The organism is Tsukamurella sp. 8F, from assembly GCF_029167375.1.
Classification (GTDB): domain Bacteria; phylum Actinomycetota; class Actinomycetes; order Mycobacteriales; family Mycobacteriaceae; genus Tsukamurella.
This window is the reverse complement of sequence record NZ_JARFTP010000033.1, coordinates 1-48,169: the sequence shown is the minus strand read 5'-3', so window position 1 is coordinate 48,169 and position 48,169 is coordinate 1. Positions and strand designations below refer to the sequence as shown.

Here is a 48,169-nt window from a genome sequence, read left to right as displayed (position 1 = left end):
GCCCCCCCGGCAGGAGACCGAAGAGCGGCTCGCCGACGTGACGACCGAGGCGGGGACGGAGGTGGCCCTGCGGGACAAGGAGCTCGAGTTGACGTCCTTCTACGACCGGGTGTCCACGGCCCGCGGACGGTGGCGCGGCGCCGCGGCATCGGCGGGCTACTCCGACGGTGCCCGCCGTGCAGGTGACCGCGCCGGCCGCAACGCGCGTCTGGGCGGCCACCATCCCGAGGTCGGCGGCACTCGCGGCGTGATCGGACGGTCGTCGTGAGCGGCCCGCGCAGCCCTTGGGAACGCCCGTCCGGTGACGGCGCCTCCGGCGGCGACGGGGCCGACGGGAGCTCGGGCGGCGACTACGGTCAGCGCCAGCCGGATCAGTACCCGGCTCTGGGCTATCCGCAGCAGGACCCGTACCAGCAGGGGAGCGGAGGACAGTACGCCGCGGATCCCCGATACCCGGGCGGGCAGTACCCCGCCGGGGGGTACACGGGGCCCCAGTACCCGGGCGCTCCCCCCTACCCGGGCGGGCCGGCCGGGCCCGAGTATCCCGGTGGCCCCCAGTACCCGGCCGGGCCGGGCGGGGGAGGCCGCTCGCGCACCGGACTGTATATCGCCGCCGGCGTGGCGACGGTTCTCGTCGTCGTGATGATCGCGGGCGCCATCATCTGGTCGACCGCGGGGAGCGGCAAGAAGACCACGCCGATCGCAGGTGGCGGCTCGACGACGTCCGCGGCACCGTCGACGTCGGCCGGCGGGGGAGGCGGCGCATGTGGCTACCCCGGCTCCGGGATCAGCGCGGCGATCACGACGCGAGTCACGTCCGGCCCCCTCTCGTTCCCGATCAGCGCCGCTCCGGACTGGACACCGCAGACGTACACGACCTACGCACAGAGCCGGGCGGCCGCGGGGCTCGTGAAGGCGCTGCCGGGCCAGCCCTGGCAGGCCGGCGCAGAGATCGGTCAGACCACCTGGTCGCCCGCGATCAGCTCGGCCGACGCAGCGACGAGGATGGTCGACTGCATCGCCGCCGGCGCCGGCTACAACTCGGCGAACCCGAAGGTCACCGGCAAGACGCAGCCGGAGGCCGTCAAGGTCGACGGGGTCGATGCGCACAAGGTCACGGCGGACATCCACGTCCAGAAGGACTTGGTCACGGTCGAGGGCGACCATCTGACCGTGATCGTCATCGAGTCGGCACCGCAGACCTACGTGCTGACGGATACCCCGATCGGCGACGCCTCGCTGGCTGGGGAGGCGCAGAAGATCATCGACTCGCTCAAGGTCGCGAAGGACGTCTGACCAACCGCGCTGGGCCGTCGCGGGTCTCGCCTGGCGAAGCAACGTCAGTTGTTCATCGCAATGGAGCGGGTTAATCTTGCAGGACTTCTCAGGACTGTCCGCTTCGGGGTAACGCTGTGTCGGTCGACTTGTAGTCGAGATGAAATGAGTCTCCTGGGTGCCCGCACCGCCCCACCGAGCCGCAATTCGAAGGGGTGACGCGAAAATGCGACTGCACGCTGTGCGAGCTATGGTGGCTGGCCTGACGGTTCTTGTGGTGTTGGTGGGATGCGGTGCGGAGCGGGGCGCGTCGAGATATAAAAGGCTATTCGAAGCTGAAATCTTCCAGGGGAGTGGCAAACTCGCGGCGGAATCCGAACTCGCTCCCCTGGCCGGCAACCGGATCATTCTGGATTCGACCGGAGAGTATCAAGCCGCCGCAGCAGTGTTGGGGGAGCGGATTCCCAGACCGAGCGCGAGCGCCGTGGCCGCTCTCATCGAGTCGACACCCGGTTCGTCCGCCGCGACGGAATATTCGAGTGCATGTTCCGCGGTCGGCCCTTCCAGGCGCGCGGAGCTCGTCACCCTTCTCGAGAAACGTTCGACTTATGAGAGGGAGGCAAGTGAATTAGAGGCGGCCATCAGTTCCCCGGACGCCACGACCGGACATGCGGCTGAGGCGCTTCACTGTATCGATCCGGCGAGGCTGATGCGCCACCGCGCCGACCTCGCACAGTACGTGGGGCGTACGGATATCTCGGCTGTGGCCTTCGTCAGGGTGCGGAACATCGTCGACCTGGGCGTTCCGTTCAGGGGAACGTATATCGAACAAGGGCGACCGGCACCTACCGACTGCGACGGGATCGGAGTCCCCAACGCCGTGGCCGAGGCGCAGCTGACCGGAAAGAACGGCCGGGTCGCCGAGTATGCGAAGGTGTGCTCCGCCCTCCCCAGGAACAAGCCGATGGACGTCAACGTAGTACGGGCCCTGAGCGAAGCACTCGCCGAATCCCGCATCAGTGAAGGCTATCGAGAGTGGCTCACGACGGCGGTATCGCAGGCTCTGCCCGGCGACGATGGCCTTGCCAAGGTCTATTCGGATAACAAGGGCAGCTGGGTCGATCAGATGACGCTGGTCGAACTATTGAGCCTCATCGGCACTCCGTACTATCCGAGCTGGATTCGCGATTCGGTGTACGAATACGAGCGCAAGGATGACCCGAACGAGCCGAACGATCTGATAGACCGTCTCGTCTTCGCAATCTGCGTGAAGGTCGGCGCGCAATGCCCCGCGGTCACAGCGAAGGTAGCCGGGTCGCTCGCCGCCGACGATCTCCGGAAGTTCAGTGAGAACGAGATCGAGCCGTGGCTGGTCACGTCCCGGGTGAATCGAATGCTCGGCAAACCCGCGCCGATCTTGGCCGACGAGGTCGCCAACGGTCTTGTATCGGATCCCTACGCTCGTGTCGACGTCGTATACGAGCTGTCACGTGGCCCGCAGAAGGAGGTGCTGAAAGCGCCTAAGATGATCGATCGACTCGCGGCGGCGACGATAGCCGCGATCGACAGAGGGGATCTGCTCTCGACGGCCGAGTTCGTGGGCGTCCAGGAGAACCTGGGGGTCCGGATTCCGGCGAATGTGGCGAAGCGGGTGTCCGAGTTACTCGGCCGACTGCGGGACGAACAGAGCTCGCTTCCCCTGATGTTTTCGTCCCTCGCACCGGTCGGAGGGCGGAGTAAGCCGCGCGACTGGGCGCACTCACTCGACAACACGATGGCGGGACTCAGACTGAAGAACTACCGATACCTGTAAGAGCGCTGCGGGACGATCGCCCTCAACACCCGTGGCGCGCCGGTTGTACTGTTCTCGGGTGTGTAGGTATCTGGGCGTCGAGGCACGGTGAACCGGCTGTACGAGGCGGAGACCCTGGTCCACGGGCTGTTCGACCATGCGGCGCGGTCGTCTGCGCACACTGTCGACTGCCTGGGGATCACACTCACGCTGCCGCCCGAAGCGCGTTTCGCTTCCGTCGAGTCGGTGCAGCGCTACGTCGACGACGTCCTCGTGCGGGTCGGCGGCCCGGGCGCGGTCCGGGTCCGGGCGCGCGCCGGCGCGACGCAGGCGCATTACGAGCCGGACTCCGCGGTGATCGCGGTGCCCGCCGGCCGGGACGGGCGGTGGGCGCTGCGGGAGTTGGTGGTTCTGCACGAGCTGGCGCACCACTTGGCGCCGCGCGGCACGCAACCGCACGGGCCGGAGTTCGCGTCGACTCTGATCGAGCTGGCGCGCGCCGTGATGGGGCCCGAAGCGGGGCTGGCGCTCGAGGTGGTGCTGCGTGAGACGGGCGTCCCCGTGGGCTGACCGGTGCCGATTTGGATCCGGCGCCCGTCGCCGGTAACATTCTCCGCTGGAATCCGGCAACCCGGATCGTTCCACCAAAGACCGTCGGTCATCGTGGCCGCCCCTCGGGCAGTCACGATCGAAGGCCCGGCTCAGCCGGCGACCCACGCAGGAGGACGAGGACCACGAAAGCGTGCGCTTCTAGCGCGTGCACTTCGAGCCCCGTGCGCCCCTGCGCCGGGGCTCTCGTCGTATGTGTCTCCTTCGTGTGCCGGCGCGCAACACTAGAGAGAGGAGGCGAAGTATGGCAAACGCTGAGAAGGTCGCCGCAGTAGCGGAGATCGCCGAGCAGTTCGAGAAGGCTACGGCCACCGTCGTCACGGAATACCGTGGCCTGTCGGTGGGCGGCATCACCGAGCTGCGTCGCTCGCTCGGGGCCGGCGCGACGTACTCCGTCGCCAAGAACACCCTGGTCAAGCGCGCGGCAGCTGATGCCGGCGTGCAGGGCCTGGACGAGCTGTTCTCGGGTCCGACCGCGATCGCCTTCATCGAGGGTGAGCCGGTCGAGGCCGCCAAGGCGATCAAGAAGTTCGCCAAGGACAACAAGAACCTGGTCATCAAGGGCGGCTACATGGACGGCAAGCCGCTGTCCGTGTCCGAGGTCGAGCGCATCGCCGATCTCGAGTCGCGCGAGGTGCTCCTGGCGAAGCTCGCCGGTGCCATGAAGGGCAACTTGGCAAAGGCCGCAGGCCTGTTCAACGCTCCCGCGTCGCAGGTCGCCCGCCTGGCCGCCGCGCTGCAGGAGAAGAAGGCTGCCGAGGCTCCCGCCGCGGCCGCCGAGTAAGACCGCTGATCCAGCGACACATCACATTTCCCTGCCTCGCGGATCAGCGAGCAAGGACTTAACGGAAGGACTATCGCCATGGCGAAGCTCACCACCGACGAGCTGCTTGACGCTTTCAAGGAGCTGACCCTGCTCGAGCTCTCGGAGTTCGTGAAGGCTTTCGAGGAGACCTTCGAGGTCACCGCCGCTGCCCCGGTCGCCGTCGCGGCCGCGGGTGCCGCGCCCGCCGCCGGCGGCGCTGAGGCCGCTGCCGAGCAGGACGAGTTCGACGTCGTCCTCGAGGGCGCCGGCGACAAGAAGATCCAGGTCATCAAGGTTGTGCGCGAGCTCGTCTCGGGCCTGGGCCTGAAGGAGGCGAAGGACCTCGTCGAGGGCGCCCCGAAGCCGATCCTGGAGAAGGTCGACAAGGAGGCCGCCGAGGCCGCCAAGGAGAAGCTGGAGGCCGCCGGCGCCAGCGTCTCGGTCAAGTAGTCCTAACTACTTCGCCTCGAACGGCCCCCACCCGCACGCGCGGTTGGGGGCCGTTCTGCGTCGCGGGACCGCGCAGGTCGGGGGTCCGCAAACGCGCCTGATTCGCGTGCATACGACGTGTCTGGACGAGTGCGCGAGTTGCCTGTCACTATCCGTACGCGCTGCGGTATGGTGCTGAGAGAATCCGTTGGTGTGGCCGGTGCCACATTCCGGTTGTCCGTTAGAAAGGCCGAGGCGTGGGCGTCGAAGTAACCACCAAGCACCTGACCAAGTCGTTCGGGTCGAACAACATCTGGACCGACGTGTCCCTCACTCTGCCGAAGGGTGAGGTGTCCGTGCTCCTCGGCCCGTCCGGTACCGGCAAGTCGGTGTTCTTGAAGTCCCTCATCGGCCTCCTCCGGCCGGAGGAGGGGGAGATCATCATCGACGGCACGGACATCCTCAGGTGTTCGTCGTCGGAGCTGTACGAGATCCGCAAGATGTTCGGCGTCCTCTTCCAGGACGGTGCGCTGTTCGGCTCGATGAACCTGTACGACAACACCGCGTTCCCGCTTCGTGAGCACACGAAGAAGAAGGAGAGCGAGATCCGTCAGATCACCATGGAGAAGCTCGAGATGGTGGGTCTGATCGGCGCCGAGGACAAGCTGCCGGGCGAGATCTCGGGTGGTATGCGCAAGCGTGCCGGCCTCGCTCGCGCGCTGGTCATGGACCCGCAGATCATGCTCGTCGACGAGCCGGACTCCGGTCTCGACCCGGTGCGTACCACCTACACCAGCCAGCTGCTCATGGACATCAACGCGCAGATCGACTGCACCACGCTGATCGTCTCGCACAACATCAACATCGCCCGTACGGTCCCGGACAACATGGGCATGCTCTTCCTCAAGCACCTCGTGATGATGGGGCCGCGCGAGGTGCTGCTCACCTCCGACGAGCCGGTCGTCAAGCAGTTCCTGTCGGGCTCGATGATCGGCCCGATCGGTATGTCGGAGGAGAAGGACCAGGGGCAGTTGGAGGCGGAGGCAGCACGCTTCGCGGCCGGCCAGTCCGACGGTGGTGTCGCCGTACCCGACGAGATCGCCCCGCAGATGCAGCCCACGCCCGGTATGCCGCCGCGCAAGGGCGAGCAGCGTCGCAAGGCGCGCGTCCGCGAGATCCTGCCCTCGCTGCCGGAGAAGGCGCAGGAGGCCATCCGACGTGACCTGGGCGACGACCCGGAGCCCGCCACCGTCGGAGCCTCGGCCGGAGGCTCTGCCCTGGCAGGCGCGGCGACCGACCAGCACGCGCAGCGCCCCAACCGGCTGGCCGAGTCGGCGGAGCCCGCCACGTCGGAGGTGCCCGTTCAGCGGCCCACCGACTTCGGCGGCAACGACGAGCCGACCGGCACGTACGAGATCGGACAGGACGCGACCGACCAGCTGCCGCGCTACCGAGACTGAGCCACCGGGAGACGGTCACGACAGCACCGGCTCACCCCGCGCGTCGGGGGAGGGCCGGTGCTGCCGTTTCAGTCACGGCGTGACGCGGTGGCGAAGATCACCCACGGTCCGTCTGTCCTGCTCGCGGAACCGCCCGAGGCCGCAGACGTGCAGCGGAAATTTTCCACGGATGCGGCGGTTTCGCTTGACGATCGGCCGCTCGCGCGCCACTCTTAACCGGAGAACGCGGAACACCGGTGCTCCTCCGGTAGCCAGTCGGTTCGCCCGGGTCCGCACTCGACCCCCTTGACGGGGTCTAGCTCGTTGCGGCTATTGACCCGCTCTGCTAATGTTGGACGTTGCGCTGGCTGCCTCCTGTCCAATCTGAATATCTGCCTGCTGTCAAGCAGTGTTCCTGTCTCAGGAAAGCCGTCGGCGGTTTCGATAACCCACTAGGCAAAGCAGAGGACGCATCTTGGCAGTCTCCAGCCAGACCACGACCGACGCAGACGAGATGAAGAACGGCAGCGGTGTCCCCGGGGCCCCGAAGCGCGTCTCCTTCGCCAAGATCACCGAACCACTCCCGGTTCCGGGTCTGCTCGATCTGCAGATCGATTCCTTTGAGTGGCTGGTCGGGTCCGAGGAGTGGCGCGAGAAGGCGGCCGCCCGAGGCGAGATCAACCCCACCGGCGGCCTGGAGGACATCCTGGCCGAGCTGTCCCCGATCGAGGACTTCTCCGGTTCCATGTCCCTGTCCTTCTCCGACCCGCGCTTCGACGAGGTCAAGGCCTCGCTCGAGGAGTGCAAGGACAAGGACATGACCTACGCGGCGCCGCTGTTCGTCACCGCGGAGTTCATCAACAACAACACCGGCGAGATCAAGTCGCAGACCGTGTTCATGGGTGACTTCCCGATGATGACGGACAAGGGCACGTTCATCATCAACGGCACCGAGCGCGTCGTCGTGTCGCAGCTCGTGCGCTCGCCGGGCGTCTACTTCGACGAGACCATCGACAAGTCGACCGAGAAGCCGCTGCACAGCGTCAAGGTCATTCCGGGTCGCGGGGCGTGGCTCGAGTTCGACGTGGACAAGCGCGACACCGTCGGCGTCCGCATCGACCGCAAGCGCCGCCAGCCCGTCACCGTGCTGCTCAAGGCCCTCGGCTGGACCAACGAGCAGATCGAGGAGCGCTTCGGCTTCTCGGAGATCATGCGGTCTACCCTCGAGAAGGACAACACGGCCGGCACCGACGAGGCGCTGCTCGACATCTACCGCAAGCTGCGTCCGGGCGAGCCCCCGACGAAGGAGTCCGCGCAGGCCCTGCTGGAGAACCTCTTCTTCAAGGAGAAGCGCTACGACCTGGCCCGCGTCGGTCGCTACAAGCTGGACAAGAAGCTCGGTCTGCCGGCGGGCGCCGACGGCTCGCGCGCCCTGGTACTCACCGAGGACGACATCGTTGCGACGGTCGAGTACCTCGTGCGTCTGCACGAGGCGCCGACGGACCAGCTGACCTACATGACCGTCCCGGGCGGCACCGAGGTCCCCGTCGAGGTCGACGACATCGACCACTTCGGCAACCGCCGCCTGCGCACCGTCGGTGAGCTGATCCAGAACCAGCTGCGCGTCGGCCTGTCCCGCATGGAGCGTGTCGTCCGCGAGCGGATGACCACGCAGGACGTCGAGGCGATCACCCCGCAGACCTTGATCAACATCCGCCCCGTCTCGGCGGCGATCAAGGAGTTCTTCGGCACGTCGCAGCTGTCGCAGTTCATGGACCAGAACAACCCGCTGTCGGGCCTGACCCACAAGCGTCGCCTGTCGGCGCTGGGCCCGGGCGGCCTGTCGCGTGAGCGCGCGGGCCTCGAGGTCCGTGACGTCCACCCGTCGCACTACGGGCGCATGTGCCCGATCGAGACGCCTGAGGGCCCCAACATCGGCCTGATCGGCTCGCTTTCGGTGTATGCGCGGGTCAACCCGTTCGGCTTCATCGAGACGCCCTACCGCAAGGTGGTCGACGGCCGGGTGACGGACGAGATCCTGTACCTGACCGCCGACGAGGAGGATCGCCACGTCAAGGCGCAGGCCAACGCGAAGGTGGACGAGGCCGGTCGCTTCACAGAGGACCGCGTCCTGGTGCGCAAGAAGGGCGGCGACGTCGAGTTCGTCTCGCCCGCGCAGGTCGACTTCATGGACGTCTCGCCGCGACAGATGGTGTCGGTCGCGACCGCGATGATCCCGTTCCTCGAGCACGACGACGCCAACCGTGCCCTCATGGGCGCGAACATGCAGCGTCAGGCCGTGCCGCTGGTGCGCAGCGACTCGCCCCTGGTGGGTACCGGCATGGAGCTGCGTGCCGCTGTCGACGCGGGTGACGTGGTCATCTCCGACAAGCCGGGTCTGGTCGAGGAGGTGTCGGCCGACTTCATCACGGTGATGGCGGATGACGGCAGCCGCAAGACCTACCGGCTGCGGAAGTTCGCGCGGTCGAACCAGGGCACGTGTGCCAACCAGCGTCCCATCGTGGACGCCGGGCAGCACGTCGAGGCCGGTCAGGTGCTGGCCGACGGCCCGTGCACCGACAACGGTGAGATGGCGCTCGGCAAGAACCTGCTCGTGGCGATCATGCCGTGGGAGGGCCACAACTACGAGGACGCGATCATCCTCAGCCAGCGCCTCGTGGAGGAGGACGTCCTGACGTCCATCCACATCGAGGAGCACGAGATCGACGCGCGCGATACGAAGCTGGGCGCGGAGGAGATCACGCGGGACATCCCGAACGTCTCCGACGAGGTGCTGGCCGACCTGGACGAGCGCGGCATCATCCGCATCGGTGCAGAGGTCCGCGACGGCGACATCCTGGTCGGCAAGGTCACGCCCAAGGGCGAGACCGAGTTGACCCCGGAGGAGCGACTGCTTCGTGCGATCTTCGGTGAGAAGGCGCGCGAGGTCCGCGACACTTCGCTGAAGGTGCCCCACGGCGAGACCGGCAAGGTCATCGGCGTGCGCGTGTTCAGCCGCGACGACGACGACGAGCTCGCGCCCGGTGTCAACGAGTTGGTCCGCGTCTACGTGGCCCAGAAGCGCAAGGTTCAGGACGGCGACAAGCTGGCCGGCCGCCACGGCAACAAGGGCGTCATCGGCAAGATCCTGCCCGCCGAGGACATGCCCTTCCTGCCCGACGGCACGCCCGTCGACATCATCCTGAACACGCACGGCGTGCCTCGTCGTATGAACATCGGCCAGATCCTGGAGACGCACCTCGGGTGGGTCGCCAAGGCCGGCTGGGATGTGCGGCTGCCCGACGGCAGCATGCCGGACTGGGCGTCGCAGCTGCCCGAGCAGATGTACTCGCAGCCGTCCGATACCAAGACCGCAACGCCCGTGTTCGACGGTGCGCGGGACGAGGAGCTCGCGGGTCTGCTGGGCTCGACGCTCCCCAACCGCGACGGTGAGGTCATGGTCGGCGGCGACGGCAAGGCCACGCTGCTGGACGGCCGCTCCGGTGAGCCGTTCCCGTACCCGGTCGCCGTCGGCTACATGTACATCCTGAAGCTGCACCACCTGGTCGACGAGAAGATCCACGCCCGCTCGACCGGCCCGTACTCGATGATCACGCAGCAGCCGCTGGGTGGTAAGGCGCAGTTCGGTGGCCAGCGCTTCGGCGAGATGGAGTGCTGGGCCATGCAGGCCTACGGCGCGGCGTACACGCTGCAGGAGCTCCTGACCATCAAGTCGGACGACGTGGTCGGCCGCGTCAAGGTCTACGAGGCGATCGTCAAGGGCGAGAACATCCCCGAGCCGGGCATCCCGGAGTCGTTCAAGGTGCTCCTCAAGGAGCTCCAGTCGCTCTGCCTGAACGTGGAGGTCCTGTCGTCCGACGGCGCCGCCATCGAGATGGCCGACGGCGACGACGAGGACCTCGAGCGCGCGGCCGCCAACCTCGGCATCAACCTGTCGCGCAACGAGAACGCCTCGGCCGAAGACCTCGCCAACTAAGCCCGCCGACCGACCACTAAGAGGAGACAAGTGCTCGACGTCAACTTCTTCGACGAACTCAAGATCGGTCTGGCGACCGTCGACGACATTCACAACTGGTCGTACGGCGAGGTCAAGAAGCCGGAGACGATCAACTACCGCACGCTCAAGCCAGAGAAGGACGGCCTGTTCTGCGAGAAGATCTTCGGACCGACTCGCGACTGGGAGTGCTACTGCGGTAAGTACAAGCGCGTCCGCTTCAAGGGCATCATCTGCGAGCGCTGCGGCGTCGAGGTCACTCGCGCCAAGGTGCGACGTGAGCGGATGGGCCACATCGAGTTGGCCGCGCCCGTCACGCACATCTGGTACTTCAAGGGCGTCCCGTCGCGTCTCGGGTACCTGCTGGACCTGGCGCCCAAGGACCTAGAGAAGATCATCTACTTCGCGGCGTACGTCATCACGGCCGTCGACGAGGAGCAGCGGCACAACGAGCTCTCCACGCTCGAGGCCGAGATGACCTCCGAGAAGAAGGTCCTCGCCGACCAGCGCGACGTGGACCTCGAGAACCGTGCCAAGAAGCTCGAGGACGACCTGGCCGTGCTCGAGGCCGAAGGCGCCAAGGCCGATGCCCGGCGCAAGGTCAAGGACGGCGGCGAGCGCGAGATGCGGCAGATCCGCGATCGCGCCCAGCGTGCCCTCGACGAGCTCGACGAGATCTGGAACACCTTCGTCAAGCTCGCGCCGAAGGACATGATCGTCGACGAGAAGCTCTACCGTGAGCTGCAGGACCGTTACGGCGAGTACTTCACCGGCGCCATGGGTGCCGAGGCGATCAAGAAGCTCATCGAGAACTTCGACATCGACGCCGAGGCCGAGGAACTGCGGGAGACCATCCGCTCGGGCAAGGGGCAGAAGAAGCTCCGCGCGCTCAAGCGCCTCAAGGTCGTCGCCGCGTTCCAGCAGTCGGGCAACTCGCCGCTGGGCATGGTGCTCGACGCGGTGCCGGTCATCCCGCCGGAGCTGCGCCCCATGGTGCAACTCGACGGTGGCCGCTTCGCCACGTCGGACCTGAACGACCTGTACCGCCGCGTGATCAACCGCAACAACCGCCTCAAGCGACTGATCGACCTCGGTGCGCCCGAGATCATCGTCAACAACGAGAAGCGGATGTTGCAGGAGTCCGTGGACGCGCTGTTCGACAACGGACGGCGCGGCCGCCCGGTCACCGGGCCGGGTAACCGCCCGCTCAAGTCGCTGTCGGATCTGCTCAAGGGCAAGCAGGGCCGGTTCCGCCAGAACCTGCTCGGCAAGCGTGTCGACTACTCGGGCCGTTCCGTCATCGTCGTCGGTCCGCAGCTCAAGCTGCACCAGTGCGGCCTGCCCAAGCTGATGGCGCTCGAGCTGTTCAAGCCCTTCGTGATGAAGCGTCTGGTCGATCTGAACCACGCGCAGAACATCAAGTCCGCCAAGCGGATGGTCGAGCGGCAGCGGCCGCAGGTGTGGGACGTCCTCGAAGAGGTCATCGCCGAGCACCCCGTGCTGCTCAACCGCGCGCCCACCCTGCACCGTCTGGGCATCCAGGCTTTCGAGCCGCAGCTCGTCGAGGGCAAGGCGATCCAGCTGCACCCGCTGGTGTGTGAGGCCTTCAACGCCGACTTCGACGGTGACCAGATGGCCGTGCACCTCCCGCTGAGCGCCGAGGCGCAGGCGGAGGCGCGCATCCTGATGCTGTCGTCGAACAACATCCTGTCGCCTGCGTCGGGCCGCCCGCTCGCCATGCCGCGTCTGGACATGGTGACGGGTCTGTACCACCTGACCACGCTCAAGGAGGACGCGGCCGGCGCCTACCGCGCGGCTTCCACCGACGAGCCCGAGGTCGGCGTCTTCTCGTCGCCGGCCGAGGCCATCATGGCCACCGATCTGGGCGAGCTGTCGATCCAGGCCCCCATCCGGGTGCGCCTGACGACGCAGCGTCCGACGGCGGAGGTCGAGGCGGAGCAGTTCCCCGACGGCTGGAAGCAGGGCGACGCGTGGATCGCGGAGACCACGCTCGGCCGCGTGCTGTTCAACGACCTGCTCCCGGCGGACTACCAGTTCGTGGGCGAGCAGATGCCGAAGAAGCGCCAGGCGACGATCATCAACGATCTCGCCGAGCGGTACCCGATGATCGTCGTCGCGCAGACCGTCGACAAGCTGAAGGACGCCGGCTTCTACTGGGCGACCCGTTCGGGCGTGACCGTCGCGATGTCGGACGTGCTCGTGCCGCCGAGCAAGAAGGAGATCCTGGACCGTTACGAGGAGCGGGCCGACGGGCTGGAACGCAAGTACGCCCGCGGTGCGCTCACCTCTGAGGAGCGTCGCGACGCTCTGGTGGAGATCTGGAAGCAGGCCACCGAAGAGGTCGGTAAGGCCATGGAGGACTACTACCCGGACGACAACCCGATCACGATGATCCCGAAGTCGGGTGCCACCGGCAACATGACGCAGGTGCGCAACCTGGCCGGCATGAAGGGCCTCGTGACGAACCCGAAGGGTGAGTTCATCCCGCGCCCGATCAAGTCCTCGTTCCGTGAGGGCCTGACGGTTCTGGAGTACTTCATCAATACGCACGGCGCCCGCAAGGGTCTGGCCGACACCGCGCTGCGTACCGCCGACTCGGGCTACCTGACCCGCCGTCTGGTGGACGTCTCGCAGGACGTCATCGTGCGCGAGGTCGACTGCAACACCACGCGCGGCATCATGGTGCCCCTCGCGGAGAAGCAGTCCGACGGGGCGATCATCCGCGACGCCCACGTCGAGACGTCCGCCTACGCGCGGACACTCGCTGAAGATGCAGTGGACGCCGACGGCAACGTCGTCGTCGAGCGCGGCCACGACCTGGGCGATCCGGCCATCGAGGCCCTGCTCGCGGCGGGGATCACCGACGTCAAGGTCCGCTCGGTGCTGACCTGCGCCACCGGCACCGGTGTGTGTGCGACCTGCTACGGCCGGTCGATGGCCACCGGAAAGCTGGTCGACATCGGCGAGGCCGTGGGCATCGTCGCCGCCCAGTCGATCGGTGAGCCCGGTACCCAGCTGACGATGCGCACGTTCCACCAGGGTGGTGTCGGCGACGACATCACCGGTGGTCTGCCGCGTGTCCAGGAGCTGTTCGAGGCCCGCGTCCCCAAGGGCAAGGCCCCGATCGCCGAGGTCTCCGGCCGCGTGCGGCTGGAGGACGACGACCGGTTCTACACGATCACCCTGACGCCGGACGACGGCGGCGAGGATGTCGTGTACGACAAGATCAGCAAGCGTCAGCGGCTGCGTGTGTTCAAGCACGACGACGGCAGCGAGCGCCTGCTGACCGACGGCGACCATGTGAACGTGGGCCAGCAGCTGCTCGAGGGCGCTGCCGACCCCCACGAGGTGCTCCGCGTCATGGGCCCGCGCCAGGTGCAGGTGCACCTGGTCAACGAGGTCCAGGAGGTGTACCGCAGCCAGGGCGTGTCGATCCACGACAAGCACATCGAGGTCATCGTGCGACAGATGCTGCGCCGCGTGACGATCATCGACTCGGGCTCGACGGAGTTCCTGCCCGGTTCGCTGACCGAGCGTAGTGAGTTCGAGGCCGAGAACCGCCGCGTCGTGTCCGAGGGCGGCGAGCCTGCGGCCGGACGTCCGGTGCTCATGGGCATCACCAAGGCGTCGCTCGCGACGGATTCGTGGCTGTCGGCGGCCTCCTTCCAGGAGACCACCCGAGTGCTCACGGACGCCGCGATCAACACCCGCTCGGACAAGCTGGTGGGCCTCAAGGAGAACGTCATCATCGGTAAGCTCATCCCGGCCGGTACGGGCATCTCCAAGTACCGGAACATCCAGGTGCAGCCGACCGAGGAGGCCCGCGCGGCCGCGTACTCGGTGCCGAGCTTCGACGATCAGTACTACAGCCCGGAGGGCGCGTTCGGCGCGCCGACCGGTGCCGCGGTGCCGCTCGACGACTACGGCTTCTCGAACGACTACCGGTAGTCGCTAGCCGAGAGGGGCCCCGATCCGTCAAGGATCGGGGCCCCTCCCGTTTTCAGCGCATAGGACTTCTTCAGCGCATCGGGTACGGCGCGTCGGTGGGCACGATCTCCGCGCCCAGGGGGAGCAGGGACACGGGGATCAGCTTGAAGTTCGCGATGCCCAGCGGGATCCCGATGACGGTGAGGCACAGGGCGATTCCAGTCGTGATGTGGCCGATCGCGAGCCAGATCCCCGCCACGATCAGCCAGATGACGTTGCCGATCAGCGACGCGGTACCGGCCGTCGGCCGGCGGACGACGGTGCGGCCGAACGGCCACAACGCGAACGCCGCGATGCGGAACGACGCGATCCCGAACGGGATCGTGATGATGAGGATGCAACAGATCACCCCGGCCGCCACGTAGCCCAGCGCCATCCAGAATCCGCAGAGCACCAGCCAGATGATGTTGAGCAGTGTCTTCATGGGTCCAGTGTGCCTGCCGATGAGCGGTACTGTCGGTGGCATGAATCTGTTCCAGCGCACCGCCGCGGTCTTCAACGCAGCCATGGCGCCCCTGCTGAAGGCCCCCGTCATAGGTGGGGCACTGGGTAAGTCCATGGCCGAGGTCAGCTATACGGGACGCAAGTCGGGCAAGGAGTTCCACCTCCTCGTCGCGTACCAGCTCCGCGGCGACGAGGTCGTGATCGGCGTCGCGATGCCGGACAAGAAGGGTTGGTGGCGCAATTTCACCGGCGATGGTGCGCCGCTGACGATCCGGCTCGACGGTGTGCAGCGTTCCGGTCACGCCGTCGCGCGCCGCGCGGACGACGGTGCGGTCACCGTCAAGGTCGCGCTCGGGTAACTGCCCTGCTACGAGACGGTGCGCTGCAGGCGTTCGGCGAACAGCCGTGCCGCCGACGCGTCGCGATCGTCCGGGCGGTGCCGATTGATGCCGAGCGGACGGACCGGCGCCCAGCGGTCGAAGCCGCGGCATAGGAACGTGTCCACGACGCGGTAGCCTCGCGCATCCAGACGCCGGGAGAAGCTGCGCGTATAACGGCGCAGAGGTGTCTCGGGCACCCCGCTGGTCGCGAACACGAATGCGGTCGTGTCGGCTTGCGGGAGCTTTTCGACCAGTGCACGCAGCTCCTCGTGGAAGCTCATCCAGAAGATGCCGGAGCCGAACCCGACCAGGTCGTACGCGCCGAGCGTCTCGGGGTCGACATCGCGCGGTGCGACGATCTCGGCGCCCAGGGGCGACGCCATCGCGTCGGCGATCCGTCGGGTGTTGCCGCGCGGTTCCGCGCTGCACACGATGAGTGCGGTCATGTCGCTGTCCTTCCGTCGAGTCCACCCTCAGGACACCACGGAACGGCGTGCTGTGACAGCTCGTTCAGATCGCGTTCTGCGATGGGATAGAGATCGATGTGCGCGCCGCGCCGGTGTCCGCGCTCGATGACGACCGATGCCTCGTCACGGCGCATCCGGAGAGTGGCCACGAGGTTGCCGAAGAACGGCCCGTCGGTGAGCGTCCAGTCCGCGTCGTTGGACCCGACCCGAGGGCGCCCGTGCAGCGCGCGCGACCACAGCGCGCGGAAGACACCGCGCATGAACAGCGGTATGTAGTTGTGCATGGGCGAGCACGTCAGCTGGTGTACGGGTGCGACCGGGTCGCCGTCGGCCCAGTGCACCCGTGCGGCGTATCCGTGATGGACATCGCCGGACAGTACGGTCACCGACGCGGGCGCCGTCCCCGACGGTGCCAGCCGCCCGTCGGCGACGCGACGCACGAGAGACGAGAGTCGTTGGTAGCTCTCGGGAAACGCGGCCCAGTGCTCGAGGTCCGCAGCGCGCCGTGCCCATTCGCCGAAACGCTGCGCGCGCGGCCCGCGGTCGCCGGATGCCAGCCGCTCCGAGAGCGTTTCCAGACGGTCCAGGGGTGGCGCGAGCAGCCAGGGCACCGATGTCGCGAGCACCAGGTGCCGCTGGTCCGTGCGACAGCTGTCGGTTATCCAGTCGAACTCGTTGTCGGACACCATTTTGCGCGTGTCATCGAGAATCCGTCCGCAGCGCGAATCGATGACCACGACGCGGGTGTCGCCGAAGTCGCGCCTGTACGACCATCGAGTGGGACGGCCCCCGTCGACCTCTTCGTCAGCCGCAGCGGCGAACTCGCGGAGAGGCCGTTCACCGTCGCCGCCGGCCGTACGGATCTGTTGGTAGAGCTCGTCGTTCGCCAGTTCGCCGGGGGTGAGGTTTCCGATGTGCTGGTAGATCCAGTAGGTCATCAGCCCACTCGTGATGCGCTCGTGCCACCATGGCTTGGCGCGCATATCGACGCGCCACGCATCGGAGGTGTTCCAGTCGTCGTGCACATCGTGATCGTCGAAGATCATGAAGCAGGGCATGTTCGAGAGCAGCCAGCGGACCTCGGGATCGGTCCAGGACTCGTGGTAGAGCCAGGTGTACTCCTCGAAGTCGGCCACCTGATCGTGGGGCGCACCGCCCAGCGGACGACGTGGCTGGACTCGGCGCCGCATATGCTTGGACAGGTGATCGGCGTATACCTGGTCGCCCAGCATCAGCATCGCGGTCGGCCACTCGCGCGGCTGCTGTCTCATCATCCGTGTGGCCAGGCCGTCGAGCGCGTCCACGCCGTAGCGGGAGAGCTGGTCTGCGGCGAGTCGGGTGGCGAAGCGGCAGGAGCCGAAGGCCAGACGCACGGCACCGTCGTCGGCGAGCGTGCGGATGTACGACGGCGCCTGCCTCCCCTCATGCGGCCAGGTTCGCTCGCCGTCTAGGTGGACTTCGTATCTGGTGTCGGAACCCGGTGCCAGACCGGCGATCTCGACGAGCGCATAGTGATGGCCGGCCACCGTCCATGTGGGTTCCCCGTGCCCGAGGATCTCGACGGTGCACGGTACCGAGGTCTCGACCCACACGGTGGCGTCGGTCCGACCGACATGACGCAGGACCGGCCCGATCAGCAGTTCGGCGGTCATCGCGTCATGGTAGGCCCCGGGGCGTCGGGGTCGCGGGAAATCCGCTCTTGACCGGACCCGAGGAGTATGTCTACAGTGTGAACATCGCAGGTTAGACGCTATGAAACAACCACATGAGAGGGGCGGGCGATGACAATCGGAGTGCAAGCGGGAAGCGGTGCCGGAGCGCGAGTGCGCGCGAACGGGCGGGGAGGGACGTGGATCGCGGGCATGGTGCTCACCGTGATCGTGTGGGCGTTCCTGGCCTTCGATGTGGTCGGCAAGTTCGCGCGACCGCAGGCGGTCGTCGACGGTACGACAGGTCTCGGCTTCGAGCAGCGTGACATCCTGACCATAGGGTTGCTGCTGCTGATCGGCTTGGTGCTGTGGACGATCCCGCGCACCGCGGTGCTCGGTGCGGTATGGATCTCGGCCTACCTCGGCGGCGCGGTCGCTGTGAACCTTGCGGGCGGCTTCGGTGTGGCGGGCTACGTCTTGTCGCCGGTGTACGTCGGCGTCGCGATCTGGGTCGCGATGTTCCTCCGTCGTCCGGAGCTGCGGAAGGCCTTCTTCGGCTGACGGCGCAGGCGGTCTATGGCCGCTGAGCACTCTGTTCGTCGCCCGCTGTGTTCGGCGGGCGACGGAGCCGTTTGACGGGGCGGGCAGCGGGTGAGCGGGCTCAGGAGTACAGCGCGGACGCGGCTGCGGCGCGGTCGGCGACCTTCGCTCGGAGGCCGGCGGGGGAGTGGATCTCGACCTTCGGCGTGAGGCTCCACAGGGTGCGCAACGCGTGTCCCTCCCCGCCGAACCGGACTACCACGGTGCTGCGTCCGGCGCCCGCCGGTGAGCTCGAGAGCGTCTCCATCACGTTGCGCAGCAACAGGTCTCGAACCTCGTCCTCGACGGTCACGGTGACGATGGTCGTGGCCAGCGACTCGCGGAACGATGTCCGGCTCGCGTCGAAGGCGGCGTCGAGATCGACGTCCACTGGTCGGTCGGCGGGCTCGTCCAGCAGCTCGACGGCATCGAAGCGAGACACCCGATAGGTGCGGTCGGCTCCGTGATGCCGCGCCAGCAGGTACCAGCGATCGCCGGCGTGCACCAGTCCCACGGGGTCGAGGATCCGCTCGGCGGCGCCCGATCGGGGTGACCGATAGGAGCAGCGCACCCGTAGGCCGTCGATCACCGCGTGCTGCAGCAGTCCGAGGTACGGCTCGGATTCGCGCGGCCGTGCGAATCCGTCCGGGCGCACGAGAATTCGTTGTGCCGCACCGGCCGCCGCGGCCCGATGCGGTTCCGGAAGAGCCGCGGCGACCTTACGCATGGCGCTCGCGAACGCGGGCGAGTCCACACGGCCGGCACCGGATGCCAGCAGCGCCTTCGACTCGTCCTCGGTGAGCCCGGTGAGGTCGGTCCGGTATCCGGGCAGCAGTCTGATTCCGCCGCCCCGACCCCTGTCCGTATAGACCGGGACGCCCGCGGCGGATAGCGACTCGACGTCGCGGAGCACGGTACGCACCGAGACCTCGAGCTCCTCGGCGATCTCGGCGGCGGTCACGCGTCCCCGGTGCCGGAGCAGCATCAGGACGGCGAGGAGACGGTCGGCGCGCACATCTCGAATACTCGCAGAGATACATGACAGAAGATGTCATGTTACCCCGATTGACTGGTCCTCACCCAGGGCGGGAACAGCCCCCGCCCGATGACAAGGAGGAAGTCATGACCACAGCCATCCCGGATCCGCGCCCGGTCTTCGCCGTCGCCACGGAGTGGGTGACCGACCTACTGAAGAACACCACGGAGTTGGGCGCGCCCACGCCGTGTGCCGAATTCGACACCCGTGCCTTGGCGGGCCATCTCGTGGGTGTCGCCGACCGCGCCGTGGCGCTCGCGGAGATCGGCACCATCGAGGGCGTGTCCGCCTTCCCCGATTTCGAGGGCGCCGACGGATTCGCGGAGCGGGTGGCGCGTGCCCGCTCTGCGTGGGCAGACGATGCACTGCTCGGCAGGCCCGTGACGGTGCCGTGGGGGCAGGTCCCCGGCGCCGGTGCCCTGTGGGGGTACACCAACGAGATGCTGGTCCACGGGTGGGATCTCGCGGTCGCGACGCGGCAGCCGGCTGAGGCGGATCCCGATGCGGCGGAGGCGATGCTGGCGATCGCCCCGACCTTCCTGCGTGCCGAGATCCGCGACGATCCAGGGGTGCCGTTCGGGCCCGTCGTCACGCCGCGCGAGGGCGCCGGCCCGACCGAGCGCCTCGCGAACTGGTCGGGGCGCTCCTCGACCGGCTGGGTGTAGCGGGCGGGGTACGCGCGCTGAGCGACCGCGCTCAGCGCGCGTGCTCCGACACGAGTACGGCGGCAACCGCGCCACCGGTGCATGAGTCAGGTGAGTGGGTTCGTGCCGCGCTTCTTCCAGATCAGGGTGAAGGCGAGGAAGCCGAGGGTGGCGATCATGTAGATGTACTGGCTGGAGAGCCCGGGGTAGTTCTGCACGAGGCGCATGCCGAAGCCCAGCATCGCGTAGAGCACGGTCGCGAGCCAGAGGCCCACGAGGAGCAGAGGGGCCGTTCGTCCGGGCAGGAACTCGCGACGCGCGAGGCTCGCGACCAGCAGCGCGACCGTGATCAGCTCCAGCACGCCGATCGCGTAGATCATCGGCACGGTCAGGCCCAGGCGGTCGAGGATCGAACCATCGAAGATGCGGACGTACATGCCGAGCACGCGCTCGCTTTCGAAGAACTTCTCGTGCGCGGGCATCCACAGCGTGTACAGCGTCATCGCGTAGATCGGCAGGAGCATCACGGCGGCGAGGAGCCGGCGGGTGAGGGCGGTGAAGGGGCCCTGTGCAGGAGCGGCCGCGAGATGGGCGGCGTCGACGTCTGTGGCCATGGTCTGTCCTTAGTGTCGGGCGACGGTGCGGGTAGCAACGGTGTCGGGCGGAATCGGTTCTCGGCACGCTACTGAGGCGATGCGCCAGTGCGTAGTAGGTCCCGCTGTGCAGAATCCACGGCGTCGCCGGAAATTCCGTTGTCGTAGCGAAGGACGGCCACTACCGTCGGGTCGGTTCGCTGAGAGGAGTGTCCGAAATGCAGCCCGTGACCGAGGCCCAGATCCGAGGGTCGTTCATCAACTGTTCCAAGGGCGACGCCAAGAGGTTGTCCGTACCCAAGGATCTCGCCGGCCGCCCATGGGAGGACCTGGACTTCCTGGGTTGGGAGGACCCGACGCTCGCTGCGCGGTGCTACATCGTCGTACCGGAGGGGGACGCACTCGTGGGCGTGGCGCTGCGCGCCGAGCGCGGCACCCGCCGGACGCAGATGTGCGCGCTGTGCCTGACGACGCACACCGGCGGTGGCGTAGGCCTGCTGACCGGCAAGAAGGCCGGTGAGTCGGGCCGCAAGGGTGACACGGTCGGCACCTATATCTGTGCAGACCTGCAGTGCTCCCTATACGTACGGGGCAAGAAGACGCCCGCACTCGGGTCGAGGTACCGCGAGGACCTGGCGGAGGAGGAGAAAATCGCTCGTCTGGGTGGCAATCTGACGGCCTTCCTCGCGCGCGTCCGCGGGGTCTAGTCGTGTCTAGCGCACCCGGATCAGTAGCTTGCCGAAGTTCTTGCCCGCCAGCAGACCGCGGAACGCCTCGGGTGCGTTGGTGAGCCCGTCCACGACGTCCTCGCGGTAGCGGATGCGGCCCGCCGCGACCTCGGGAGCGATCTCGGCGAGGAAGTCGCTGAACTGGGAGTCGGCGAACTCGTTCTGGATGAAGCCACGAAAGGTGAGGCTGCGCGTGAGTATCCCGCCGAGCAGTACTCCGGTGCGGTCCTTCCCGTCGGGCAACTCGGTCAGGTTGTAGTTGGCGGCGAGCCCGCACACGGGGACGCGGCCGAAAGTGTTGAGCCGCGGGAAGACGGCGTCGAACACCGTGCCGCCTACGTTCTCGAAGTACACGTCGATGCCGTCGGGCGTCGCGGCGGCCAGCTGCTCCGCGAAGTCGGGGGCTCGGTGGTCGACCGCCGCGTCGAATCCCAGCCCGTCGCGGAGGAAGTCGACCTTCGCCGCGCCGCCCGCGATACCCACAGCGCGGGCACCTGCGCGCTGCGCGAGCTGGCCGACCATCGACCCGACGGGACCCGTAGCCGCAGCGACCACCACCGTTTCGCCCGCCTGGGGCCTCCCGATGTTCCGCATTCCTGCGTACGCCGTGAACCCGGGCATGCCGAGCACCCCCAGCGCGGTCTGCACGGGCGCCCCGGCGGGGTCGAGGCGACGCACCGACGCACCTGCGGCCACGGCGTGTGTCTGCCACCCGGAGTACGACAGGACCGTATCGCCCGCGGCCAGCCCGTCGTACCGCGACTCGAGCACCGTCGCGACCGTGCCGCCGGGCATGGTGTCGCCGATCTCCGTCGGCGCCGCATAGGATTTCGCGGAACTCATCCGGCCGCGCATGTAGGGATCGAGCGACAGGTAGTCGACGGCGAGCAGCACCTGACCATCGCCGAGCGGGGGTAGCTCCACCTCCTCGATGAGGAAGCTGTCGTCGGTGGGCACGCCGTGCGGGCGCTGCGCGAGTGCGATGCGGGTCGTGGTGGTCATTCCTCCATGTAACCAGGATCGCCGGGCGAGCAGCAGCGAGGTGTCAATCCTCCAGCAGCGCATGGACGTCCGCTGCAGGTTCTGCTGTGGGTTCCGCGCCGTGACCGCCCGTGCCACTCGACGAGGAGGTGCCCTGCGTCGACGGATCGCTGCCACCGGTGGCAGCGGGCGCCGACGTCGTGGGCGAATCGGTGCCATCGCCGGACGGTGATCCGGTGCCGTTACTCGAGGCGGTCGATCCGGCGCCGGTACTCGAGGTGGTGTGGGTCTCCGAGCTGCCAGGGGAGGTGACGGAGGAGCCGGCGGGCTCATCCGTGGTCACGAGGGCGCCGTGCGCGGTGATCGCCGCGGCCGCGTCGGCCGTGGCGCCGGATGTGTCTGCGATCGTCGCGGTGCCCGGACTCGACGTGCCGGCCGTCTCGCCGGGTGCCGCTGCGGTGCTGCCCGTGCCGCTGCTCGGCCCGGTGCTGCCCGTGCCGCTGCTCGGCGCTGTGCCGCTCGACGGCCGGCTCGCGTGAGCCGATACCGCGCTCGCGGCGCCGCTCAGGGCGTCGAGGACGTCGCTACCGACCGAGATCGGGCTGTCGCCACCGACGGTGACGCTCAGCAGATTCCTGGAGAACACCGGAATGGGAATGGATGCGAAGAGGATGCTCGCATCCGTGGTGGTGAGCGAGGTGGGGTCGGAGATGTTGAAGGTGATGCCCGGACCGTCCGTCGTGGTCTGCACGTTGAACAGCCACCCGATGCCGTACTCGGTGGTGGTGCCGTTGGACGCGTAGCAGAGCGCGGCCATACAGCTGACGCCGTTGCTGCCGCCGAAGCCGTACACCTTCGTGCGCCAGGCGGCGCCCAGACCACCGAGGGCCACGGCAGTGGTGTCAGCGTCGCCGGTGGCCTCGAGGTTGCCGTCCCCGGCGTCCCCGGCGTTACCGGTGGTCACGGATATCGCCGCACCCAGCGGCAGCGCGATCGCGCGGGCGTTCCCGGCGGCGGGATCCCCGCTGAATGCGCCGGGTTCGTCCAGTACGTTCGCGTTGATCGCGATCGCGGCGCTGAGCGGGCCGACGGTATCAGCCTCGGACGAGCCGTTGGACGAGTACAGGGAGTACGCGAAGGCTATGCCGTCGCCGGTGATAGTGGCCGTGGATCCGGTGGTTCCCGCGACCGCCGCGCTGGCCAAGACGTCACCGAGCATGTCCTCGATCCCCGAATAGGTGTCGGCCGGGATGATCGCCTTGAGAACGGCGCCGAGTACCGGGACTCTGGAGCCTCTGCAGTCGGCGGTGCCGCCGAAGTACGGATCCGTGCTGGAGGACGCGTTTCCGCCGGTGCAGGCCGTCTGGTTGAGGGCGTTGGCGGTGCCTGTGCCGAATCCGGTCGCGCCGAGAGCAGTGGTGACGGCGAGGGCGACGCTCACGGTCGCGGCGGCGACCTTGGTCGTGCGGCGACCGGTGCGACGCCACGTGTCGACGCAGGGATGGTTACTACGGGCGTGTGTCATGACGGCTCCTGGTCGTGATCTCGGGATGCCGTCGACGCGGAGTCTGACCAGACCCGAGGCAAGGCTGGCCTAACGTAGCATCGCCGGTGGCGCTGTTCGCTGCGGTATCTCGCGGGGTGGAACGAGAGATGTTCTCGGCAGGGTATTTAAGTAAGCCTTGCCTATATTACGACGGTGGGCTCGCGCTCACAGGGCACTGACGGCGTGTGCGCACAGCACGTGCCGATCCACGGAACAGGAGATCGTATGAAGTCTCATGCCATATCCGCCCTACCGGAGATCCCTCGCGCGGTCACGGCCGCGTTCGCTGCGATGATCGCAGTGATGGGCCTCCTCGGCGTCGGAGTGTGGGCCGCGCCGTCGGCGCATGCCGAACCCGCGACACCGACCGGTGCGCAACTGACCACGGAGCTGAACATCATCGCCGACACCTCGCAGCCGACCGCGACGCGGGCGGCGTTGCTCGAGGGCGGCACGGCTGCTGTCATCAGGGTGAACATCTACATGGCCGCGCTGAAGGCCAACGAGGCGGCGAACGGCTACACCGTCAGCTGGGCGGTTGACAACGGTCCGATCACTGTCGCGGGCACCACCGCTACCACCAATATCACCCTGACCAAGACCACCACGTCGAGCGGCGCCACCGACACCGCGCCGATCAACGGTGTCACCTGGGTGTACCTCGGCGACACGTGGAAGCTGACCAACGCCGGCGTCTGCAAGATCGGCAGCTTCGGCGGCCAGTCCTGCGGGCTGTCCTAGGGACACCCGCGCGGCACGGGTGCGGGCTTCCGGCGGGCCGATGCGCCTGCCGGAAGCCGGTTCCGCGGCTCAGCCGTCGAGCAGCGCCCGGATGTCGGCTGCCGCGAGCCGCGCGTCGAATCCGCCCTCGCCGCCGACGACGGAGTCGAAGAGCGCGGCCTTGCGCTCCTTGAGCGCCATGACCTTGTCCTCGATGGTGCCCGACGACACGAGGCGGTACACCATGACGCTGCGTGTCTGGCCGATGCGGTGCGCGCGGTCCACCGCCTGAGCCTCGGCGGCGGGATTCCACCACGGGTCCAGCAGGAAGCAGTAGTCCGCCTGCACCAGGTTCAGGCCGAAGCCGCCGGCCTTGAGGCTGATCAGGAACACCCGCACGTCGCCGGAGGTGAATCGCTCGATCACCGACGCGCGGTCGGTCGTCGAGCCGTCGAGGTAGGCGTAGCGCACACCGTCGGCGTCGAGCCGCTCGGCGGCCTTGCGAAGGAACCCCGTGAACTGGCTGAACACGAGGACGTTGTGGTCCTCTTCCAGCAACTCGTCGAGCTTCTCGCCGAGATAGTCGAGCTTGGCGACCTGCTCGACGGCGAGCTCCTCGTCGATCAGACTCGGGTCCAGGGCGAGCCGGCGCAGGAGAGTGAGAGAGCGCAGGATCTCGAACCTGTTGCCGTCGTAGTCGTCCAGCAGGCCGAGCAGTTTGGCCCGCTGGTCGGCCAGTATCCGGTCGTAGGTGTGCCGATGTTCGTCGGAGAGGTCGACGGCGACGACCGCCTCCATCTTCTCCGGCAGGTCCTTCGCGACCAGATCCTTGGTGCGGCGCAACATGAACGGTCGGATCCGGCGCCTCAGCCGGGCGAGTCTGTCGTCGTCGCCGCCGCGCTCGATCGGCCGACGGTATTCGTCGGCGAAGTACGTCCGCCCAGGGAACAGACCCGGCACTGTGAGGGCGAGCAGCGCCCACAGCTCCTCGAGGTGGTTCTCCATCGGCGTGCCCGTCACCGCGAGGGTGAAACGTCGGTCGAGCGCGGCGACGGCCGCAAAGGCCTTGGAGCGCGGGTTCTTGACGAACTGTGCCTCGTCCAATACGACACCGGCCCACGAGATCGTGGAGTACTCCTCGTCATCGAGGCGCAGCAGCGTGTACGAGGTCAGCACGATGTCCGCGCCGTCCGCCATCTCCGTGACCGACGCTCCCGATCGGCGCACGGTCTCGGTCACCGTCGCCACGGAGAGGTGCGGTGCGAACCTCGCGCACTCCGCAGCCCAGTTGGCGACGACGGAGGTCGGCGCCACCACCAGGAACGGGCCGGGCTCCTCGCCGCTCTCGTGTGCGCGACAGATCAGCGCGAGCGTCTGGATGGTCTTGCCGAGCCCCATGTCGTCGGCGAGGATCCCGCCGAAGTCGTTGTCCCATAGGAAGGCGAGCCAGTCGAGCCCGTCCCGCTGATAGGGGCGCAGCTCCGCCTGCAGCTTGGTGGGTGGGTCCTGCCGGTCGATCTCGCCGGCGGCGAGCGCTCCCACGCGGCGGCTCCAGCCCTCGTCGAAGGAGGCCGCGTCTGCGATCTCCGCGATGTCCTCGACCAACCCGGCCTGGAACCGGCTGATCGTGAAGGAGCCTGCGCCGCCACGGGCCTTGGGGCGTCCCCGGGTGGGTAGTTCCCTTGCCTCGCCTATCAGTTCGCGTAGCCGGTCGAAACGCTCACCGTCGATACGGGTCAGGAGGCCACCCGGCGTGACGATGGTGTCCTGGCCCGCGGCGACCGCGGTGAACACGTCGCGGAAGGGCACCGACTCGCCGTCGACCTCGACGGTCACCTCGAGGTCGAACCAGTCCATCGATTCGCCCCCGGCGTCATCGACGTTCAGCGACACCGTCGCGCCGGACTCCGCCCACTTGAACACCGGATCGTCGGTCACCTCGAGCGCGAGGTCCGGCACCGTCGTCAGCACCGGTGCGACCTCGGCCAGCCACAATGCGGCCTCCGTTCCCCGGTAGAAGCCTTTCGAATGATCAATGGCCACACCGGATTCCTTGAGCGCGTTGAGCATCGCCCGGGTGACCCGCTGCTGCCCGACGGCGTCGGCCAGGCCGGCCGGTTCGGAGCCGAGCGGGTAGTCGCGCGTGTCGTCGCCGACCGTGTACCGCCACCGCCACGCAACCTCGAGCTCGGAGGCCGACGCGAAATACTTTGCGGCGCAAACCAGGACCGGGCGTGACACGCGGACCTCGCCGACGGTGGCCGCCGGGTCCCGCACGGGGGTGGTCCCCGCCAAGAACGGCAGATAGCGCTCCCGTAGCCGCGGGAGATCCGCCTCAGGCACCTGGATAGCCGTGAACCGCCGCAGTGCGCTCGTATGCGCCTCGCTCAGAGGTGAGGCAAGCGGGGCGAGGGTGATCCGCCCCGGGTCGGCTTGGAACAGCCCCGTCGCGCGTCGCGGGCCGACCAGTCCGCCCGTGAACGCCTCGGGCCCCGAGCCGAAATCGGTCTCCAGCCCGAGCTCCACGCCGCCGTCGACGGGCTGCGCGACGAGGCCCAGCCGGACGGGACCGAGCAGTAGGACGGTGGTACGCGCCGCCTTCGCGAGGAAGGGCACGCCCGCGTCGCGTACGCGCTCCAACTGGTCCCACACCATCATCGAGTCGATCGCGGTGAGGTCCACCCAGGTGTCGGCGCCGTATACCGACCACATCGCGAGCTGTGCCAGCCCCGTCAGGGCGTCACGATGCGCCTCCGGCAGCCGCGGATTGCCGGCTACGGTCCGCCACCGCAGGTCGCCGGCAACCCATGAGCCCTCGCGCATCCCGGGCATCACCAGCCGTGCGGACAGTCGTGCGGCGGAGTAGGTCCCGCGCGCGTCGACATCGAACTGGAGCGCGACGGGCAACGTCGACGCGGTGCGTGGGGAGGCGGGGAGCAGTGCCTCGAGCTGCCGCTCCCAGGGCACCTGGGCGGGTGCGGCGTCGTCGACGTCCTCGGCAGTCAGCTCGAGCAGGATTGCGGCCCCGTGCTTGCAGTTCAGTGACACCGGGCACGAGCACAGGGACCGTACCGGCCTCCATCGGCCGCCGGAACGGGTCAGCCATACCCGGGTCTCGTACTCGTGCGTGCCGGCGACGACGCCGGTGACGAGCTTGTCCTCGGCGTTCCACTCCAGGTCCGCGATCAGCCCGTTCGCGACGTACTCGCCTGCGCGGCGCACCGTGGGTGCGCCGAAGAAGGGCACCAGGTCGCCCTCATCGAATGACGGTCCGCTCATAGCCAAGCGGCCATTATAGCGTCGTGCAGTAGCGGCGGGGTGGACGCGACGGCTCTGTGGGGCCGATCGTGCGGCCTCGACGGCACGGGCGCGGGGCTCGCGCCGGGTGCGGGTTCGCGGCCCGCCGCCTGTGCAGTTCCTGTCCATCCGTGCGTCGAATTGATCCCACGTCCGGCGAACCGCTACCGTACGCGGAGAATACGGCCGCTGCGCGTGGTGTGTCCGATTACAGGGATTGTGATTCGTGAGTGTGGAAGACCGAGTGAGCGGCCAGCGGGACTCTGGAACGGAGGCGGCATCGGCCTCTGTGACCGAGGGGTCGTCTGGCGCCGCTTCGTCGGCCGCGGCGGACGCCGATCAGTTCCATCCGGAGCTGTCGACAGGCCGCCGCCGCAAGAAGCGCGGCCATCTGTACGAGCTGGACTTCGTCCGCCTCGTCACCTTCGCGGGGGTCATCCTCGACCACTGCGTGTCCGGGACCACGATGCCGACCAATGTCGCTTCGAACGCGGTCCAGTCGCTCCTGCACTACACGCGTAACTCGTTCTTCGCGCTCACCGGCTTCGTGCTGGTGTACCAGTACCGCGACAAGAAGATGGACGCCAAGCAGTTCTGGCGGCGGCGGTACAAGTACATCGGCCTGCCGTTCCTGTTCTGGTCGGTCTTCTACTGGCTGTACAAGTACACGCTGTTGTGGCCGCCGTACTTCGGGGACATCGCATCCGGATTCAACTCCGTGGACGCGACGCTGACCTCCTTCAAGACGCTGCTCTACAACCTGTGCACCGGTGAGTCCTGGTATCACCTGTACTTCGTCTTCTGCACGATGCAGGTGTACCTGATCTTCCCGTTCGCGCTGTGGTTCCTGCGCCGCACGTGGGGCTTCCACAAATACATCCTGGCCGCGAGCCTCGCGTTCCATCTAGTGGTTCTCCACACGATGAGCAATCCGCGGCCGGACTTCTTCAGCCACGGCCTCGCGCTGAAGCTGTGGAACCACCTGCCCGAGACGATGATCCCGTACCAGTTCTTCACGGTGGCGGGGATGATCGCCGCGATGCACTTCGACGCCTTCCGGCCGTTCGTGGTCAAGTGGCGGATCTGGATCGCCGCTGCTGCGGTCCCGGCGGGTGTCATCAGCGTCGCGTACTACCTGCATCTGACGACGTTCAAGTTCCCGCCGATGGCGGCCAACGTCTTCCGGCCCTACACGGTGCTGTGGTTCGTGGCCTGCATCATGATGCTGTACGCCCTCGGCACGCTGTGGACGGACCGGCGCAAGCCCGGAACCTTCCTCGCCAAGTTCTTCGACCGCGCCGCGGACCGTGCGTTCGGCATCTTCCTCGTCCACGGCCTCGCCCTGCAGGAGCTGGCGCCGACGATCCAGCGGTTCCGCTTCGAGCTGTACCAGCCGATCGTGACCGTTGTCGCCTACATCGCGACGGTGCTCATCACCGTCGCCATCACCGAGGTGCTGCGGCGGAGCCCGATCAGTCTCGTCACCACCGGCCGCGAGATGATCCCGCGCTCGGAGCAGAACACCCGCAACGTGCTGCTGTACGCGGGCGCGTTGGTCGTCATCGGGCTGATCATGCAGTACCCGCTCGAGATGCCGGGCGGCATCCTCCTGTGGGCCGCGGGCGCGTTCCTGGCGGTGTGCACCGTGGTCGGCACCGCCGTCGCTGCGCGCCGCGTAGCGGCCTGACCCGGCACCGGCGATGCGGCGTGAGGCCGCAGTCAACGCGGAATGAAGAGCTCCGCATCGCCGTCTCGGACGACAGCGAATGCCGACGTGGGGAACTTGGTGTAGGTGAAGGTCGGGTCGAGTTCGACGGCGGCCTCCGCGACGCCCGGGTCGTGGGCGACCACGAGCACCGTCGACGCCTTCCCGCCCTTCTTGCGTACGACGTCCAGGATCTCCGCACCGGACGCGCCGTACAGCTTCTTGACGTACTCCGCGGGCGCTTCGACGCCCGTCTGCGCGAGTGTCTGCCGCGTGCGCTCGGAGGTCGAACACAGAACGAGATCGGGTTCGAGCCCCTGCCGCCGCATCCACGACCCGGCGAGCTTCGCCTGACGTAGCCCCCGCGATGCCAGCGGCCGATCGTGATCCTCGACGCCGTCGGGATACGCGGACTTGCCGTGCCGCAGCAGGATCAACGTGTCCATGCGCCGCAGTCTACGGTGCGAACCACGTGAGTAGCCGCCCGGAGCCCGGCGCCGCGAGGCCTTCGTCCAGCGCGAACGCGACGGCCGTCGCCGTCGAGAACGGCGGTAGCGCCGCGCCGGGCGCGAGCAGTTCGGCGGCCTGCGGCATCGCCGGGAAGTGGGCGACGACGAGGACCGTTCCCGCGTCGACGGCGTTCACCTCGTCGAGCACCGTCTGGGGTCCGCACTCGTAGAGTCCGTCGACGACGGTGGCTGTGCAGCCCAGCCCCGTCGCCGCGAACGTCTCGCGGGTGCGGCGGGCGGGGGAGACGAGCGCCAGATCCGGGGTGAGGCCGGCGCCGCGCAGGAGGTCGCCGGTGGCCGCGGCCTCGTCGGCGCCGCTCGCGGTGAGGGGCCGGTCCAGGTCGGGCGTGTGCATCCCGGCCTGCCCGTGGCGCATCAGGATCAGGGTGGTCACGGAGGCGATCCTGCCAGCCGGATCGGTACATTGGGGACATGGCAGGAAACGAGCTGGATCCGGCACGGCGGAAGGCCGCGCTGGACGTTGCGAAGCAGCACCCCGGGCTGCTGGCGGTGCTGTGCGCACCTGCGGCGATCATCGTGGTCGTCGGGTGGATGGTCGGCGGCGCGGGGCTCGGCATCCTGCTGATCGCCGCGTTCGCGGCACTCGGCGCGTACGGGCTGTCGCGGCTGATGCGCCGGCGGTAGCGGATTGCGCGTCGACGCGTGGCTGTGGGCGGTGCGGCTGACCAAGACCCGGTCGGTCGCGGCCGCCGCATGCCGGGGTGGACACGTGCGGGTCAACGGAGCTACCGCCAAGCCGGCGCAGCACGTCGCCGTCGGGGATGAGGTGCGCTTGCGTCTCGATGGGCGTGAGCGGATCGTCGAGGTCATCGGCATGGTCCCCAGGCGGGTCGGCGCCGCGATCGCGCAGACCTGCTATATCGACAACAGTCCGCCGCCGCCACCCAAGGAGATCGTCGCGTCGCTCCCGCATCGCGATCGGGGTGCGGGGCGGCCCACCAAACGGGAGCGGCGCGAACTGGACCGGTTGATGGGGCGCTAGAGGCGCTGCGTCTCGTGGGATGCGGCTTCGGCGGAGCGATGCCCGCCGCACCACTGCTCGGGCGGCACCATCGCGCGTACGTCCTCGACGTGCTCACCGCATCCGGCCCAGGTGATCTTGCCGCACGTCTCGCACTGGATGGGGTAACACATGCGTCGATCCTTACAGGTTCCATTCCGCGCCGTCGACCTGATCCGGTCGCCACGGTCGCGCGGGCGGGAACGGCTCGCCGGGCAGGGGAACGACCGAGATGGTCGCGGCGGGCTTGTCGGCGGGGACGCCGTCGTCGCCCAGGCGCAGCAGCCAGAGGCGGTAGCCGGCGTCATCGTGCGCGGTCCGCATCTGCACCCGTGAGCCCAGTGGCAGTGGCTGCAGGTACTCGACCGTCGCGCGATGCGGCCGTTGTAGCAACCGATCGCCGTCCAGGTCGTCCTCGACGAGCTGCCAGTAAGCGGCGTTGTTGAGGTGTTGAAAAGGGTCGAAATCGGTTGACCGCAGCGGGAATTCGTGGTCGTTGGCCGAGGGATCAGGTATCGGTTCGGTATTCAGTGCCCGCCACCGCAGGCGCGTTTGTGAGACGTACTGCTGCAGATATCGCATGCCTTCGTCGCTGATGTGCGTCGGCATACCGTTATCGGCGTTGAACCGGATCCAGAACCCCTCGGTCTCGATTCGCCCGCCCTCCGAACCGGTCATGGTGATACGCATGTTGCACCATCGGGAACTGGTCGCCTCACACCACCGGACGAGCGTCACATCCGAGGGCCAGCGGATCGGCTCGAGCACATCGATGATGGTGCGGCGTACCAACCAGTACGGGTCCGTGGTCTGGAAGCCGCGGTGGAACATCTCGTCGTTCGCCATGTCCTGGGCGTACCGCGCGACGGCGTCGAGCCGCAGCCGGCGGTCGGGGTCGACGTCGCCGGTCCGCACCGCCCAGGCGCGCTCGAACGACGGGCCGGGAGGCGCGTCCTGGAGGAATTCGTACGTCTGGGGAGTCTGCGTCTCGGGGGCCACGGGGCCGACTATAGGCGCGGAGCCACCCGGCCTATCGCACCGACGCCGTCTCGAACGCCTGCCACATCCTCGCGTAGACGCCGCCCGCGGCGAGGAGTTCGTCGTGCGTGCCGAGCTCGGCGACCCGACCGTGCGCGAGGACGGCGATGTGGTCGGCCATGCGCGCCGTCGGGAGCCGGTGCGCGATGAGGATCGTGGTGCGGTCACGCGACACCCGGTGCATCGCGGCCGTCACTCGGGCCTCGGCGGCGAGGTCCAGATTGGCGGTGGCTTCATCGAGCAGGAGGAGCACGGGCCTGGCGAGTTCGGCACGGGCCAGCGCGATGAGCTGCCGTTGCCCGGCGGACAGGGATCCGCCGCGTTCGGAGATCGCGCTCCGGTAGCCGTGTGGCAGGCCCGCGATCACGTCGTGCGCCCCGACCGCTCTGGCAGCGGCCTCGACGTCGGCGTCGCTCGCGTCCGGGCGGCTGTATGCGATGTTGTCGCGCACCGTCCCGGTGAACAGGAACGATTCCTGCGGCACGTAGCCGAGCTGTGCGCGGAAATCGTGCAGGTCGAGCCGGCGCAGGTCGTGGCCGCCCACCGTCACGGAGCCGGCATGCGGATCGTAGAACCGCGCGAGCAACTTGAGGACCGTGGACTTCCCGGCGCCCGTCTCGCCGACCAGGGCGACGGTCTCGCCGGGCGCCACCTGGAGGTCGACGCCGGCGAGGGCCTCGCCACCTTCGGCGCCGGCGAGGGGTCCGCCTCCCTGCTCCGCCCGGTAGGCGAAGTGCACGCGGTCCACGGCGGCCTCACCGCGGAGGCGGCCGGGCGTCTCGGGGTCGTCGGGGTTCGGGGTGAGGGTGTCCAGTGCCATGAGGTCGGCGATCCGGGAGACCGAGACCCGCGTCTGCTGCCACGCGTCGAACACCTGCGACAGCTGCTGGATCGGTGCGAAGAACAGGTCGATGTAGAGCAGGAACGCGATCAGGGTGCCCACCGTCAATGCGCCCGCCGACTCGCCCGTCGCCGCGCTCGCCCCGGTCGGCACCAGCGTCGACCCCACGCCCAGCACCAGTGCGTCGGCGACGGCCGACAGGAACTGTACGAACGGGAAGTACGTTGCCACCAGCCGCTGTGCCTGCACGCGCGACCGGAGGTACGACGAGCCGAGCGCGTGGAACCGCTCTTCGGTGAGCGCCTCGTGCCCGTACGCCTGCGCTTCCCGAACGCCGGACAGCGACTCCTGGAAGTCGGCGTTGACCGCGGCGATGCGGTCGCGCGATATCGAGTACAGCCTCGCCGACCTGCGCCGAAACCACACGGTCGCGACCGCGAGCGGCACGATCACGCTGAGCGTGATCAGCCCCAGCTCCGGGTCGATCACGACCAGCGCGATCCCGACCCCGATGAATGTCACGCCCGCGACCAGCGCTCCCAGTAACCCGTTCTGTACCAGCGACGCGAACTGGTCGACGTCGCTCGTCATGCGGGTCATGATGCGGCCGGCCATCTCCCGCTCGTAGTAGTCGAGCGACAGCCGCTGCAGCTGCGCCCAGATGCGTACGCGCAGCGAGAGCATGATGCGCTCGGCCGTACGCCCCGTCACCAGGGTCGCGGCCATTCCGTCGACGAGGTCCACCAGCACGACGCAGAGGAACACCCCTGCCGCGATCCACAGTGCCGCCTCCGAACCGTTCACGACGCCGTGGTCCACACCGGACCTCATCACCGAGGGCCCCACCAGCCCTGCGAGCGCGTCGATCACCACCAGCAGGAGTCCGAGCAGCAGCGGTCCGCGGAAACCGCGCAGTAGCCGGCCGAGCGAGAACCGTCGGTCGTGATGTGACTCCCGTGCGAGATCGAGCGGTGCGCGGTCGCGGACCGGCGGCAGGGCCGCGACCTTCGCGAGCAACTCCGGCGTCGCGGCGAGCGCGAACTTCCAACCCCCGCTGCCGCCGCCGAGTCCGGGGCCCAGAGACGGGGGACCGATGCGCACGGTTTCGGAGCGTGAGTCGCCCGTGGCCCAGGCGGATTCGGTCACGCCGCGGGTCGCCACCGCGAGTTCTTCGATGCGATCTCCGGCGGCTGCGACCGGGTCCAGTCCCGTGAGCAGGGTCCGATAGGCCGGGTCGCGTGCGAACAAGTCCTCATGTGTCCCCTGGGCCGCGACGCGGCCGCCGTCGAGCATGACCACCCGGTCTGCCAGGTGCAGGGTCGAGACACGATGCGCGATGAGCAGCGTAGTGCGCCCGGCGAGGACCTCGCGCAGCCCGTCGTGGATCTCCTCCTCGGTACGGGCGTCGACGGCGCTGGTCGCGTCGTCGAGCACGAGGATCTGCGGATCCGCGAGGATCGTACGGGCGAGTGCCACGCGCTGCCGCTGCCCGCCCGACAGTGTCAGGCCCCGCTCGCCGACGATGGTGTCGTAGCCCCGCGGCAGCGCACGGATGAAGCCGTCCGCTGCAGCGATCCGGGCCGCTGCACGGATTCGTTCGGGCGTGGCGGTCGGGTCCCCGTAGGCGATGTTCGCCTCGATGGTGTCGGAGAACAGGAAGCTCTCCTCGAACGCGACGCCGACTGCGGAGCGTAGGGACGCCAGGGCGAGGTCCCGCACGTCCAGGCCGTCGACGGTGACCCGGCCCGCCTGCGGGTCGTAGAAACGGGAGAGCAGCGCGGCCATCGTCGACTTCCCGCTGCCGCTGGGGCCGACGATGGCGACCCGGTCGCCGGGCGCGATCGAGAGCGTCAGTCCATCCAGCACCGGGGCCGAGCCCGGCGCATCGTCGAAGCCGAGAGCGACGCCCTCGAAGGCGATCTCGCCGCGCGGGTCACGGAGGTCGACCGCGCCCGGGCGGTCGGCGATCCGCGGCTCGAGGTCGAGCAACTGGAAGATGCGGTCGGCGCCGGCGCGGGCCTGCTGACCGATCGTGAGTACGCCCGCGAGTTGCCTTGCGGGAGAGACGAACTGCCCGACGTAGGTGGTGAAAGCGAGGAAGGTGCCGAGCGTGATGTGGCCCTGGACGGCCAGGAGCCCGCCGGCGACGAGTATCGCCACCTGCGCGAGTGACGGGATCGCCTCGAGTAGTGGCTGATATCGGGCCTGCAGCCGGATCGTCCGCATCCGCGAGCCGTACAGGTCTTGTGCCGCCGACGCCAGCCGTCGCAGTTCGCGCCGCTCCTGTCCGAACGCCTTGACCACGCGTACGCCGGTCACGTCCTCGTCGACTATCTGCGCGATCCCGCCCTCATGCTGCTGTGCGTCCCATGTGGCGGGAAAGACACGGCTGCGCATCCGGTATGCGACGGCGAACAGCAGCGGCAGCACGATCAGCGCCACGAGTGCGAGTACGGGCGACAGGACGAACATCACCACCAGCGACGCGACCATCATCAGCAGGTTGCCCGCGAGCAGGGGCAGGAAGTTGAGCAGGCCCTGCACGAGGGTGGTGTCCGAGCCTGCGCGCGAGACCAGCTGCCCCGTCGGGAGCGTCGACAACGTGGCTCGGTCCAGGCGCAGCAGATGGTCGTGGATCGCGTTGCGCAGGTCCAACTGCACGCCGAGCGCTACCCGGCCGCCGCGGTACCGGCGGGTGTACGACAGCGCGAACGTCACCGCGGCCATCGCGAACAGCGCCGCGAGCCAGGGGAGCAGAGGATCGCGCCGGGTGACGATGACATGGTCCACGATCTGCCGGGCGATCAGCGGGACCGACACCTGCGCGATGCTGCCCAGGATCGACGCGCCGATGGCGAGTGCGATGTTGCGGCGCTGCGCGTACAGATAGGGGCGGAGGCGGCGGATCCAGCCCGGCCTATCGGTACCCGTCACCTGCGTGCGTGTCCAGGTGCATGGCTGCGGCTGTGGGTCACGCGCCGAGACTACGCCGGAGTCCGAAGCGTCGGCTCGACCCGCACCCTGCGCCTCACACCACCCGCGGCGTCACCATGTCGGGCCGCAGGTCGTCGACCTGCAGCTGGAACGCCGGCTCCGGACCTGCGGCCTGCCGGAGGTCCGCACGACAGATCCGGGCGAGACGTCGAAGCTCGGACGTCGGGATGTCGGGGGCGACGGACACGGTCAACCGGACGACGGGGCGACCGCGCTCGGTGCGCGTGTCGGCCGACGCCTTCTGGACCGCAGGGTGCTGCGCGAGGTCCTCGGCGGCTGCGTCGGCGAGGCGAGCGAGGTCGACGTCGCCGGTGTCGTGGCGATGGCTGTGCACGGACCGGGGACGCAGACGAGCGAGGAGCGACCAGAGGCCCAGGGCCAGCGCTACGACGCCGACGGCGGCGAGCGCGACCGTCCACCACGGCTGAGCGGTTACGTCGGCGATCCGCGCGGGTGCAAGGGCTTCCGTCGCCCAGCGTGCCGGGCGCAGGCTGCAGCGGTCACCGATCACCCACACCGCGCCGACGAGGAGGAGCGCGCCGACGAGCCCGGTGACGACACGGTCGGCGATGCGCAGTCGCGTGGTCACGGCATCTCCTCTCGTGCGCGGGCGGAGTCGCGAGACACCCACACCGCGTCGCCCACCGGGACGGCCCGCACCCGGCGGGGTGCGACGGCCAGGACGAGCAGAGCGAGGCCGATCACGCCGACCGCGACGGCAGCGGGCCAGGTCCACCACGACCAGTGCGCACCGCCCAGTGCCGTGGCGACGCCCGGGCACCAGGCCGCACCACCGATCCATCCGAGGTGGATCAGGGTGTCCCGCAATGCGATAACGCCCGCCGCCACCAGGGCGATCGCGACGAGGGTGGCCACCGTCGACGCGCCGGCCATCCGCTTCGGCCCGGCGCGCCGGGGCTCGGGTGGCGTCGACTCGGCGTCGGGTCGGCGTTGGTACGCGGCGGCGACCTCGGCGGCGCTGCGATCGGCCACGACCCGGGCGAGCCGGACGTCGATCCGTCGCGGCTCCTCGCCGAGCGCCGCCCACAGTTCCGCGGCGACCGCGGCCTGTACGTCACCCACCAACTCGCCACCGTCGAAGGGCCACGCCGCGGCGACCTCGATCCGGATGTCCGAAGCTGCGGGCTCGCCGGCGAGCCGGACGGATGGAAGCGCGCGGCCGGGCAATGCGCCGCTCTGCGGGCGCACGCCGTGGACGCCGGATACCGCGTGTTCGATCAGACGGTGACGGACGCGGTCGCGCACCGACGTGCTGCCGCGCGTCCGAACCGATGCCGAGCTGCTCTCGGAGGGGACGGCCGGAGGCGCGGTGGTGCCCGTCATCGCCGGCGTCCGAGGGCTGTGAGGTCGATCGCACCATCGAGGTGTGCACCCACGGCTGCGCCGGCGGCTCCGAGCACCACCGCGAGGAGGAACCCGATCAGACCTCCCGTCGCTGCCGCGACGGCCAGCAGCAATCCGGCGAAGAGCCCGACCAGCATGTAGTTGCGGCTCATCTCATTCCTCCCGTTCCGATGGTGCGCCCGGCGCCACCACGTCGCTCACGAGTACGTCGACCGGTACTCCGGCGGCCTCGCTCGCGACCCGACGCGCCTCCTGCGCTATCTGCCACAGTCCCGGTCGCAGCTCGACCACCACCTCCATCCGTCCGTGGTCGGGGCCCAGGTTGATTCCGCGCACAGTACGCCCCGGCAGATAGGTCGCGGGCGCGCCGATACCGCCCGGATGGAGTCCGACCACGCCGTCGACGGCGGTCACCGCGTTCACGACGCTGTCGATTCGCTCGATGTCCTGCTCGGTCACCGGACGCGGGGGTCGCCGTCGGCCGGCTCGTCGCCGTCGGTGAAGTGCACATCGTGCACGGTGACGTTCACCTCGGTCACTTCGAGGCCGGTCATCTTCTCGACCGCAGAGATCACGTTGGCACGGATGCCGGCGGCGAGATCGTGGATCGCAACCCCGTACTCCGCGACGATCCCGATGTCGACCGCCGCCTGCCGCTCGCCCACCTCGACGTCCACGCCTTGCGTCAGGTCGGGGGCGCCGGGCAGCGTCTCCCGCAGCTTCCCGACCACGCGCGCGGCCTGGCCGCCCAGGTCGTATACGCCGTCGACCTCGCGTGCGGCGATACCGGCGATCTTGGAGACCACGACGTCCGCGATGGTCGTCGAACCGTGCTCGGACGTGCGGGCCAGGGTCTTACCGCGGTCGGCGGACGAGGTCCTGGTCGTGGAGGCGGTCTCCTGGGTGTGGGTCGCCGTCGTCATCAGCATCTCCTTCGACTGTTGTCGTGCCGAACTGTTCCGGCACAATCGTTTCGTCGCACCGCGCACGAGAACTCGCACGCGGATGTGATGCAGATCACGATGCGGATGGAGGGAGGTCGAATGCCGGCGCCGAGTCGTGCCGACCTGTTGGCTGCGCTGTCCGACGAGACCCTCGCGCGCCGCGCGCAGGACGGCGATGCCGACGCGTTCGACGTCCTGGTGCTGCGGCACGCTCCCGCGCTGCTGAGGTTCGTGGCGCGCACGCATCCGGACCGCTCGGACTGCGATGACATCGTGCAAGAGACCTTCATCGCCGCATGGAAGTCCCTGCCGACCTTCGCATTCCGTGCCAAGTTCAGGACGTGGCTGTTCTCGCTCGCCTCGCGTAAGACGGTCGACGCACTGCGCCGCAGGCGGCTCGACGTCGACCTGGACGCGGTCGCGGAGCCCGTGGACGACACACCGGGTCCGGGGCGCCGAGCCGAGTCGGTGGACTTCCTCGGCGCGCTCAACCGCGAGTTGTCCCGGCTTCCGTACCCGGCGCGGGCGGCGTGGTGGCTGCGTGAGGTCGACGGCATGACGACCGCGGAGATCGCCACGGTCCTGCACACCAGCGAGGGAGCCGTTCGCGGGCACCTGCAACGCACGCGTGGGCGCCTGGCACAGGCGCTCGTGGAGTACAAACCGTGACCGGCGGGCGGGCGTGGACCGGCGACGGCTGTACATCGGCGCCGGTATCGCGTCACACTGGGGTCCTGATGAGTGCGACGGACGGGACTCTGGACGACGTGGCCGACACGGCGTGGATCGCCGATGCCACGCGCCGTCTCGCGGGTCTAGGCGGGGGCGGGGAGATGTCCGTCCCCGACCCGAGGTGGAGCGGCGGCACGGATACTCTCGATCGGCTCCGCGCGAGCATCGGGTCGGCGATCGCCGCCCTGCCACGTCAGGGCAGGCCGCTGGGGACGGCCGCCGCCGGTGTGACCATCAGCCATCTCGCGCTGGCGAAGGCACTGGCCGCGCATCTCGCCGAGCCCGCCGCCGCGGCCGCCGCGGCGGTGGGCGACGTGGAGGTGTCCGTCGAGGGCGACGCCGTCGGTGCGGTCCACGTCCGGCTCGTCGCCGTGGGTGCGGACGAGCGGGACGCGTCCTACCTCGATGACGGCGACGTGCTGCGCTCCCGTGCGGCTCGGTTCGTCGCCGAACTCCTCGGAGTGCATCCCCCCAGAGTGGATTTGACCTGGCAGGACGTGCTGTTGCCGCCGGCATGATCCCGGTGGGTCTAGCGTGGATGCATGTGTAGGAACATCACAGAGCTCCGCGGCCTCGTCCCGGCCGCAAGCGACCAGGAGATCGAGGCGGCCGCCCGTCAGTACGTGCGCAAGGTGAGCGGCGTGCAGAAGGTGTCCGACAACAACCGCGACGCCTTCGAGAAGGCGGTCGCCGCTGTCACGGCAGCCACCCACGAGTTGCTCGACGCCCTGCCCGAGCGGCGGCAGCCGCCCAAGACGGTGCCTCCGCTCCGTCGCCCCGAGGTCCAGGCTCGCATCGCGGCCCGCGCGGGGGCGTAGAGGCGATCCGCCTCACCCGGCGCCTGTCCCTGTCCCGCCGTGTATCCGTCAGTGAGTGACGCTGGCGGAGTGGCCTATCGCTACGTCGTCGACCATTGTGCGCATGAACGCGTCCTGCTCCGCTATGCCCCGGTCGGCAGCCCGGTCGGCGAGCGCGGGTACGGCGCGGAGCGCCGAGCGCATGGCGTTGACGGGGAACCGCAGGACCGGATACCACGGCAGCGTCGACGTCGGAAGGCCCAGCAGCGCCATGGCGCGGCGCCCGAGGAACGCGCATGAGATCGACAGGTGCTGCTCGCGCGCGAGGCGGCGGCGCAGCGCCGCGAACCGCGGGTAGTTCCACCGCAGCGGGTCCTCCGCCATGGGCGACGCGAGTTGGCGGGACGTCTCATCGGGAGTTGCGAGCGCCGCCGACGTGTGGAAGAGGATCCGCACGCAGTCCCGGAAATCGCGCGGCAGGAACTCGTCGGATACACCCATCAGCCGCCCGACGTACCGCGTCAGATGCGCGACAGCCTCGTATTCCGCCGGTCTATGGAAGATGCCCATGCCGATCCCGCCGATCGACGGCGCGACCAGCGCACCGATGAGCGTCGCCGCCATATCCGTCTGGTTGATCGGAATGCCCCACGCTGCCGTGTCCCAATCAGGCTGCGCCAGAAGATGTCTCCGGACCATCGAGTGGATCCAACGGACGCGGATCGTGGAGCGGTAGCCGATGCCGCCGGGCTCCAGCCCGCCCTCTGAGATCACGTCCAGGGCCCAGCGCGTGGTCTCCGCGAAGCGCTGGTTCGACCCCTTCTCCAGCGCGCCGGTCCGCAGCAGGGTCACATTGAATCCGGAGTACAGGTAGCCGCCGAGCAGTGACACATCGCGCGCGAGATACAGGCCGTCCGCCCCGCCCGCCCGCATGGCGCGCGCGCCGACCCGCAGCTTCTCGCGATCCAGCCACGCCGGGACGAGCTCGACCTGCTCGAAGAACTCGCGCAACTCCGGCGGGGCTTCGGCGACGCTCGCGATGCCTCCGAGTAGCGCCTGCTCGAACCAGGCGCGGCGTGTCTCGGTGTCCTCGGCGTGCATCCACTGGACGAGCCGATCCATCGGTTGGTCGCCCTCGATCAGCGCCTCGCCCAGGCGTCGGAACTCCGCGTCGCTCGGCGGTCGCAGGCGCAGCATCGCGGCGAACGACCTGATTCCCGCCGGCACCGTACACGGCTCGACGGGGTGCCGCGTCGGCAGTGCTGTCGTCGCCGTCATGCAGCAGCCTCTCGTTGACAACGTATGTTGTCACCAATGTATTGCCGGGTAAGGGGGGTGTCAACGACGACCGCCCGCGCCCGTTCCCTCATGTACAGCCGCGCCGCCGCGCGCCGCCGCCTGTCCGCCCGACGGTGTCTCGCCGTTCGATGCCTCGCCGCTGGACGCCTCGCCACCCGTCGCGGCCCTGCTGCCCGACGTCGCGTGTAGCGACGTCGGCGCGCCGCTCGGGTCCCGCCCGGCCGGCCCGGTCTGTGCGACCGGGCCCCGCGGCGCGGTCGCCGGGGAGCGGCCGAAGCCGCCGGGGGCGGTATGTGTGCCCGCGCCGGCCCTGGGTGGGTGCGACGAGTCCCGTACGGGCGCAATCGCATCAGTGACCGTGGTGGACGTCGCTCCGCGCAGGATCGAGGCGTCGGCATCGACTACCCGCCGCGCGGCGCTGCCCGCGGCGGTCAGCGAGGCGCCGGGAGATCCGGTATCGCGCAGGGTCGTCGCGGCGGCATCCGCGGTCTGGGTCACGCCCAGCAATGACAGCTCCGGCGCGTAGAAGGCGACGGCGAAGAAGGCATCGGTCGCCTCGACGGCACCCGCCTGCAACGGGCCGGCGGGGGAGGGGAGGATCCCGAACGGCGCCGGTGTGGTGAGCGGCGGCGGTACCGGCGCGGCCGGCGGCAGCGGCTGCTGCAATGCCGTCAGCACGTCGGAGCGCAGCGTGTCGACGGCGCCGGGCACAGTCGACCCGGGCGCCGCGGCCGGGACGAGGGCCGCGCCCGCCAGCTTCATCAGATCCACCTCGCCGATCAGCACGCCGTTCTGGAATCGCGGCACGACCCGGTCGAGGTCGTTGCCGATGATGCCGGCCATTGCGTCGTTCGCGGGCCCCGTCACCGTCGCCGCGGCGGAGCCGAGTGCCTGCAGCGGTGAGCCCGTGACGGCGAGCGCCGTCGCGAGCGCGACCGGGGAGCCGAGGACCGCCGCCGGGAGGGTCTGCAAGCCCGTGATCGCGTACGGGCAGATCGCCGCGCAGTTCTCCACCTGATTGCCTAGGAACTCGGACAGCAGCGCGCCGGGCGCCGGTGCGGCGTAGGCCACACCCGGCCCGACGGAGAGCGTAGCGACGGAGACGGCGGCGACGGAGACCGCCGCGGCACGGGGGAGGAGTGCGCGCGAGGCGCGGATCGCCATGTACAGGAATCTACTCGATTGTGACCTACCTCACACCGGCGTATCCTGAGCCCATGTCCAGCCGAACGCTTCGAGATCATCCGAATGTGATCGAGCGGATGGAGTACCTCTGTGGCAGCCATCTACCCGATTCCATGCACGAATGGGTTGTCCGGGACACCGCGGGACCCGGCCACAACCGCCGCTATTACGTCCGCGGGATGCTGATGTTCTCCCCGATCGTCGTGGTCATCCTGCTCGTTCCCACGGCCTGGTGGATCAAGGTCGCGATGATCGCCCTCGTGGTGTTACCGGCCTTCTTCTTCCTCTCCGCTCTGAAGGGGGTCTACCTGCGTCACCTGATGATGGACAACGACGTCGATCCGGATACCCAGACCGGCAAGTGGCGGGCCGAACGCGTCCGTCGTGCGCAGGTGTACGCGTCGAAGTTCCGCAACGGCCCCAGAAAGTACGCCTGAGGGCTTGAATCCCGTTGCGCCGCATGAGCGGCGGACATCTCGCTTTCCCTCACCAGGGATGTCCTTCGACGCCGCGGTGCGACGGCGACGATCCCCCGCGCGGCGGCCCGAACCGCGCCGCGCGGGGTGATCCGTCGTTCGGGCCGCGGGGCGCACGCATGTCGGTGCGGCGGCGTAGCGTCGTGCGCGTGCCCACCCGCCGCTGGATCCCCGGCTATCCGCTCGACCTGAGCGGCACCGTCGGCGTCCATCGGAGGGGTACGGGCGACCCCGCGCACGTCGTGACGCCGGACGGCGCGGTGTGGCGCGCGTGCCACACACCCGACGGCCCCGGCACCCTGCGGATCACGCGGATCGGACGCGCGGTCGCCGCGCAGGCATGGGGCGACGGAGCGGATTGGCTCTTGGGCCACCTGCCGGCCCTGCTCGGCGCGGAGGACGATCCGGCGGCGCTCGTGCCCCGCGACCCCGTCGTCTCCGCAGCGGTGGCCGCTTCTCCAGGGCTACGTCTCTCGCGTACGGAGAGGGTGTGGGAGGCGCTCGCACCCGCGGTGCTCGAGCAGAAGGTGACCGGCCGGGAGGCGTGGCGCGCGTGGCGCACGCTGCTGCGCCGGCACGGCACGGTCGCGCCCGGGCCCGACGGCATGCCGCGCGGGCTCCGCGTGCCGCCGCGGCGCGAGGCGTGGGCCGAGATCCCGTCGTGGGAGTGGCACCGTGCCGGCGTGGAGCCGGTGCGGATGCGCACGATCGTCGGTGCGTCCGCCCTAGCGCTCGAACACCGTGCCCAGCGGCTCGCCGCGCTCCCCGGGATCGGCCCGTGGACCGTCGCAGAGGTGCTCGGGCGCGCGCACGGCGATCCGGATGCCGTCCCGGTCGGGGACTACCACCTGCCGCGCATCGTCGGGCTCGCGCTCGCGGGCGAGCCCGTCGACGACGCCGGGATGCTCGAGCTACTGGCCCCGTACGCGGGGCAGCGCGGCCGTGTGATCCGGCTGCTGGCCCGCGCCGGCCACGGCGGTGAGCGTCGCGGGCCGCGGATGCCGACCCGGGATTACAGCGCGCTCTGACGGTGTTGAAAGCGCTGCGTGATCAGCGTGCCGGGCCGGATGAGGCCCCCGGGCGCATACCTTTTTGACCATGATGAGTCGATGCAGGTAAGGTTGGTCGCCGTGCCTGACGAAAGTCGGGCCGCTCACGTGTGTCCACAGGCAGGCCGGACCCCCGGAACCGCTTGCGACAGCGCGACACACCCGACCTCGGGGTGACATGAGGAAGGGTTGGCTACGTCCCGGAAACGGGACTGACCAGCGGAGACAACGATGTTTTGTCGCCGCTGGAGGGGCCGAGCTGCGGAGGTCGGCGTTCTCTTCGAGACGCCACCTGCCCGGAGCTACAACCGCAGCAGAGAAGCGGGCGTCCACCGACGCCCGCAGCCACGACAACAAAAGGAATTCGCACTTCATGCCAACTATTCAGCAGCTGGTCCGCAAGGGCCGCCGCGACAAGGTTGCCAAGACGAAGACGGCCGCCCTCAAGGGCTCGCCGCAGCGTCGCGGCGTGTGCACCCGCGTGTACACGACGACGCCGAAGAAGCCGAACTCGGCTCTCCGGAAGGTCGCCCGCGTCCGTCTGACCAGCTCGGTCGAGGTCACCGCGTACATCCCGGGTGAGGGTCACAACCTGCAGGAGCACTCGATGGTGCTCGTCCGCGGCGGGCGTGTGAAGGACCTCCCCGGTGTCCGCTACAAGATCATTCGCGGCTCGCTCGACACTCAGGGCGTCAAGAACCGCAAGCAGGCTCGCAGCCGCTACGGCGCCAAGAAGGAGAAGAGCTAATGCCTCGTAAGGGTCCGGCGCCGAAGCGCCCCCTCATCGCAGACCCGGTCTACGGCTCGCCCCTGGTCACCCAGCTGGTGAACAAGGTTCTCCTGGACGGCAAGAAGTCCACCGCCGAGCGCATCGTGTACGGCGCCCTCGAGGCGACGCGCGAGAAGACCGGTACCGATCCCGTGATCACCCTCAAGCGCGCGCTCGACAACGTCAAGCCGTCGCTCGAGGTCAAGTCCCGTCGCGTCGGCGGTGCCACCTATCAGGTGCCCGTCGAGGTCAAGGCGGGGCGTGCGAACACCCTCGCTCTCCGCTGGCTCGTGACGTTCACGCGGCAGCGCCGTGAGAAGACGATGGTGGAGCGTCTGGCCAATGAGTTGCTGGACGCGAGCAACGGTCTCGGCGCTTCGGTGAAGCGTCGTGAGGACACCCACAAGATGGCCGAGGCCAACCGGGCGTTCGCGCACTACCGCTGGTGACGCGCGGCTTCGCCGCCCCCAGCCGTAGACAGCTCTTGTCCGAACTCTTCCCGAAGGGAACACCGTGGCACAGGAAGTGCTGACCGACCTCACGAAGGTCCGCAACATCGGCATCATGGCGCACATCGATGCCGGTAAGACCACCACCACCGAGCGCATCCTCTTCTACACCGGCGTCAACTACAAGATCGGTGAGACCCACGACGGTGCCTCGACCACCGACTGGATGGAGCAGGAGAAGGAGCGGGGTATCACCATCACCTCCGCTGCGGTGACCTGCTTCTGGAACAAGAACCAGATCAACATCATCGACACGCCCGGTCACGTCGACTTCACCGTCGAGGTGGAGCGGTCGCTGCGCGTGCTCGACGGTGCGGTCGCCGTCTTCGACGGCAAGGAGGGCGTCGAGCCCCAGTCCGAGCAGGTGTGGCGGCAGGCCGAGAAGTACGAGGTCCCGCGCATCTGCTTCGTCAACAAGATGGACAAGCTGGGCGCGGACTTCTACTTCACCGTGCGCACCATCGAGGAGCGTCTCGGCGCCAAGCCGCTGGTCCTGCAGCTGCCGATCGGTGCTGAGGATGCGTTCGACGGCGTCGTCGACCTGATCGAGCAGAAGGCCATCACCTGGCGCGGCACCGTCGCGATCGGTGCCGAGCCGACGATCGAGGAGATCCCCGAGGATCTCGTCGAGGCGACCGCCGAGTGGCGCGAGAAGCTGCTCGAGGCCGTCGCCGAGTCCGACGAGGCTCTGATGGAGAAGTACTTCGGCGGCGAGGAGCTCACCGTCGAGGAGATCAAGGGCGCCATCCGGAAGCTCACGGTGAACCGTGAGCTGTACCCGGTCCTGTGCGGCTCGGCGTTCAAGAACAAGGGCGTCCAGCCCATGCTCGACGCCGTGATCGACTACCTCCCCAGCCCGCTCGACGTGCCCTCCATCGAGGGCCACGCCGTCGGCAACGAGGAGGAGTTGCTCTCGCGCAAGCCGTCGAAGGACGAGCCGTTCTCGGCGCTGGCGTTCAAGATCGCGGCGCACCCCTTCTTCGGCAAGCTGACCTTCGTGCGCGTGTACTCGGGTCACATCGACGCCGGCACCCAGGTCCTCAACGCGACCAAGGGCAAGAAGGAGCGCATCGGGAAGCTCTTCCAGATGCACGCCAACAAGGAGAACCCGGTCGAGGACGCCACCGCGGGCCACATCTACGCGATGATCGGCCTCAAGGACACCACCACCGGTGACACCCTGTGCGATCAGGCGAACCCCATCGTCCTCGAGTCGATGACGTTCCCGGATCCGGTCATCAACGTCTCCATCGAGCCGAAGACCAAGTCGGACCAGGAGAAGCTGTCCGTCGCGATCCAGAAGCTCGCCGAGGAGGATCCCACCTTCTCCGTCGAGCTCGACGAGCAGACCGGTCAGACCGTCATCGGCGGCATGGGCGAGCTCCACCTCGACATCCTGGTCGACCGCATGAAGCGGGAGTTCAAGGTCGAGGCCAACGTCGGCAAGCCGCAGGTGGCGTACCGCGAGACGATCCGCAAGACCGTCGACAAGCACGAGTACACCCACAAGAAGCAGACGGGTGGCTCGGGCCAGTTCGCGCGCGTCATCATCAAGCTGGAGCCGCTGGAGGACACCGAGGACGGGGCGACCTACGAGTTCGCGAACGCCGTCACCGGTGGCCGCGTGCCGAAGGAGTACATCCCTTCGGTGGACGCCGGTGCCCAGGATGCGATGCAGTACGGCGTGCTCGCCGGCTACCCGCTGGTCAACGTCAAGGTCACGCTGCTCGACGGCGCGTACCACGACGTCGACTCCTCGGAGATGGCGTTCAAGATCGCTGGCGCGCAGGCCTTCAAGGAGGCCGCACGCAAGGCCGGTCCCGTGATCCTCGAGCCCATCATGGCTGTCGAGGTCACCACCCCTGAGGACTACATGGGTGATGTGATCGGCGACCTGAACTCCCGCCGTGGCCAGATCCAGGCCATGGAGGAGCGCAGTGGTGCCCGTGTCGTCAAGGCGCAGGTTCCGCTGTCGGAGATGTTCGGCTACATCGGAGACCTTCGGTCGAAGACCCAGGGCCGAGCCAACTACTCCATGGTGTTCGACACCTACGCCGAGGTTCCGGCGAACGTGTCGAAGGAGATCATCGCTAAGGTCAACGGCGAGTAACCACTCGCCGCCGACCGGGCGGCTGACGCTGCGGCGTCGAAAACTGAAATGAAAACTCCCTGCGGGACAACCGGTTCCGCAGGCAACCAGTCCAGGAGGACACCAAGTGGCGAAGGCGAAGTTCGAGCGGACCAAGCCGCACGTGAACATCGGCACCATCGGTCACGTCGACCACGGCAAGACCACGCTGACCGCGGCGATCACCAAGGTGCTGCACGACAAGTACCCGGACCTCAATGAGGCCTCGGCGTTCGACATGATCGACAAGGCGCCCGAGGAGAAGGCTCGCGGCATCACGATCAACATCTCGCACGTCGAGTACCAGACGGAGAAGCGCCACTACGCTCACGTCGACGCTCCCGGTCACGCGGACTACATCAAGAACATGATCACCGGTGCCGCCCAGATGGACGGCGCGATCCTGGTGGTCGCCGCTACCGACGGCCCGATGCCGCAGACCCGTGAGCACGTGCTGCTCGCCCGCCAGGTCGGCGTGCCCTACATCCTTGTCGCCCTGAACAAGTGCGACATGGTCGACGACGAGGAGATCCTCGAGCTCGTCGAGATGGAGGTCCGCGAGCTGCTGGCTTCGCAGGAGTTCGATGAGGACGCGCCCGTCGTGCGCGTATCCGGCTTCCAGGCGCTCGAGGGCGACCCGAAGTGGTCGGAGTCGATCATGGAGCTCATGAACGCGGTCGACGAGTCCATCCCGGACCCGGAGCGCGAGACCGACAAGCCGTTCCTGATGCCGGTCGAGGACGTCTTCACGATCACCGGTCGTGGCACCGTCGTCACCGGTCGCGTCGAGCGTGGCGTGATCAACGTGAACGAGGAGGTCGAGATCGTCGGCATCCGCGAGAAGTCGACCAAGACCACCGTCACCGGTATCGAGATGTTCCGCAAGCTCCTGGACTCGGGCCAGGCGGGCGACAACGTCGGCCTGCTGGTCCGTGGCCTCAAGCGTGAGGACGTGGAGCGTGGCCAGGTCGTGACCAAGCCGGGCACCACCACCCCGCACACGGAGTTCGAGGGCCAGGCGTACATCCTGTCGAAGGACGAGGGTGGCCGCCACACCCCGTTCTTCAACAACTACCGCCCGCAGTTCTACTTCCGCACCACGGACGTGACCGGCGTCGTGACCCTCCCCGAGGGCACCGAGATGGTCATGCCCGGCGACAACACCGAGATGAGCGTCAAGCTCATCCAGCCGGTCGCCATGGACGAGGGCCTGCGCTTCGCGATCCGCGAGGGTGGCCGCACCGTGGGTGCCGGCCGCGTCACCAAGATCGTCAAGTGATCTAGGTAGTCAGCCGAGAAGGGGGGGGGGGGGGGGGGGGGGGGGGGGGGGGGGGCCCGGGGCGGGGGGGGGGGGGGGCGCCCCCCCCCCCCC

45 protein-coding genes and 1 pseudogene are annotated in these 48,169 nt (G+C 68.6%); 26 read left to right on the top strand and 20 right to left on the bottom strand.

The window, feature by feature from the left end:
• The 9 genes and pseudogenes from P0W64_RS19170 to P0W64_RS19130 all read left to right on the top strand — a co-directional run.
• Positions 1–268, top strand: a pseudogene (locus P0W64_RS19170) (hypothetical protein); the annotation flags it as partial.
• The gene (locus P0W64_RS19165) at positions 265–1,296 is read left to right on the top strand and encodes a hypothetical protein (protein ID WP_275481769.1); all 1,032 of its coding nucleotides are present in this window, start codon (positions 265–267) and stop codon (positions 1,294–1,296) included. The pseudogene P0W64_RS19170 and the gene P0W64_RS19165, both read left to right, overlap by 4 nt.
• A gap of 688 nt (positions 1,297–1,984) precedes the next feature.
• Positions 1,985–3,088 (top strand): hypothetical protein, encoded by a 1,104-nt coding sequence (locus tag P0W64_RS19160; RefSeq protein WP_275481768.1) that lies wholly within the window; start codon positions 1,985–1,987, stop codon positions 3,086–3,088.
• Positions 3,089–3,175: 87 nt separating this feature from the next.
• Positions 3,176–3,637 (top strand): TIGR04338 family metallohydrolase, encoded by a 462-nt coding sequence (locus P0W64_RS19155; RefSeq protein WP_275481767.1) that lies wholly within the window; start codon positions 3,176–3,178, stop codon positions 3,635–3,637.
• A 283-nt stretch (positions 3,638–3,920) separates the two neighbouring features.
• A complete protein-coding gene (gene rplJ / locus P0W64_RS19150; RefSeq protein WP_275481766.1) occupies positions 3,921–4,460 on the top strand; it encodes a 50S ribosomal protein L10 in 540 nt (179 codons plus the stop codon).
• 78 nt (positions 4,461–4,538) lie between these two features.
• Positions 4,539–4,931: a 50S ribosomal protein L7/L12 gene (gene rplL / locus P0W64_RS19145; RefSeq protein ID WP_275481765.1), complete on the top strand. Its 393-nt coding sequence runs from the start codon at positions 4,539–4,541 to the stop codon at positions 4,929–4,931.
• A gap of 236 nt (positions 4,932–5,167) precedes the next feature.
• The gene (locus P0W64_RS19140) at positions 5,168–6,370 is read left to right on the top strand and encodes an ABC transporter ATP-binding protein (RefSeq protein ID WP_275481764.1); all 1,203 of its coding nucleotides are present in this window, start codon (positions 5,168–5,170) and stop codon (positions 6,368–6,370) included.
• Between the two features lie 493 nt (positions 6,371–6,863).
• Positions 6,864–10,346, top strand: coding sequence for a DNA-directed RNA polymerase subunit beta (locus P0W64_RS19135; RefSeq protein ID WP_275481770.1), 3,483 nt, complete (start codon positions 6,864–6,866; stop codon positions 10,344–10,346).
• Positions 10,347–10,376: 30 nt separating this feature from the next.
• A complete protein-coding gene (locus P0W64_RS19130; protein ID WP_275481763.1) occupies positions 10,377–14,333 on the top strand; it encodes a DNA-directed RNA polymerase subunit beta' in 3,957 nt (1,318 codons plus the stop codon).
• A 70-nt stretch (positions 14,334–14,403) separates the two neighbouring features.
• On the opposite strand, the gene P0W64_RS19125 is transcribed toward P0W64_RS19130, so the two are convergent.
• The gene (locus P0W64_RS19125) at positions 14,404–14,796 is read right to left on the bottom strand and encodes a YccF domain-containing protein (RefSeq protein WP_275481762.1); all 393 of its coding nucleotides are present in this window, start codon (positions 14,794–14,796) and stop codon (positions 14,404–14,406) included.
• A gap of 40 nt (positions 14,797–14,836) precedes the next feature.
• Here P0W64_RS19125 and P0W64_RS19120 point away from each other — a divergent pair, with 40 nt between their 5' ends.
• Positions 14,837–15,175: a hypothetical protein gene (locus P0W64_RS19120; RefSeq protein ID WP_275481761.1), complete on the top strand. Its 339-nt coding sequence runs from the start codon at positions 14,837–14,839 to the stop codon at positions 15,173–15,175.
• An 8-nt stretch (positions 15,176–15,183) separates the two neighbouring features.
• Here the strand turns inward: P0W64_RS19120 and P0W64_RS19115 are convergent, their stop codons facing one another.
• Together P0W64_RS19115 and P0W64_RS19110 are read right to left on the bottom strand one after the other, a co-directional pair.
• A complete protein-coding gene (locus tag P0W64_RS19115) occupies positions 15,184–15,642 on the bottom strand; it encodes a flavodoxin domain-containing protein (protein WP_275481760.1) in 459 nt (152 codons plus the stop codon).
• Positions 15,639–17,315 (bottom strand): alkaline phosphatase D family protein, encoded by a 1,677-nt coding sequence (locus P0W64_RS19110; protein ID WP_275481759.1) that lies wholly within the window; start codon positions 17,313–17,315, stop codon positions 15,639–15,641. The genes P0W64_RS19115 and P0W64_RS19110 overlap by 4 nt, the downstream gene beginning before the upstream one ends.
• Before the next feature lie 129 nt (positions 17,316–17,444).
• On the opposite strand from P0W64_RS19110, the gene P0W64_RS19105 reads away from it, so the two are divergent.
• Positions 17,445–17,873, top strand: a complete 429-nt coding sequence (locus tag P0W64_RS19105) for a DoxX family protein (RefSeq protein ID WP_275481758.1) — start codon at positions 17,445–17,447, stop codon at positions 17,871–17,873.
• A gap of 100 nt (positions 17,874–17,973) precedes the next feature.
• On the opposite strand, the gene P0W64_RS19100 is transcribed toward P0W64_RS19105, so the two are convergent.
• On the bottom strand, positions 17,974–18,906 hold the full coding sequence (locus P0W64_RS19100) for a WYL domain-containing protein (RefSeq protein WP_275481757.1): 933 nt from the start codon (positions 18,904–18,906) through the stop codon (positions 17,974–17,976).
• 107 nt (positions 18,907–19,013) lie between these two features.
• Between P0W64_RS19100 and P0W64_RS19095 the strand changes: the two genes are divergently transcribed.
• Positions 19,014–19,592: a TIGR03086 family metal-binding protein gene (locus tag P0W64_RS19095; RefSeq protein ID WP_275481756.1), complete on the top strand. Its 579-nt coding sequence runs from the start codon at positions 19,014–19,016 to the stop codon at positions 19,590–19,592.
• A gap of 86 nt (positions 19,593–19,678) precedes the next feature.
• Here the strand turns inward: P0W64_RS19095 and P0W64_RS19090 are convergent, their stop codons facing one another.
• On the bottom strand, positions 19,679–20,185 hold the full coding sequence (locus P0W64_RS19090; protein ID WP_275481755.1) for a hypothetical protein: 507 nt from the start codon (positions 20,183–20,185) through the stop codon (positions 19,679–19,681).
• A 197-nt stretch (positions 20,186–20,382) separates the two neighbouring features.
• On the opposite strand from P0W64_RS19090, the gene P0W64_RS19085 reads away from it, so the two are divergent.
• Positions 20,383–20,871, top strand: coding sequence for an FBP domain-containing protein (locus tag P0W64_RS19085; protein WP_275481754.1), 489 nt, complete (start codon positions 20,383–20,385; stop codon positions 20,869–20,871).
• A 6-nt stretch (positions 20,872–20,877) separates the two neighbouring features.
• On the opposite strand, the gene P0W64_RS19080 is transcribed toward P0W64_RS19085, so the two are convergent.
• Both P0W64_RS19080 and P0W64_RS19075 read right to left on the bottom strand, forming a co-directional pair.
• Positions 20,878–21,894, bottom strand: coding sequence for an NADP-dependent oxidoreductase (locus tag P0W64_RS19080; protein ID WP_275481753.1), 1,017 nt, complete (start codon positions 21,892–21,894; stop codon positions 20,878–20,880).
• Positions 21,895–21,937: 43 nt separating this feature from the next.
• Positions 21,938–23,398: a hypothetical protein gene (locus P0W64_RS19075; protein WP_275481752.1), complete on the bottom strand. Its 1,461-nt coding sequence runs from the start codon at positions 23,396–23,398 to the stop codon at positions 21,938–21,940.
• 246 nt (positions 23,399–23,644) lie between these two features.
• On the opposite strand from P0W64_RS19075, the gene P0W64_RS19070 reads away from it, so the two are divergent.
• A complete protein-coding gene (locus tag P0W64_RS19070) occupies positions 23,645–24,160 on the top strand; it encodes a hypothetical protein (RefSeq protein WP_275481751.1) in 516 nt (171 codons plus the stop codon).
• Between the two features lie 69 nt (positions 24,161–24,229).
• Here P0W64_RS19070 and P0W64_RS19065 read toward each other — a convergent pair whose 3' ends face one another.
• Positions 24,230–27,418 carry an SNF2-related protein gene (locus P0W64_RS19065; RefSeq protein ID WP_275481750.1) on the bottom strand — a complete coding sequence of 1,063 codons (3,189 nt, stop codon included), beginning with the start codon at positions 27,416–27,418 and terminating at the stop codon, positions 24,230–24,232.
• 244 nt (positions 27,419–27,662) lie between these two features.
• On the opposite strand from P0W64_RS19065, the gene P0W64_RS19060 reads away from it, so the two are divergent.
• Complete coding sequence (locus P0W64_RS19060) at positions 27,663–29,123, top strand: acyltransferase (RefSeq protein WP_275481749.1); 1,461 nt, start codon at positions 27,663–27,665, stop codon at positions 29,121–29,123.
• Between the two features lie 32 nt (positions 29,124–29,155).
• Here P0W64_RS19060 and P0W64_RS19055 read toward each other — a convergent pair whose 3' ends face one another.
• Both P0W64_RS19055 and P0W64_RS19050 read right to left on the bottom strand, forming a co-directional pair.
• A complete protein-coding gene (locus P0W64_RS19055; protein WP_275481748.1) occupies positions 29,156–29,587 on the bottom strand; it encodes a histidine phosphatase family protein in 432 nt (143 codons plus the stop codon).
• A gap of 10 nt (positions 29,588–29,597) precedes the next feature.
• Entirely contained in the window at positions 29,598–30,044 is a 447-nt protein-coding gene (locus P0W64_RS19050; protein ID WP_275481747.1) for a histidine phosphatase family protein, read from the bottom strand.
• 38 nt (positions 30,045–30,082) lie between these two features.
• Here P0W64_RS19050 and P0W64_RS19045 point away from each other — a divergent pair, with 38 nt between their 5' ends.
• A complete protein-coding gene (locus P0W64_RS19045; protein WP_275481746.1) occupies positions 30,083–30,295 on the top strand; it encodes a hypothetical protein in 213 nt (70 codons plus the stop codon).
• 4 nt (positions 30,296–30,299) lie between these two features.
• Positions 30,300–30,653 carry an RNA-binding S4 domain-containing protein gene (locus P0W64_RS19040; protein ID WP_275481745.1) on the top strand — a complete coding sequence of 118 codons (354 nt, stop codon included), beginning with the start codon at positions 30,300–30,302 and terminating at the stop codon, positions 30,651–30,653.
• Here P0W64_RS19040 and P0W64_RS19035 read toward each other — a convergent pair.
• The 8 genes from P0W64_RS19035 to P0W64_RS19000 all read right to left on the bottom strand — a co-directional run bounded on the left by P0W64_RS19035 (position 30,650) and on the right by P0W64_RS19000 (position 37,832).
• Positions 30,650–30,805, bottom strand: a complete 156-nt coding sequence (locus P0W64_RS19035; RefSeq protein WP_275481744.1) for a hypothetical protein — start codon at positions 30,803–30,805, stop codon at positions 30,650–30,652. The genes P0W64_RS19040 and P0W64_RS19035 overlap by 4 nt on opposite strands.
• 10 nt (positions 30,806–30,815) lie before the next feature.
• Positions 30,816–31,670 (bottom strand): acyl-ACP thioesterase domain-containing protein, encoded by an 855-nt coding sequence (locus P0W64_RS19030; RefSeq protein WP_275481743.1) that lies wholly within the window; start codon positions 31,668–31,670, stop codon positions 30,816–30,818.
• 31 nt (positions 31,671–31,701) lie between these two features.
• On the bottom strand, positions 31,702–35,484 hold the full coding sequence (locus tag P0W64_RS19025; protein WP_275481742.1) for an ABC transporter ATP-binding protein: 3,783 nt from the start codon (positions 35,482–35,484) through the stop codon (positions 31,702–31,704).
• Between the two features lie 94 nt (positions 35,485–35,578).
• Complete coding sequence (locus P0W64_RS19020) at positions 35,579–36,133, bottom strand: hypothetical protein (protein ID WP_275481741.1); 555 nt, start codon at positions 36,131–36,133, stop codon at positions 35,579–35,581.
• Positions 36,130–36,888, bottom strand: coding sequence for a hypothetical protein (locus P0W64_RS19015; RefSeq protein WP_275481740.1), 759 nt, complete (start codon positions 36,886–36,888; stop codon positions 36,130–36,132). Before P0W64_RS19015 ends, P0W64_RS19020 begins: the two co-directional genes overlap by 4 nt.
• The gene (locus P0W64_RS19010) at positions 36,885–37,061 is read right to left on the bottom strand and encodes a DUF2273 domain-containing protein (protein WP_275481739.1); all 177 of its coding nucleotides are present in this window, start codon (positions 37,059–37,061) and stop codon (positions 36,885–36,887) included. The genes P0W64_RS19015 and P0W64_RS19010 overlap by 4 nt, the downstream gene beginning before the upstream one ends.
• Before the next feature lies 1 nt (position 37,062).
• The gene (locus P0W64_RS19005) at positions 37,063–37,368 is read right to left on the bottom strand and encodes a hypothetical protein (RefSeq protein ID WP_275481738.1); all 306 of its coding nucleotides are present in this window, start codon (positions 37,366–37,368) and stop codon (positions 37,063–37,065) included.
• Positions 37,365–37,832, bottom strand: coding sequence for an Asp23/Gls24 family envelope stress response protein (locus P0W64_RS19000; protein WP_275481737.1), 468 nt, complete (start codon positions 37,830–37,832; stop codon positions 37,365–37,367). The genes P0W64_RS19005 and P0W64_RS19000 overlap by 4 nt, the downstream gene beginning before the upstream one ends.
• Before the next feature lie 120 nt (positions 37,833–37,952).
• Between P0W64_RS19000 and P0W64_RS18995 the strand changes: the two genes are divergently transcribed.
• The 3 genes from P0W64_RS18995 (at position 37,953) to P0W64_RS18985 (ending at position 39,403) form a co-directional block, all read left to right on the top strand.
• Positions 37,953–38,522 (top strand): sigma-70 family RNA polymerase sigma factor, encoded by a 570-nt coding sequence (locus P0W64_RS18995; protein WP_275481736.1) that lies wholly within the window; start codon positions 37,953–37,955, stop codon positions 38,520–38,522.
• 68 nt (positions 38,523–38,590) lie between these two features.
• Complete coding sequence (locus tag P0W64_RS18990; RefSeq protein WP_275481735.1) at positions 38,591–39,103, top strand: hypothetical protein; 513 nt, start codon at positions 38,591–38,593, stop codon at positions 39,101–39,103.
• Positions 39,104–39,127: 24 nt separating this feature from the next.
• Positions 39,128–39,403 carry a DUF2277 domain-containing protein gene (locus P0W64_RS18985; protein ID WP_275481734.1) on the top strand — a complete coding sequence of 92 codons (276 nt, stop codon included), beginning with the start codon at positions 39,128–39,130 and terminating at the stop codon, positions 39,401–39,403.
• 48 nt (positions 39,404–39,451) lie between these two features.
• Here P0W64_RS18985 and P0W64_RS18980 read toward each other — a convergent pair whose 3' ends face one another.
• The gene (locus P0W64_RS18980) at positions 39,452–40,660 is read right to left on the bottom strand and encodes an oxygenase MpaB family protein (RefSeq protein ID WP_275481733.1); all 1,209 of its coding nucleotides are present in this window, start codon (positions 40,658–40,660) and stop codon (positions 39,452–39,454) included.
• Positions 40,661–40,720: 60 nt separating this feature from the next.
• Entirely contained in the window at positions 40,721–41,845 is a 1,125-nt protein-coding gene (locus P0W64_RS18975) for a hypothetical protein (RefSeq protein WP_275481732.1), read from the bottom strand.
• 53 nt (positions 41,846–41,898) lie between these two features.
• On the opposite strand from P0W64_RS18975, the gene P0W64_RS18970 reads away from it, so the two are divergent.
• The 6 genes from P0W64_RS18970 (at position 41,899) to tuf (ending at position 48,076) form a co-directional block, all read left to right on the top strand.
• On the top strand, positions 41,899–42,303 hold the full coding sequence (locus P0W64_RS18970) for a DUF5313 family protein (RefSeq protein WP_275481731.1): 405 nt from the start codon (positions 41,899–41,901) through the stop codon (positions 42,301–42,303).
• Between the two features lie 188 nt (positions 42,304–42,491).
• Positions 42,492–43,370 (top strand): 3-methyladenine DNA glycosylase, encoded by an 879-nt coding sequence (locus tag P0W64_RS18965; RefSeq protein ID WP_275481730.1) that lies wholly within the window; start codon positions 42,492–42,494, stop codon positions 43,368–43,370.
• 394 nt (positions 43,371–43,764) lie between these two features.
• On the top strand, positions 43,765–44,139 hold the full coding sequence (gene rpsL, locus P0W64_RS18960; protein WP_275481729.1) for a 30S ribosomal protein S12: 375 nt from the start codon (positions 43,765–43,767) through the stop codon (positions 44,137–44,139).
• A complete protein-coding gene (rpsG, locus tag P0W64_RS18955) occupies positions 44,139–44,609 on the top strand; it encodes a 30S ribosomal protein S7 (protein ID WP_275481728.1) in 471 nt (156 codons plus the stop codon). The genes rpsL and rpsG overlap by 1 nt, the downstream gene beginning before the upstream one ends.
• A gap of 64 nt (positions 44,610–44,673) precedes the next feature.
• Entirely contained in the window at positions 44,674–46,779 is a 2,106-nt protein-coding gene (gene fusA / locus P0W64_RS18950) for an elongation factor G (protein WP_275481727.1), read from the top strand.
• A 106-nt stretch (positions 46,780–46,885) separates the two neighbouring features.
• On the top strand, positions 46,886–48,076 hold the full coding sequence (gene tuf, locus P0W64_RS18945; RefSeq protein WP_275481726.1) for an elongation factor Tu: 1,191 nt from the start codon (positions 46,886–46,888) through the stop codon (positions 48,074–48,076).
• Positions 48,077–48,169: the final 93 nt, after the last annotated feature.

Bases quoted from the DNA above. Each gene is read 5' to 3' on its own strand.
- P0W64_RS19160 (WP_275481768.1), top strand. From the start codon at position 1,985: ATGCGCCACCGCGCCGACCTCGCACAGTACGTGGGGCGTACGGATATC.
- rplJ (WP_275481766.1), top strand. From the start codon at position 3,921: ATGGCAAACGCTGAGAAGGTCGCCGCAGTAGCGGAGATCGCCGAGCAG.
- rplL (WP_275481765.1), top strand. From the start codon at position 4,539: ATGGCGAAGCTCACCACCGACGAGCTGCTTGACGCTTTCAAGGAGCTG.
- P0W64_RS19135 (WP_275481770.1), top strand. From the start codon at position 6,864: ATGAAGAACGGCAGCGGTGTCCCCGGGGCCCCGAAGCGCGTCTCCTTC.
- P0W64_RS19125 (WP_275481762.1), bottom strand. From the start codon at position 14,796: ATGAAGACACTGCTCAACATCATCTGGCTGGTGCTCTGCGGATTCTGG.
- P0W64_RS19120 (WP_275481761.1), top strand. From the start codon at position 14,837: ATGAATCTGTTCCAGCGCACCGCCGCGGTCTTCAACGCAGCCATGGCG.
- P0W64_RS19115 (WP_275481760.1), bottom strand. From the start codon at position 15,642: ATGACCGCACTCATCGTGTGCAGCGCGGAACCGCGCGGCAACACCCGA.
- P0W64_RS19110 (WP_275481759.1), bottom strand. From the start codon at position 17,315: ATGACCGCCGAACTGCTGATCGGGCCGGTCCTGCGTCATGTCGGTCGG.
- P0W64_RS19105 (WP_275481758.1), top strand. From the start codon at position 17,445: ATGACAATCGGAGTGCAAGCGGGAAGCGGTGCCGGAGCGCGAGTGCGC.
- P0W64_RS19095 (WP_275481756.1), top strand. From the start codon at position 19,014: ATGACCACAGCCATCCCGGATCCGCGCCCGGTCTTCGCCGTCGCCACG.
- P0W64_RS19090 (WP_275481755.1), bottom strand. From the start codon at position 20,185: ATGGCCACAGACGTCGACGCCGCCCATCTCGCGGCCGCTCCTGCACAG.
- P0W64_RS19085 (WP_275481754.1), top strand. From the start codon at position 20,383: ATGCAGCCCGTGACCGAGGCCCAGATCCGAGGGTCGTTCATCAACTGT.
- P0W64_RS19080 (WP_275481753.1), bottom strand. From the start codon at position 21,894: ATGACCACCACGACCCGCATCGCACTCGCGCAGCGCCCGCACGGCGTG.
- P0W64_RS19075 (WP_275481752.1), bottom strand. From the start codon at position 23,398: ATGACACACGCCCGTAGTAACCATCCCTGCGTCGACACGTGGCGTCGC.
- P0W64_RS19070 (WP_275481751.1), top strand. From the start codon at position 23,645: ATGAAGTCTCATGCCATATCCGCCCTACCGGAGATCCCTCGCGCGGTC.
- P0W64_RS19065 (WP_275481750.1), bottom strand. From the start codon at position 27,418: ATGAGCGGACCGTCATTCGATGAGGGCGACCTGGTGCCCTTCTTCGGC.
- P0W64_RS19055 (WP_275481748.1), bottom strand. From the start codon at position 29,587: ATGGACACGTTGATCCTGCTGCGGCACGGCAAGTCCGCGTATCCCGAC.
- P0W64_RS19045 (WP_275481746.1), top strand. From the start codon at position 30,083: ATGGCAGGAAACGAGCTGGATCCGGCACGGCGGAAGGCCGCGCTGGAC.
- P0W64_RS19035 (WP_275481744.1), bottom strand. From the start codon at position 30,805: ATGTGTTACCCCATCCAGTGCGAGACGTGCGGCAAGATCACCTGGGCC.
- P0W64_RS19015 (WP_275481740.1), bottom strand. From the start codon at position 36,888: ATGACGGGCACCACCGCGCCTCCGGCCGTCCCCTCCGAGAGCAGCTCG.
- P0W64_RS19010 (WP_275481739.1), bottom strand. From the start codon at position 37,061: ATGAGCCGCAACTACATGCTGGTCGGGCTCTTCGCCGGATTGCTGCTG.
- P0W64_RS19000 (WP_275481737.1), bottom strand. From the start codon at position 37,832: ATGACGACGGCGACCCACACCCAGGAGACCGCCTCCACGACCAGGACC.
- P0W64_RS18995 (WP_275481736.1), top strand. From the start codon at position 37,953: ATGCCGGCGCCGAGTCGTGCCGACCTGTTGGCTGCGCTGTCCGACGAG.
- P0W64_RS18990 (WP_275481735.1), top strand. From the start codon at position 38,591: ATGAGTGCGACGGACGGGACTCTGGACGACGTGGCCGACACGGCGTGG.
- P0W64_RS18985 (WP_275481734.1), top strand. From the start codon at position 39,128: ATGTGTAGGAACATCACAGAGCTCCGCGGCCTCGTCCCGGCCGCAAGC.
- P0W64_RS18980 (WP_275481733.1), bottom strand. From the start codon at position 40,660: ATGACGGCGACGACAGCACTGCCGACGCGGCACCCCGTCGAGCCGTGT.
- P0W64_RS18975 (WP_275481732.1), bottom strand. From the start codon at position 41,845: ATGGCGATCCGCGCCTCGCGCGCACTCCTCCCCCGTGCCGCGGCGGTC.
- P0W64_RS18970 (WP_275481731.1), top strand. From the start codon at position 41,899: ATGTCCAGCCGAACGCTTCGAGATCATCCGAATGTGATCGAGCGGATG.
- rpsL (WP_275481729.1), top strand. From the start codon at position 43,765: ATGCCAACTATTCAGCAGCTGGTCCGCAAGGGCCGCCGCGACAAGGTT.
- rpsG (WP_275481728.1), top strand. From the start codon at position 44,139: ATGCCTCGTAAGGGTCCGGCGCCGAAGCGCCCCCTCATCGCAGACCCG.